The organism is Nitratireductor sp. StC3 (assembly GCF_003015025.1).
Classification (GTDB): Bacteria; Pseudomonadota; Alphaproteobacteria; order Rhizobiales; family Rhizobiaceae; genus Mangrovimarina; species Mangrovimarina alexandrii.
Window position 1 is genome coordinate 56,907 of sequence record NZ_PYBP01000006.1, and the last position, 56,751, is coordinate 113,657.

The window sequence follows — 56,751 nt, forward strand, 5'->3', positions numbered from 1 at the left end:
CCAATCGGCATCGCCCCGCGACGGGGCGGAAGATGAAAAGGACAGACCGATGAGAACAATCCTTTCGGGCGCGGTTGCGCTCGCCCTCCTTCTCGCCCCTGCCGCGCCGGCCCTGGCGCACGGTCCCGACGAGGCGGTCGCGAAATCGCCGCCGGCAGCGCCCTACCAGCAGGTATCGAAGCTGGTGAAACTGCCCGACTTCATCCCCGGCCTCGGCCAGCTTTTCGTCGATCCGGCCAGCCTGCCCGCGGGCCCCTTCCTGGCCTATGATCGCGACGGCGCGCTGGTCAGCACCATCTACATGATCCCAGTCGCCGATCTGAACCCGGACACCACCTTCGACGACCTGGCCGTGCCCGGCGGTACGGTCGACCATGTCGATATCTACTATAATGCCGGTCATCCCGGCGTTGAGGTGCCGCACGCGCATATCGTGTTGTGGCATGTCGCGGCCGGCGAGGAGGCGCGGGTCGGACAATGACGATCAGCAGGCGTCGATTGCTGTGGGCGGGGGGCGGCTTGGCCGCCCTCCTGCCCGCACTCAAACGGCCGGCCCTGTCGGCCGGCATCGTCGAGATCACCATGGGCGGCCGCGACAATGGCGCCCATGTCTGGTTCGACCCGATAGGCGTTCTGGTCGAGCCCGGCCAGACCATCCGTTGGACCAATCGCGACCCGGGAAACTCGCACACCGCCACTGCCTACCACCCGCGAAACGACGATCGGCCACAGCGCATTCCTCAGAACGCGGCGCCCTGGGATTCCGATTTCCTGTTGCCGGAAGAATCCTATTCGCTCACCCTCACGCACCCGGGCGTCTATGACTATTATTGCATTCCGCACGAACATGCGGGCATGGTCGGGCGCATCGTCGTCGGTGCTCCGGTCAGGGGCGGATGGACCGAAGACGACAGGGCCGGCGACCTGCCCGAGGTCGCGCTGCGCGCCTTTCCGCGCGTCGACGAGATCATGGCGCGCGGCATCGTGCGGCGCTCGTGACGGCAAAAGGCAACGAAACGAGGTTGTGATGGAACAGCGTCTTTTTACCCGCACCGAACCGGCCCCCGCCGACGACGCAGACCTTGTCGCCCGCGCCAGGAGCGGCAGCGAGGAGGCGGTTCGCCTGCTGGTTAGAAAAAACAACCGGCTCCTGTTTCGTCTCGCGCGCGGTTTCGTGCACGACGACGCCGAAGCCGAGGACGTCGTGCAGGAAACCTATGTGCGCGCCTTCAGCCGGCTCGACGGATTTCGCGGTGAGGCCGCGGTCTCGACCTGGCTGTCCAGGATCGCCATCAACGAGGCGCTCGGCCGCCTTAGAAAACGCCGGCCCATGGCCGATCTCGCCGAGTTGGAGACCGGCGCGGCGGGCCCGGCTGGAGACAATGTCGTCATGTTCCCGATAGTCCCGAGCGCACCCGACCCGGAAACCGAGACCGCCCGCGAACAGATCAGGGCGACCCTGGAACGGGCGGTCGACATGCTGCCGCCCGCCTTCCGCACCGTGTTCATCCTACGCGACGTCGAAGGCATGAGCACCGAAGAGACCGCCGCCCATCTGTCGATCCGGCCCGAGACAGCCAAGACCCGTCTGCATCGCGCCCGGCGCCTGTTGAAAAGAGCGATCGAGAAGGAGCTTTCGGCCGGCTTTGCCGATCTGTTTCCGTTCGACGGCGACAGATGCGCCCATATGGCCGACAAGGTGATCGAGCGGCTGGGGCAAAGCCAGTGACAGAAACGGCAAAGAGCAAAGGCGCGACGTCGGGTTTCGTGGCCGAAACTGTACTGGTCGGCCAGGTCGCGCCGCTCGGACCGAGGCGGATTGCCAGCGGCATCCGCAAGGCGCCGGTGGCCGGTCCCGTGCGGCTGACCCGCGAGGGGCTGGTCGGCGACCAGCAGGGCGACCGCAAGCACCACGGCGGCCCGGAAAAGGCGCTTCACCACTATCCGGCCGACCACTACCCGGCCTGGCGCGAACACCATCCCGACATCGTCGCCACCTTGGCTACGATCGGCGCCTTCGGCGAAAACCTGTCTTCGCGCGGCGTCACCGAGGCCGATATCTGCATCGGCGACATCTTTCGCCTCGGCGGCGCAACGGTTCAGGTCTCGCAGGGGCGGCAGCCCTGCTGGCGCCTCAACGAGCGTTTCGGCGAGCCGCATATGGCGCGCCGGGTTCAAGAAAGCGGCCGGACCGGCTGGTATTACCGGGTGATCGAGGAAGGCGACATCGAGGCCGGCATGACGGCCGAGCTGATCGACAGACCGGCCGGGGCCTGGCCCCTGGCCCGGCTGGCGCACACGCTCTACCGCGACACGCTGAACCACGACGCGCTTGCCGAGATGGCCGAACTGGCCGTTTTGTCGACCTCCTGGCGCGATCTCGCACGTCGGCGGCTCGCCCGCCGCGCGGTCGAAGACTGGACGTCGCGGCTTTCGACGCCGGCCGGCTGAGCGCAACCGGATTGCCGGCTCGAAAGACTACTCCGTATCAGTCGCGACGAGCAGCCAGGTGGCGGCGCGCGATCTGTGCTCCCTGCGAAAAGTCCACAGATCCACCGCCTGCAGCAGGCGGGCGGCCTCTTGCCACGGCATGTCCGCGGCATTGGAGCGTTCCGAGACGAAAATCTCCGAACCGAACCGCACCTTGACGATCGCCGCCAGCTCATCGAAGGCGGTGTCGACGATTTCCGCCTGCTGCAACGCGACGAATGTCAGCCACAAATGCCGGCCATTCGCCTCGCGCCGTTCGATCTCCCTGGCGAACACCTCCAGCACGGGTGGATCAAGCAAAGGCGCGAGGTCGTCGATCCTGCCGGCCGCGTAGCTCTTGAGGATGAACTCGTAGGCGCGCCTTGCTCCGCCCAGGAACTGGGCTTCGTTGAAAGCCGCGCCCGCCGCCGCGTCGCACGCAGGCGACTTCGCCTGCGACGGCGCCACCGGCGGCGGCAGGCCGGAACTCAACAGCGTATCCCGGCCATGCTGCTTGTGCCATTCGTGCCAGACAAGCAGATAGGCCCAATAGACGGCCAGAAAGATCACCGGGGCAAGGCTGACGCCGGTCTCGGTCGTCTCGGTCATGACACCACTCCTTCAAGCGACGGGTTCCTCGGGCTGTGTGAACGGCCCGCATCCGCCGCGCGTCCCCGTCTCAGCCAATCTTCGGCAGGCGCTCGAACTGGTGGAACGGCGGCGGCGACGGCAGCGTCCACTCGAGTGTGGTCGCGCCCTCGCCCCACGGGTTCGAGGCCGCCAGCCGCTTGCGCAAGAAGGCATCTGCGACCGTGACGAAGAACACCAACAATCCGAGCGCGGAAATGTAGGACCCGAGCGAGGAGACCAGGTTCCAGCCGGCGAAAGCGTCGGGAAAGTCGACATAGCGGCGCGGCATTCCCGCAAGCCCCAGGAAATGCTGCGGAAAAAACACCAGGTTCACACCGACGAACGTCAGCCAGAAATGTAGCCGGGCCAGCGGCTCGCTGTAGAGATAGCCCGTCATCTTCGGCAGCCAATAGTAGAAGCCGGCGAAGATCGCGAACGCCGCGCCCAGCGACAAGACATAGTGGAAATGGGCGACGACGTAGTAGGTGTCGTGCAGGGCGCGATCGACGCCCGGATTGGCCAGGACCACCCCGGTCACCCCGCCGATCGTGAACAGCATCACGAAACCGAGCGCCCACAGCATCGGCGCGCGAAAGCTGATCGAGCCGCCCCACATCGTAGCGAGCCACGAGAACACCTTGACCCCCGTCGGCACGGCGATGACCATCGACGCGAAAGCGAAATAGCGCTGCGAGGAAAGCGAAACACCGGAAGTGTACATGTGGTGCGCCCAAACCACGAAACCGATCATGCCGATGGCGACCATGGCGTAGGCCATACCGAGATACCCGAAGATCGGCTTCCTGGAGAAGGTCGAGATCACATGACTGACGATGCCGAAGGCTGGCAGGACCATGATGTAGACTTCCGGATGACCGAAGAACCAGAACAGGTGCTGATAGAGTACCGGGTCGCCGCCGCCGGAAGGAAGGAAGAAGGTGGTGCCGAAATTGCGGTCGGTCAGAAGCATGGTGATCGCGCCGGCAAGCACCGGCAGCGACAGCAGCAGCATGAACGCCGTCACCAGCATCGACCAGGCGAAAAGCGGCATCTTGTGCAGCGTCATGCCCGGCGCGCGCATGTTGAAGATAGTGGTGATGAAATTGATCGCGCCGAGGATCGATGACGCGCCCGACAAATGTATGGACAGGATGACCAGGTCGACCGCGGGGCCTGGCTGGCCGGAAATCGCATAGGGCGGATAGAGCGTCCACCCGCCGCCATGGCCGTTGGTGCCGGGGCTGCCCGGTACGAACAGCGACAACGCAAACAGGAGAAACGAAACCACCAGCAGCCAGAACGAAATATTGTTCATGCGCGGGAAGGCCATGTCCGGCGCACCGATCATGATCGGCACGAACCAATTGCCGAAACCGCCGATCAAGGCGGGCATGATGACGAAAAAAATCATCACCAGCCCGTGGGAGCTCACGAACACGTTGAAGAGCGCGGGATCGGCAAAGAACTGCAGGCCCGGCTGCTGCAGTTCCATCCGGATGCCGACCGAGAGCGCGGTTCCCAGCACCCCGGCCAGCATCGCGAAGCCGAGATAGAGCGTGCCGATATCCTTATGGTTGGTCGAGAAAAGCCAACGGCGCGCTCCCCGCGGACGATCGTGTGCCTGGCCGGTCGCATATTCGGACATCTCGGGCTCCTGTCGTTCTTCCGCTGCGCATCGACGTCGGCATCGTCTCCGCAAGCGGTCCTGGTCCGGCGAACCGGCCGCGCGCCAATGCCCCCGAGCGCGTGACCGAACGGGTGAGCGACGTTCCTCCCGTGTGGACCCTGCCCGTTCGGCCACGCCTTGCTGTTGATGCCGGTCGTCCCGGCATTCACCCGTTCGCTATCCGGTTGGAGCTGGTGAAGGTCGCGAACGGAACATGATGAGCCTAGCCCGACCTATCCGAAAGACAAGCGGAATTAAATGCTGGTTAAATGCAAAAATATTGCATTAAATACAGGTATGGACATCGATCGGGCGCGCACTTTTCTGGCAATCGTGCATACGGGCAGTTTTCTGCGTGCCGCCGAACGGCTGCACGTCACGCAGACCACCGTGAGCGCGCGTATCAGGACGCTGGAGGACGAGCTCGGCCGCCGCCTTTTCGTGCGCAATCGCAACGGAGCGAGACTAACCGCCGCCGGAAGCGAGTTCGAGCGCTTCGCCCAGATGTTCGTCCAGGTGTGGGAAGGGGCCAGGCAGCAGCTCGCCGTTCCGAGCGGCCGCGACGGCGTGGTCAGCCTCGGCGCCGAACTCAGCCTGTGGAGCCCGCTGCTGGTCGAATGGATGGCCGAGATGCGCCGCCGTCAGCCCCGGCTTGCGGTGCGCGCGCATGTCGGAATTCCCGACCGGCTGATCGAGGATCTGCGAACGGGCGCGCTCGACGTGGCCCTGCTCTATGCCCCCCAATTGCTGCCCGGCTTCAAGGTAGAACTCCTGCGCGAAGAGCATCTCGTTCTGGTGCGTGCCGTCGGCCGGAACGACGAGCCCGCCCCGTCCGAGGACTATATCTATGTGGACTGGGGGGCCGCCTTCTCGGCCCAGCACGGCGCCCATTCTCCGGCTTTCGGCGAGCCCGGCACCTATGTCGGCTTCGGCCCGCTCGGCCTGGCCTATCTTCTCAAGGTCGGCGGCAGCGGTTATTTCCGGCACGGCATGGTCGCGCCGCTGATCAATGCCGGACAGCTCGAACTGGTCGAGAATGCGCCGCGCTTCACCTATCCGGCCTATGCGGTCTATCCCGAGGACGTCGACCAACGCCCCCAGATCGGCGCCGCCCTGTCGGTGTTGCGCAAGGTCCTGGCCGACGACGCGGCGCAGGCATCGGCCACTGAACGCAGCACCCCGCGCTGAAGCAGCTAAGACGAGGCAGCCGTCAAGAAACGGCACCCTCGATCGCCGCCTCCAGGATACTGCGCGCGCCCTCCGTCGTCAGCGCCACCGGATTGCCGCCGGCGGTCGGGTCGACGATCGCCATTTGCGCGATCAGCTCCTTGCGGTCCGCATCCATGTCGAGCCCCGCGATCAGATCGCCGAGCCGATGCGGCACCTCGAGACAGTCGCGCAGGGCGAGGACCGTACGAAAAAAACCGTCAAAACCGCCGGAAATACCGCAATAGGCCGCGAGCCGGGCGATGCGTTCGTCGATCGCCGGGCGGTTCGCCGCCAGCACATAGGGCATGAACACCGCGTTGGTCATGCCGTGATGGGTGTCGTAGAGCGCCCCGACCGGGTGCGAGAGCGCGTGGATCGCGCCGAGCCCCTTCTGGAAGGCTGTCGCCCCCATCGCCGCGGCCGCCATCATCCGCGCGCGCGCGGCAATGTCGCTGCCATCCAAAAACGCCGTGGGCAGGTTTTCCAGCACCAGGCGTACGCCCTCGGCCGCGATCCCGTCCGCCATCGGATGGAAGCCCGGCGCGCAATAGGCCTCCAGACAATGCGCCAACGCGTCCATGCCGGTTCCCGCGGTAATGAAGGGCGGCATGCCGACGGTAAGCTCCGGATCGGCAATGACGACCGCCGGCAGCATTTTGGGATGAAAGATCACCTTCTTGGTGTGCGTCGCCTCGTTGGTGAGCACGCCGGCCCGCCCGACCTCCGAGCCGGTTCCCGCCGTCGTCGGCACCGCCACGATCGGCGCGACGGCCTCCCCGTCGGCACGGGTCCACCAGTCGCCGACATCCTCGAAATCCCAGACCGGGCGAGTCTGGCCGGCCTGGAAGGCGATCAGCTTGCCGAGATCGAGCGCCGACCCGCCGCCAAAGGCGATCACACCGTCATGGCCGCCCGTCGCAAAGGCCGAAACGCCGGCCGTCAGATTGGCCTCGACCGGGTTGGGCTTGACCTCGGAAAAGACGCCGTGGGCGATGTTGGCCTCCGTCAAAATCGCCAGCGCCCGGCCAACCACCGGCAGCCTGGCCAGACCGGGATCGGTGACGAAGAGCGGGCGGGCAATGCCGGCCATGCGCAGCGCCTCGGGCAGTTCCGCGATGCGGCCCGGACCGAAGCGGATCGCGGTGGGAAAACTCCAATTGGCGGTCAATCTGGTCATGGCTGTCGGTTCGCTGGATTGGACGGAAAAGGAAATCTCGCGATCCGCACGCGGCGGGGCCGAGCAACGGACATGCGAAAGGTCACGACACCTCCCGCAGATGATAGCTCTTCGGCCGGGTCAGGTTCTCATAGCCGACCACCGACATCGCCCCACCCTTGCCGGTATCCTTGACGCCGGTCCAAACGAGGCCCGGATCGACATAGTCGCAGCGATTCATGAACACCGTACCCGTCTCGACCCGGTCGCCTATCGCGGCGGCATGGTCGGTGTCGCGCGTCCAGATCGAGGCGGTGAGCCCGTAGGGACTGTCGTTCATCAGCGCGATCGCCTCCTCGTCGTTTCGCACCTTCATGATGCCGACGACAGGCCCGAAGCTCTCCTCGCGCATCACGCTCATCTGGTGGTCGACCTCGGTCAGCACCTCCGGCGCGATATAGGGCGAGCCCGGCAGGTCCCGTTCCACGCGCATGCCGATATGCGCCCGCGCGCCCTTGCGCAGCGCCTCGGCTTTCTGCTCGCGGATGAAATCGGCGAAGCGCGCCTGCGCCATCGGCCCCATCGTGGTCGCCGGATCGAGCGGATCGCCGACAACGTAGTTTTTCGTTTCGGCCACGAAACCGTCGACGAAATCGTCATAGATGTCGGCATGCACGTAGACCCGCTCGATGCCGCAACAGCACTGGCCGGTGTTGTAAAAGGCCCCGTCGACCAGATTGGCGATGGCGTGGTCGAGCTTGGCGTCGGGCAAAACGTAGGCGGGATCCTTGCCGCCGAGCTCGAGGCCGAGCGTGGTGAAGGTGCCGGCCGCCGCCTTTTCGATCGCGCGCCCGCCGCCGACCGAGCCGGTGAAATTGCAATGGTCGACCTTGCCGGACGCCAGAAGCTGCTCCGTCTGGCCATGGTTCATCACCAGGTTCTGGAACAGACCTTGCGGCAGGTCAGCCCCGTCGAACGCGGCCTGGAAACGCTCGCCGACCAGAAGGGTCTGCGCGGCATGTTTCAGGATCACCGAATTGCCGGCCATCAGTGCGGGCACGATCGAATTGACCGCGGTCAGATAGGGATAGTTCCACGGCGCGATGGTGAAGACGACGCCCAGCGGCGCGCGTTTGAGATAGCGTCGGAAACCGGGCCTGTCGTCCGGCGGGACGAACGGCTTGAGCGCGGTCTCGGCCAGTTCCACCATATAGCGGGTGCGTTCCTCCACGCCGCCCTTTTCGCCACCGTAACGCACCGGCCGGCCCATCTGCCAGGCAAGTTCCGGCACGATCTCGTCATTCATGGCCAAAAGCGCGTCGAGGAAGCCGAGCAGGTATTTCGCGCGTTCGGCAAGCGGCGTCTGCGCCCAATCCGCCTGCGCAGCGCGCGCTCGCTCCGCCGCAGCATTGATTGCCTGGTCGGAAGCGACTGGCCGCTCTGCGTAAACCGAGCCGTCGACGGGGGATTTCAGCTTCACGGTTTCCAAGGTTTTTTTCCCTACTATCTTTAGCAAGCGAGCGTTCGAACATGGCCCTCGCGCCCATATGCGAGGACCGGCCGATCACTGGTCACCAGGACGAAATCATGGGACCACGCCGTCGAAACCAGCATCCGGTCCATGGGGTCCCCGAGAATCTCTCCCAGCAGGAAGGAAGAGGCGATCATGATCGGTGGCGAAACCGGGCTCAGCTTGGCCTGCATCCGTTCGATGAACCTGTCGAAGAAATCGAGTGGCGCCAACGGCAAGCTTAATTGTCCTTTCGCCACTCCCACGCCCATCTCCCAAGCGGAAATTGGAGAGACGTAGAGGCGGCCATCGTGAGCCGCCTCTGAAATTGCGCGATCGGCTTCAGGATCAAGGCGCGTGTCGTTGGCCACGAATATCATCGCGCAGGTATCTGGAAGAAGGTCGGCCGCCTCACTCATTTCAGCCGGTCCTCGCCAAGATAACCTTGATCCCAAGGCTCGTCGCTAAATGGCTGAGTGACGTCGAACCCCTCTTGGACCTTGATCATGCCCTTCATGAAGCCAAAACACCGATGCCGCGGACGCGGGGACGTCGGCGATCCATTGGAAAAACCGCTTCTGCTTCGCGCTTTGCGAACACGGCGGAACACGAGCTTCTCGCCCACGACATCTGCAGATTCCGTCTCGGAACGCGCAGAAAGCCATTCCTTGGTCATGACGTTGTTTCTGAAATTGTTGCTCCACCATGCCCGGCGAGACTTCGATGGCGGTAATTTGCCGTTCAGCACGCGCTCGATATCCGCGAACCTCATCGGGATATAGTCGCGACCCTGACTCTTTAGGAATGTCTGCAAAGGCTCGTACTTGCTCATTGCGTTTCTCCCAGGTCGACGATCACAACAATTCAACCACACATATATTTAGTGTGTTTGTAAGTGTGTTGACCTTCAATATCTCTCGAACCCCCGGTGCAGTTCCCAGTCCGTCACCCGGCGGTCATACTCGAGCTGCTCCCACCGGGCTGTGTGGACGTAGTGCTCGATCACCTCCTCGCCGAGAGCCCGCTTGAGCATTTTCGACTTCGCCATCGTCTCGGTCGCCTCGCGCAAAGTTTTCGGGATCTCCTTGAGCCGCGCGCTATGATAGGCGTCGCCCTCGAAGGGGTCGGCGAGGTCGAGATTTTCCTCCACGCCCGCCAGACCGGCGGCGATCAGCGCGGCGAAAGCGAGATGGGGATTGAGATCGGCGCCGCCGATCCGGCACTCGATGCGAATGCCCTTGGTTCCCTCCCCGCACAAGCGAAAGCCGGCCGTGCGATTGTCGCGGCTCCACACGATCTTGGTCGGCGCGAAGGTGCCGACCTGGAAGCGCTTGTAGGAATTGATGTAGGGCGCCAGGAACCAGGTAATTTCGCGGGCATATTTGAGCTGCCCGGCGACCCAGGCGCGCATCAGCGGCGTCATCGTGTGGCGGGCGGACTTGTCGAAAAACAGCGGCGTCTCGCCATCCGCGCTCCACAGCGAATTGTGGATGTGGCTCGAATTGCCGGCGAGCGCATAGTCGTATTTGGCCATGAAGGTGACCGACTTGCCCATCGCCGTGGCGATATCCCTACAGCCGGTCTTCAAGATCGCGTGCCGGTCGGCCATCTCGAGGACCTCGGCATAACGGACATTGATCTCCTCCTGCCCCGGTCCCCATTCGCCCTTCGAGTTCTCCACCGCAATGCCCGCCCCGTGGAGCCCGTTGCGGATCGCCCGCATCACCGCCTCTTCCTTAGTGGTGAGATGGATAACGTAATCCTCGATATAGGGCGAGGCCGTGTCGAGATCGCGCCAATTCTTTTCGCGCGCGCTGCGATAGGTCTCCTCGAACAGGTAGAATTCCAGCTCAGAGGCAAAATAGGCCAGCCATCCGCGCTCCCGCAGCCGCGCCGCCTGGCGCTTGAGAATGCCGCGCGGCGAGTGCGGCAGGTCGCCATGCGTGGCGTGATCCTGGATGTCGCAGATCACCAGCGCCGTCTTTTCCAGCCACGGCAGGGGCCGGATGGTGGCGAGGTCGGGCTTGAGAACGAAATCGCCGTAGCCCTTGGTCCAGCTCGCCGCCTTGTAACCCGGCACCGGCTCCATATCGATGTCATTGGCCAGCAGATAGTTGCAGCCATGAGTCTCGCCGTGGGCGCTCTCGACAAAATAGCTGCCGATGAAGCGTTTGCCGATCAGCCGGCCCTGCATGTCGACGGCAGCAGCCAGCACCGTGTCGATCTCGCCGGCTGCGACCGCCCGTTTCAGTTCCTCGAAAGTCATCATTGCCGACATGAAGCTCCCCGCCGGTCGCCCGGCCCGTTTCGTTCTGCCGGGCCCTAACCTTCTCGGCGGGCCCTTGCGGGTGCGCCGGCCGGGCCGAAAAATCGGTCCGGCCGGCCGAGGCGGCGCCTAGCCGTAGCGGTAGGGCGGGCCCGCCTTGCGCATGGTGTCGCGGTATTCCTTCAAGATATTGACCACGCGCGCGCTGCGATCGCTTTCGGCGGCGATCTCCTCCCACAATTTTTCGGCCGCGTCCTCGACCTGCTGCCATTCGGATTCGGGGATCGTGGTTAGCTCCAGCTTGGTGCCGCCGGTCCTCAGCTTGGCCTCGCCGCCCCAATACCAGTGCTGGCGATAATAGTGCGAGGAATCCATGCACAGCCTGAACAGCGTCTGCAGCCGTTCGGGGATGGCGTTCCAGCGTTCAGAATTCGCGAAGAACGAGCCAATCCAGGCACCGGTGATGTTGTTGGTCAGGAAGTAGTTGGTGACGTCGGCCCAGCCGACCGTGTAGTCCTCGGTGATGCCCGACCAGGCCATGCCGTCGAGCTCGCCGGTCTGCACCGCAACCTCGGCGTCCTCGTAGGGGATGTTGACAGGTACCACCCCGAACTGGCTGAGAAACCGCCCGGCGGTCGGGAAGGTGTAGACACGCAACCCCTTCAGATCCTCCAGGCTGCGGATCGGCTTGGTGGTGTTGAAGTGGCACGGGTCCCAGGAACCGGCGCTGAGCCAGGTGACGTTCTCGACCTCGGAATAGGCTTCTTCCCAGATCTCCTTGAGCCCGTACTGGTTGAACAGCACCGGCACGTCGAGCGAATAGCGCGTCGCCGAAGGGAAATAGCCACCGAACACCGACACGTCGACCGGCGCCGCCATGGAATCCTCGTCGCTCTGCACTGCGTCGATCGTGCCCGCCTGCATGGCCCGGAACAGTTCGCCGGTCGGCACGATCTGGTCGGCGGTATAGAGCTCGATCACCATTTCGCCGTCGGCGACGGTGTTAAAGGCGTCGATCGCCGGCTTGATGACATGTTCGGCGAGCGCGACGCCGGCATAGGTCTGCATGCGCCAGCGGATCGGGCTTTGGGCACGCACATACGGCGTGGCCAGCGTCGTCGCACCGGCGGCGGTGACACCGGCAAGCCCGGCCTTCTTGATGAATTGGCGTCTGTTGTGCATCGTCTCTTCCTCCTGTTCGTTCACCCTCTTCAGGCCGCCCGCGTTGGGCGCCCCGTCGGCTCGCGGTTTTCGGACCTCACCTCCTTTCGCATCGGTTTCACGCTCGAAGACCTCCGTCTTCAGCGAAGATAGACATGCTGCGGCAGCCACAGCGCGAGCTGCGGAAACGCCATCACCACGACGAGGCCGAAGACCATCACCGCGACGAACGGAATAATGGACCGATAGATGTCGCCCAGACTGATTTCCGGCGGCGCCATGGCGCGCATCAAAAACAGATTGTAGCCGAAGGGCGGGGTCATGTAGGCGATCTGGCAGGTGATCGTGTAGAGGACGCCGTACCAGATCAGATCGAAGCCGAGCAGCTTGACCAGGGGCACGTAAAGCGGCGCGACGATCACCAGCATCGCCGTATCGTCGAGAAACATACCCATGATCAGGTAGGAAAGCTGCATCAATATCAGCACTTCCCAGGGCGTCAGGCCGAGCCTGTCGACGAAGAAATGCTCGATTGCCTTGACCGCACCGAGTCCGTCGAAGACCGCGCCGAAGCACAAGGCGGCGACGATGATCCACATGAACATGCACGAAACCGCCAGTGACTTGCGCACCGTGTCGTGCAAGACCGTGCGCGTCAGCCGGCCCTTGACCAGCGCGGCCAGCGTCGCCGCCACCGCGCCGACGGCGGAGCTTTCAACCAGGCTGGTATAGCCCATCAGGAAAAGCCCGGTCATCATGAAGAAGATGAAGAACGGCAGGATGCCGGCCTGCAAGAGCCGCAGCTTCTCGCGCAGCGAGACATTGCGCTCGTCGGCCGGCAGAACCGGACCAAGATTGGGCTGCAGCCAGCAGCGCACGGCGATATAGACGATGAACAGACTCGCCATCAAAAGGCCGGGAAAGACACCGGCCAGCCAGAGCTGGCCGACCGGCTGGCGCGCGATCATGCCGTAAAGCACCAGCACCACGCTCGGCGGCACCAGGATGCCGAGCGAGGACCCGGCCTGGATGACGCCGGTCACCATCACCTTGTCGTAGCCGCGCCTGAGCAGTTCGGGCAGCGCGATTGTCGCCCCGATCGCCATGCCGGCGACCGACAGGCCGTTCATGGCCGAGATCACCACCATCAAGCCGATCGTGCCGATCGCCAGCCCGCCACGCACCGGCCCGAACCAGACATGGAACATCTTGTAGAGATCGTCGGCGATGCCGGATTCCGACAGCATGTAGCCCATGTAGATAAAAAGCGGCAATGTCAGCAGCGGATACCATTTCATCAGCTTCATCGCCGCCGAGAAGCCGAGTTCGAAGCCCCCTGTCCCCCACAGAAGAAGCGCGAAGATCACCGCGACGAAACCGATCGCCCCGAAGACGCGCTGCCCGGTCAGAAGCAGCACCATCATGGAGGAGAACATGGTGACGGCGATCAGTTCGTAGCCCATCAGAACTCCTCGCCGCGAAGGCGCGCGACATCGCGGAAGAACTGGGCCAGCGCCTGCAGGATCATGAAAACGATGCCGACACACATCACGATCTTGATCGGCGCCATATAGGGGGCCCAGGCCGAATAGCTCTTCTCGCCATAGTGCAGCGCGTAGCTGGTGCTGGAAAACCCGCCATAAAGCAGCATGGCGAGATAAAAGATCAAAAACAGGATGGTGACGGCGTCGATCGCGGCGCGCCGCCGCAGGCTCCAGCGGCCATAGATCAGGTCCATGCGCACATGGGCGTCGTTCTGCAACGACCAGCCGCCGCCGAGCATATAATAGCCGACCATCAGGAACTGGGCCATTTCCAGCGTCCACAGCGGCGGGATCGCCACCGCCTTCATGATGGAGGAATATAAAAGCACGCCCATGATCGCGAAGATCAGATACATCGCAAACAGGCCGACGACCCGGTTGACCGCGTCGACGACGCGCACGAACCGCTTCACCGGCTCAGGCATTGCGGGCCTCCGCCTTGGCCGGTCCGATCATTGCCGGTACGCCCCCTTGCGCGCTGCGTAGCCCATGCCGGCCAGTATGTCGCAAAACCGCCCGGCCCACAGGCGCTGCCCCTCCTCGGTCGCGATCTCATCATTGCGGATTTCAATCATCGCGCAAGGCAGGTTTCGCGTACCAGCATGCCGTGCAAGCGAATAATAGACGCCGTCCGGCGGTGCATAAGGCCGATTGTCGCCGACCGCGACGTTCGGCAGCCGCCCCAGACCGGCCAGCATCGGTTGCGCCATGCGCCGGTCGGCATCGTGCACGATGCCGACATGCCAGGGTCTGGCAACGCCACGATAGACCGGCGTGAACGAGTGGACAGACACCACGGCAATCGTCCGGCCGGCCGCAAGCCGCTCCTCGATCAGCCCGGCGACGGCGGCATGAAACGGCGCGTGCGCCATAGCGATGCGCCGCGCGCGACCCCTGGCATCCAGGCCGCGATTGCCGGGCACCGGCGTCGTTTCGCTGATCTCGGGCACGAGGTCGGCCGCGTCGGGCAGGCGATTGCAGTCGGCTACCAGCCGCGACACGGTCGATTCGATCAGCGCGGCATCCAGCCGCGCCGCCATGGCGCGCGCGACCGCGGCCGCGCCCGGATCCCAGGCGATGTGGCTTTGCAAGATGTCGGCGGACAGGCCGAGACCGGCCAGTTCGGCTGGAACGCGGTTGGAGGCGTGCTCGCACAAAAGCACGAGCGGACCCGGTGCCGAACGCCCGCTAAGGCGGACCGGATCGAACGTCTCCGCAAGCTGCGACGGCGCCGCTCCCATTGTTTGCGCAGATCCCCTTTTTTCGTAACGTATCGTACGTTTTTATGATGTTGCGCGTTGGTGAATGATTTCATACATATTTCGCGGACGTGTCAAATGGCTTTTCCGTCGGCGGCGAGGCGGCGCGCCGCAAACAGGAGGGCGTCTTGGCCACAAGCATTGCAGAGCTGATCGCGGATCGGATGGATGCCATGCCGACCGGCGAAAAGCGCGCCGCGCAGACGCTGATCGCCAATTATCCGCTGATCGGGCTGAAGACCGTCGCCGACTTCTCGCACCAAGCCGGTGTCAGTTCACCGACCATTCTGCGTTTCATTGCCAGGCTCGGGTTCCACAATTACGCCGAGTTCCAGTCCGCCCTGCAGGACGAGCTCGCCGCACAGCTCCAGTCCCCGCTCACGCGCACGACACAGCCCTCGCCCGCGCGCGGCAGGACGGCGCAGACAGTGGACGCGACGCTGGAAAACATCCGCGGAACGTTCCAACACGTCTCCGACCGCCAGATCCGCGACATCGTCGCACTGTTGTCGAACCGGCGCTGCGGCATCCATCTGGTCGGCGGTCGCTTCACCGACCCGATCGCCCGCTATATGGCAGCCCACCTGACCATCGTCCGCCCAAACGTGTCCCATCTCGCCGGTCAGGAAAGCAATTGGCGCGACCGGCTGATCGACATGGGCAAGCGCGACGTGCTGGTCGTCTTCGACATCCGCCGCTATCAGGACAGCCTGCTGCGCTTCGCCGAAATGGCGGCCAAGCGCGGCATTCACATCGTCCTGGTCACGGATCAATGGCTGTCACCCATCGCCCGCTTCTCGCGCCACGTCATTGCCGGGCGCACGGCGGTGCCGTCAGCCTGGGACTCTTCGGCCGCCTTGTTCGTGATCGCCGAAATCCTGATCGGCGAACTCACCCGCGCCTTGGAGACCGAGAGCCGAGGGCGCATCCGCGAGATGGAAGCGCTGCGCGGCGGCTGAGATCGGCGCCGCAAAGGCGATAAACATGGACAAGATTTAACATTTTTCGGCGTGCAGGCACGCCGGAGAATTGTCATAAAGACAGCCTATTGACCGTTTGCGAAGCCGGTCTCGCCTGCGCGCGCGCTTTTTTGGCGGCGACATGAGAGCGAGGGCAAGCCACAATGGCACATGTCCGGCGGTCCCGGAGTGATGGATGTCGATCTGGAAGCAAATCGCGCTAACCCTGCTGGTGCTGCTTGTCGCGGCGGCGATCTGGGCGCGTTTTTTCCCCGGCGCCGACCAGCAGCTCGCACGCTGGGGTCTCGACTGGGGCCCCGGCGCGGCGACCGACGGCGGGAGCGGGCGCGACAGCGGTCCGGCCAGCGGCCGCGGCGGCCGCCCGCCGCAAGGCGGCGTCGTGACCGTGGCCGTGCTCGAAAGCACCATCAACGACCGTCTCGTCGCCATCGGCACCGGGCGGGCAGCGCGGTCGGTTACCGTGACGCCCTTCGCCAGCGGCCGCATGACCGAATTGCTGGTCGAATCGGGATCGATCGTCGACGCCGGCGACGTGATCGCCCGACTCGACGCCGAAGCCGAGCAGATCGCGTTTGACCGGGCCCGCATCGCGTTGCGCGATGCCGAAGCCCGCCTCGAGCGCGTGCGCGCGCTTCGTGCCTCCAACACCGCCAGCGCGGTCCAGGTGACCGATGCCGAGCTCGCCGTCGACAATGCGCGTCTGGCGCTGCGCGACGCCGAACTGGAACTGTCGCGGCGCTCCATCGCCGCGCCGATCGGCGGCACTGTCGGCATCCTGCCGATCGCCGCCGGCAATTATGTCACCGCGCAAAGCGAGATCGCCTCGATCGACGACCGCTCGGAAATCCTGGTCGATTTCTGGATTCCCGAACGCTATGCCGGCACCGTCACGGTCGGCTCGCCGCTGACGGCCGCCGCCATTGCGCGTCCGGGCGAAACCATTCAAGGCAGCGTCAGCGCGGTCGACAACCGCATCGACGCCGAAAGCCGCACGCTGCATGTCCAGGCCCGCCTCGACAACAGCGCCGACAGGCTGCGCGCCGGCATGTCGTTCCACGTTTCCATGCGTTTTCCCGGCGACACCTATCCCGCCGTCGACCCGCTGGCCGTGCAATGGGGCGCCGACGGCGCATTCGTGTGGGCGGTGCGCAACGGCCGCGCAGAGCGCGTAGCGGTACGGATCGTCCAACGCAATGCCGACAGCATCCTGGTCGACGCGCCGCTGGCGCTGTCCGACGCCGTCGTCACGCAAGGTATCCATGCCGTACGCGAGGGCGCGGAAGTGCGTCTGGCAAGCCGCGACGGTGAAGCCGCGGCGCCTCAGACCGGGACTTCGCGCCCCGCCAGCGGGTCGTAGGGCGGGTCACGGGCAATGAGTACAAAAACCGATCCCGAACTCGGCCTGACGGCGCTCTTCGTCCGCCGGCCGGTTCTCGCCTTCGTGATGAACACGCTGATCGCGGTGGCCGGCCTCGCCGCCCTGCTAGGCGTGGAGATCCGGGAACTGCCGGAAGTCGACCGGCCAGTGATCACCATCCGAACCGAATATCCGGGCGCCTCGGCCGAAACCATCGATCGCGAATTAACCGGCCTGATCGAGGGCGCCGTGTCGCGCATCGCCGGCGTGAAATGGATTTCGTCCTCGTCCTCTTTCGGCCGCAGCACGGTGACGGTCGAGTTCAACGACAGCGCCAATATCGACACCGCCGCCTCCGACATGCGCGATGCCCTCGGCCGGATCGCGCACGAACTGCCCGAGGACGCCGACGCCTCACGCATTATCAAGGCGGATTCCAACGCCCAGCCGGTCATGAGGCTCGCCGTCACCTCCGCCACCATGTCTGTCCAGGACATGACCGTGCTGGTGGAGGACGAGATCGCCGACCAACTGGCCTCTGTTGCCGGCGTGGCCGATGTCCAGATCTATGGCGAACGCGACAAGATCTTCCGCATCGACATCGATCCCGCCCGGCTGGCCAGTCTCGGCCTGACCGTCGGCGACATCCGCAGCGCATTGTCGTCTATGGCCTTCGACGCCCCGGCTGGCTCGCTGACCAGCAACACCCAAGACCTGATCGTGCGCGCCTCCGCCACGGTCGCCACGCCCGAAGCGTTCGAGAAGATCGTGGTTAAGGGCAATACGCGCCTCGGGGATTTCGCCTCCGTGACCCTGGGCAAGGATCTCGGCGAGACCCAGTTGCGCGCCAACGGCAAGACCGGCATCGGCATGGGCGTGATCCGCGCGGCCCAGTCGAACACGCTCGAGATATCGGCCGGCATCCGCGAGGCGGCTGAGCGCATTCGCGAGAACCTCCCGGAGGGTGTCTCGATCGACGTAACCAGCGACGACGCAACCTTCATCACCGGCGCCATCCATGAGGTCGAGATCGCGCTCGGCATCGCCGTTTCGGTGGTGCTTTTGATTATCTTCCTGTTCCTTTGGGATTTTCGCGCCACGATCATTCCCGCCGTGGCGATCCCGGTCGCGCTGGTCGGAACGGTGGCCGCCATCTATCTGGTCGGCTTTTCGATCAATATCCTAACACTGCTCGCGCTCGTTCTGGCGACCGGCCTCGTGGTCGACGACGCCATCGTGGTGCTGGAAAACATCGTCCGGCGGCGCAATCAGGGTCTCGGCCCGCGCGCTGCGGCCGTACTGGGCACAGAGGAAGTGTTTTTCGCCGTCCTGGCGACCACCGCCACGTTGATCGCGGTGTTCGTGCCGCTGTCCTTCCTGCCCGGCCAGACCGGCGGCCTGTTCCGCGAGTTCGGCTTCGTGCTGGCGATCTCCGTTTTTCTGTCGTCGCTGGTGGCGTTGTCGCTGTGTCCGATGCTCGCCTCGCGCTTTCTGCGCACCGGCGAGGAGGCGCAAAGCCAAGGCGCGATGGGATCGCTGGGCCGCGGCCTATCCAAACTGTATGCACGGATGTTGCGCGTGTGCCTCGACGCGCCGCTCGTCGTCGTCGTCGTTTCCGCCCTGATCGCCGGGTCGGCGGCCCTGCTCTATCCGACCATCAAGTCCGAACTGACGCCGCGCGAGGACCGTTCTCTCGCCTTCATGCGGGTGTCCGCGCCGCAGGGCGTCAGCCTCGACTATTTCGCTGACCAGATGCTGCGGATCGAGGCCCTGCTCGCGCCGATGCAGGAGCGCGGCGAGATCGAAAGCACGTTTTCCATCGCGGGCTCCGGCGGGTCGTCCAACAGCGGCTTTCTGGTGATGCGCCTGGCGCCGTGGGACGCGCGCCAGCGCTCCCAGCAGGAAATTCTCGACGAGGCAAACGCGCTGGTCGCTCAGGTGCCGGGCGTGCGCGCCTTCGCCTTCCAGCCCAACAGCCTGGGCATACGGGGCGCCGGCAGCGGCCTGCAATTCGCCGTCGCGGGCGCCAATTACGCCGTGCTGAACGAAACCGCCGCCGCGATCGTGGCCGAGATGGAAAAGGATCCGCGCTTCCGCCAGGCGCGCCTGTCCAGCGACACCACCCAGCCCCAACTCGCCGTCAGGATCGACCGCGAGCGGGCGAGCGATCTCGGCATCGAGATCGCCGGCATGGGCGAGGCCCTGCAGGCCATGCTCGACGGGCGTAAGATCGGCACCGTGTTCATCGACGACCGCAGCTTCGACGTGAAGCTGGTTTCCACCATCAATCCGATCAACGATCCCACCGATCTGGAAAACATCTTTTTGAAGACGCGCGACAATCGCTTCGTGCCGGTCTCCACCATCGCCACGCTGACCGAAATGGCGGTACCGCCGTCGCTGTCGCGCGAGCAGCAGATGCGCGCCGTTTCCGTCACCTCGGCGCTCGACGCCGATTTCGCGCTCGGATCGGCCTATGAACGCGCCTTGGAGATCGCCGAGCCGCTGCTGCCACCCGGCTACCGTATCATTCCGCTGGCCGAAACCGCCACGCTCGGCGAGCAGTCGGAAAGCATGATGACGACCTTCGGCTTCGCGATCGTCATCATCCTCCTGGTGCTGGCAGCGCAGTTCGAAAGCTTCGTCAGCGCCGTTATCATCATGGCGACGGTGCCTCTGGGACTCGCCTGCGCGGTCTTCGCCATGCTTTTGACCGGCACAACGCTCAACGTCTACAGCCAGATCGGCCTGGTGCTGCTGGTCGGCATCATGGCCAAGAACGGCATTTTGATCGTCGAGTTCGCCAATCAGCTTCGCGACCGCGGCCAAAACGTGCGCGAGGCGATTGAAAACGCCGCCAATGTCAGGCTGCGCCCGGTGATGATGACCATGATCTGCACCATCGTCGGCGGCGTGCCGCTGGTGATGGCCAGCGGCGCGGGCGCCGAAGCGCGCGTGGCGCTGGGCTGGGTGATTGTCGGCGGCCTCGGGCTGGCGACGGTTTCGACCCTGTTTCTGACGCCTGTCGCCTATCTGGTGCTTGGCCGCTTCGTCACGCCCAAGGCCCAGGAGGAGGCCCGGTTGCACAGGGAAATCGAGCAGGCGCAGCGTCCGGCGGCGACGCCAGGCGAATAAGCCCTTCGGATCCAGCGGCGCCGTTCTGCGTTTTACCGAAGCGCGGATCGGCTCTCGAACATGTTGCTTTAACGCCTTTCCGGACGGCGAACCGGCTTCCGCTTCGCCTGGAAACGCTCAAATAAAAGAGACCGCGCGAAGATTATCGCGCGGCCTTCGTCGTCTGGTTTCTGTCGATCAGTTCGAGGTGGACGGATCGATACGGCCGACCTCAACCCATTTGTCGCCCACGATCTTGGAGATGATGATCAGCTCGCCGCCCTGGTGATCGGGGCCGACATCGACGGGAACGTCGTTGATCACATCCTCGAACTTCACGCCTTCCATGGCCGTGCGGAAACTCTCCGACGTCAGGTCCGGACCTGCAGCCTCAAGCGCCATGACCAGCGTCTTGGCCGCTCCGTAGCCGAGCTGCGCGGCCGTGTCCGGCGCATTACCGGTATAGGCCTCGTAGCTTTCGGCCCACTCCTTGACCTCGGGAACATCCAGCCTGGCCTCGAAATCGACCCAGCCGGCCGCCGCGTAGTAGCCTTCCGTCACTCCGCCGGGCACCTTGGCAACGGCGGTGTTGAAGCCTGCCGACGAACCGATGAAGGCGACATCGGTCCAGCCAAGCTTCTTGGCCGTGCCGAAAGCGACGATGGTCTGACGCACGCCGAGCGCCGTGGCGACGATATCGCAGCCCGCATCCTTCAGCTTCTGGATCGAGCCGACGAAATCCTGCTCGTCGGGCTTGTGGGTGGTCTCGGCCGCCCAGGTCAGCCCCAGCTCCTCGGTCTTGCTCTTGGCGCCCTCCTCGATTTCCTTGCCGAAATCGGACGGGATGTACATTGCGCACACTTCCTTGGCGTCGTCCTGCTTCACCAGGAACTCCACGCCCGCCCGGATCTGATCATAATAGGACGAGAAACCGGTATATTTATAGGCGATGTCGCCTTCGATCATCTGGCGCGCGGCCGTCAGCGGCGACACGTTGGCCACTTCTTTCGCTTCCATGATCTTGAAGCCGGCGATGTTGTGCGGCGTGCCCAGATTCAGCAGCATGGCGAACACCTTGTCGGAATTCACCAGCTTGTTGAAGTTCTGCACCGCCTTGGGCACCTGATAGCCGTGATCCTCGACCACGAAGCGGATCTTGCGTCCGTGAATTCCGCCCTGTTCGTTGACTTCGTCGAACACCTGCTGCGCCGCCTTGATGGCGCCGACATTGAAGGCGGCGAACACGCCGGACAAATCACCGTTGGAGCCGAGCACGATCTCGTCGTCGCTGACGCCTTGGGTGGCGTTGGCGGCCGAGGCCATCCCGGCCGCCAACGCGGCGGCGAGGATGGATCTGGTCAGTGTCTTCCTCATGGGTATTTCCTCCTTGGCTATGATATTCAGGTTTCGGCATGGCCGGGCTGGCCATACATGTCGTCGATCAGTTTCTTGTGTTTTTGTTCGACGAAACTGCGCTTCAACTTCATCGTCGCGGTCAATTCCTCATCCTCCGCCGTCAGCAGCACGTCGATCAAGCGGAAATCCTTGATCTGCTCGACACGGGCGAATTCGGCGTTCGTCTCCGCGACGATACCGGCGATGAGATCGCGCACTTCCTGCGCCGCGCACAGCGACTTGAAATCGTTGAACGGCACGCGCCTTTCCTGCGCGAATTTCTCGACATTCTCCTGATCGATCATGATCAGGCTGGTCAGATATTTGCGCTTGTCGCCGATGATCACCGCATCGGCGATGAAGGGCGAGAATTTCAGCCGGTTCTCGACCTCCGCCGGCGTAATGTTCTTGCCACCGGCGGTGATGATGATGTCCTTGACCCGGCCGGTGATCGTCAGGAACCCCTCATTGTCGAGGCGTCCGACATCGCCGGTCTTGAGCCAGCCATCCTCGGTGACGGTCTCGGCGGTCTTGTCGGGCTTGTTCCAATATCCCTTGAAGACATTGGCGCCGCGATATTGGATCTCGCCTTCGGGCGAGAGCCGGATTTCGCCGCCCGGCACCGGCTGGCCGACCGTGCCGGTCTTGTTGCGCTCGATCAGATTGACCGAGATCACACCGGCGCTTTCGGTCATCCCGTAGCCTTCCAAAACGGTGATGCCGACGGCCCGATACCATTTCAAAAGCGCCGGCGAGATCGGCGCCGCGCCTGTCGTCCCGCGCCGCAGCCGGTCAAACCCGAGCATGCGGCGCAGATTCTTGAGCACCAGGAAATCCCAGATCGCGTAGGAAAGCCGGTTCATAGCGGAAACCGTCTCACCGGCCTCCAGCGCCTCGGCGCGCGCCATACCGGACGCCAATGCGCGACGGAAGGCCCATTTGCCAAGCGGCGTGGCTTCGTTGGCCATAATGGTGACGCGGGAGTAGATTTTCTCCCACACGCGCGGCACCGCCGTGAACACATGCGGCGAAACCTCGCGCAGATTGTCGAACACGGTTTCGGGGCTCTCGGCGAAATTAACCGTCGAGCGCAGCCCGATCGGCGTGAAGACGCTGATCAGCCGTTCCAGGATATGGCACAACGGCAGGAAGCAGACCTGCTCGTCGCTTTCGTCGACCGGCAGGGTCAGCACCGCGCCAGCGATCGACACGACGATGTTCTCGTGGCTGATCATCGCGCCTTTCGGCGGGCCCGTGGTCCCGGACGTGTAGACCAGGATCGCGGTGTCGTCGGGTTTCGAGGTGGCGATCTCTTCCTCGAAACGGTTCGGATTCTGTTTCAGGAAATCCCGCCCGAGCCGGTAAAGCTCGTCGAGGAAAATGACCCGGTCGTCGGAAAACCCATGCAGACCGTCGGCATCGTAGACGATGACCTTGGCAAGCCCCGGCATCTCGTCCTTGACCGACAAGAACTTGTCGAGCTGCTCGTCATTTTCCACGAACAGGAAGCGGCTGTCGGAATCGTTGACCAAATATTGCAGTTGCTTGGCCGAATCGGTCGTGTAGACGCCTGACGCAATGCCGCCCACCGACTGGACCGCAAGGTCGGTGTAGATCCATTCCTTGTTGTCCTCCGACAGGATCGAGACCACTTCGCCGCGTTTCAGCCCGAGCGAGAGCAGGCCCAGTCCGATCAGGCGGGCGTGTTCGTAAAAATCCTCCCACGTATAGGACAGCCAGATGCCGTACTGTTTTTCGCGATGCGCGACGCGGTTGCCCAGTTCCTGGCAGCGCTGACGAAACAGCTTCACCAGCGTGTCGCAACCGTCGAACACATAGGGACCCTTTGACAGGTCCGCATTGAAACTGTGTCCGTTAACCGTCTGTTGCGGAGGTAGTTTTTCGGCAATCGTCATTGCTTCCTCCCGTCGCGGCGCGCCTCAGCGCCAGGTCTTTTTCTGTTTCCAGCGCTTCTGGCCGCGCTGCGTCTCCTGCTGGACGCCGAGATAGAATTCCTGCACGTCCTTCGACTGCAGCAGGCGCTTGGCGTCGTCAGCCATGACGATGCGCCCCAATTCCATTACGTAGCCGTAATCGGCCACCTCCAGGGCAACCTTGGCGTTCTGCTCGACAAGCAGCATCGTCACCTTCTGCTCGCGGTTGAGGCGGCGGATGATCTTGAAGATCTCCTTCACCAACAGCGGCGACAAGCCGAGACTCGGTTCGTCGAGCAGCATCAGCGTCGGACGGGCCATCAGGCCGCGGCCGATCGCCAGCATCTGCTGCTGGCCGCCCGACAGCGTGCCGGCGGCCTGTCGGCGCCGCTCGGCCAGGATCGGAAAATAGGAAAACACCATCTCCTCGTCGCGGTACACCTCGCCCGTGTCGTTGCGGGTGAAAGCCCCCATCCTCAGATTTTCCTCGACGGTCAGCAGCGGGAAAACCTCGCGCCCTTCCGGCACGTGGACGATACCCTTGCGCACGATGCTGTCGGGGCTGGCGCCGGCGATGTCCTCGCCGCGGTAGACGATCTGCCCCTTCTCCGGGTCCATGACGCCCGAAATGGTCTTCATCAGCGTCGTCTTGCCGGCACCGTTGGCGCCGAGCACCGTCGCGATCTGGCCCTCGCGGACCTCGAGGCTGCAACCGCGGATCGCCATGATCGGCCCGTAATAGCTTTCCAGGTTGCGCACCGTCAGCAAGGCCTGCGGCGCCTGGTCGGGATGTGCCTGTGCTGCCGTGGCGCCGCTCATGCGACCTCCCTTTCCCCCGCCTCATCGGCCGAGCCGATATAGGCCTCGATCACCTTTGGATCATTCTGGACTTCCGCCGGCGTGCCAAGGGCCAGCATCATGCCATCGGCCAGTGCAAGCACGCGGTCGCAAACCGAGGAAACGAGATGCATGTCGTGCTCGACCATCAAGACAGTGATGCCCATCTGAGTCTTGATGTCCTCGATCCAGAAGGCGACGTCCTGGGTCTCCTCAACCGAAAGACCGGAGGCCGGCTCGTCGAGCAGCAGCAATTTCGGCTCGATGGCGAGCGCCCGCCCCATCTCGACCACCTTGCGCACCCCATAGGGCAGGCCGGCGATCATCTTCTCGCGATAGGGCTGCAGGTCGAGAAAATCGATCACCTTCTCCACAGCCGTGCGGTGACGCCGCTCCTCTTCGCGTACGAAGGGCGTGAACAGCAGTTCGGAGACGAAATTGGAATGGCGGTGGCGATGCCGACCGACGAGCAGGTTCTGCAGCACGGTGGCCTGCTCGAACAACTCGATGTTCTGGAAGGTGCGCGCAATGCCCAGCCCGGCGATCTCGTGCGGCTGGCGCGTTAGGATGCTCTTACCGTCGAAGCGGATGTCGCCCTCGGCCGGCTCGTAGAAGCGCGAGATCAGGTTGAAGATCGTCGACTTGCCGGCGCCGTTGGGCCCCACCAGCGCGAAAACCTCTCCCGCCTCGACCGAAAACGAGACCTGATTGACCGCCACCACGCCGCCGAAGCGAAGCGTGACATTGTCGATTTCAAGCAGGCTCATCGCATGCGCTCCGTCTTGAGATAGCTCTTCTGGCGCCTGAACATGTCGCGGCGATAGAACGGAAACAGCTCGAAATAGGTTCTGATCTTCACCCAGCGGCCGTAAATGCCCATCGGTTCGAACAGGATGAAACCGATCAGGATGGCGCCGAAGATCGCCGCTTCCAGCCCCGGTATCGCGATCGAGCCGCTGCCGATCAGGCCGGCGACGAAATCGCGTCCCATCGCGATCGCCTGCGGCATCAACGCCACGACGACAGCACCGAAAAAGGCGCCGTGGATGGAACCGAGCCCGCCGATGACGATCATCATCAGAAGCTGGATCGAGATGATGATGTTGAAGGTCTCGTTGTTGAAGATGCCGGCGAAATGGCCCATCAGGGCCCCGGCCAGGCCGGTGATCGCCGTCGATATGCCGAAGGAAACCGCCTTGGTGCGGGCGATGTTGACCCCCATCGCCTGGGCCGACACTTCCGAATCGCGCACCGCGGCGAAGGAACGGCCGAGCGGCGAGCGCAACAGGTTGCGATAGGCCAGCACGACCAGGATCGTGACGATCAGCACCAGCCAGTAGAACCGCTCCGGGTTGCCGTAACGATCGATCTCCAGTCCGAAAATGCTGATCGTCGGCGCGAACAGGCCGACCACGCCGTTGGTCAGCGGCTCGGCGATGACGATCAAATCGTCGGTCAAGATGGAGATCGCCAAGGTGCCGATGGCGAGATAGATGCCGTGCAGCTTGGTGGTGGGGATGGCGATCAGCACGCCGGCCAGCCCGGCGATCACGCCGGCCAGCGGAAAGGACAGGATGAAGGGCAGGCCCAGCCTTTCCTGCAACAGCACATTGGCATAGCAGCCCACCGCGAGGAAGGCCGCATGGCCGAGGCTCGCCTGACCGGTCTGGCCGACCAGGATCATCAGCCCCATGCCGGCAATCGCCCAGATCAAAAGATTGGTCATCTCGCCGAGCCAGAACGTGTCGAAAAACAACGGCAACAGGATCGCCAGCGCGGCCAGGAGCAGATACCACGCCGCCTGGACGCCATGCCGGAAATAATTGATGTCGGCGTCGTAGGATGTCTTGAAGACGATTCTCATGGCCGCGCTACACCTTCTTCCGGTGGACCTGGGCGAGAATGCCGTGCGGTCGGAAGATCAGAATCAGGAACAGCAGCAGGTAGGGCATGATCTGCGAGTAGCCAGCCGCGATGTAATAGGACGAGAACGGCTCGATCAGCCCGACAATCAGCCCGCCGAGCAGCGCACCGGGCAGCGAGCCGAACCCGCCGATCACCGCCGCGGCGAAGGCCTTGATGCCGAGTAGGCCGATCGAGGGATCGATCGACCCCTTCGAGGCGAACAGGATGCCGGCGATGGCAGCGACCGCGCCGGCGAGCGCCCAGATCAGCGAATGAACGCGCATCACCGGTATGCCCATATAATAGGCCGCGAGCTGGTTCTGGGAGGCGGCCTGCATCGCGACGCCGAGCTTGGTGCGGTTGAAGTAGAAATAGAGCGCGACGGTGAGGATCAGCGTGACGGCGATGATCATCACCTCGTCGAGGCCGAGCACCAGACCGCCGAAGCGCACGTCCTTGCCGGCGATCGGCGATTCCAGCGAGATCGGCTCATGGCCCCAGATCAGCCCGGCGAAAAAGCGCAGCACGAAGCCGAGCGCGATGGTGAGGATGACGATCGCGATCTGCGACTGGCCGAACATGCGCCTGAGCACGAACAGGTCGAGCAGATAGCCGAAGGCGCCCATCACCACGATCGCGATCGGCACCGACAGCCAGAACGGCCAGCCCAGAAATTCCTGGTTGGTCAGGCCGAGCGCGATGAAGGCACCGAGCATCATGAAGTCGCCCTGGGCGAAGTTCACGGCTTCGGTCGCCTTGTAGATCAGGACGAACCCCAACGCGATCAGGCCGTAGACGCACCCATTGGCGAGGCCGCTTACAACAAGCTGCAAGACGTCCAAGACGTTCTCCTCCCATCATTGCCACGGTCTTTGCCGTGTTTTTTTAAACCGTAACAGCGACTTGCCTGTCCCCGCAAGCAAACTCGCCAACTCTTTCCTCAGGGCTCGATAAACACCTTGCCGTTCGGTTTGGCGAGCTCGCCCGGCACACGGTCGATCGCCTCGTCAAGCGGCACGATCGCCGTCACATCGGTCGACCAACGTCCGTCTGCGAAGCGTTTTTGCGCCTCCATCACCACCGCGACCCTGCGTTCCGGCGCGGCGTTGCGCAACCAGTCCGTCAGCCAGAAGCCTTCGATGCGCTTGCGCATGAAGATCAATTGACCGGGCTCAGGGATCGGCGTCGTCTGCGTGTCGAGCCGACCATAAACGATCCAGCGCGCCCGTTTCGGCATTGCGTTGAAGATCTGGCCGGCGAGCGGCCCCGTCACCGCGTCGAGCAGGATCCGCGGTTGCTCCTGCTTCATCACCGTCTTCAAAGTCGTCTCGAAATCGGGCGCGGAGGCGTTGAGCACATGTGCGGCGCCGGCCTTCTCGAGCAGCGGGATCTGGTCGTCGCGGCGCACGATGGCGATCGGCCGATAACCGTCCTCGGCCGCCACGCCCATGATCAGCTTGCACAACTGGCTCGCCGCTGCCGTCAGCACGAAGGCCTTTTCGCCTTCCTCCTTGACGATCCCGAACATGGCGAGCGCGGTCAGCGGATTGACGATCATCGCCGCGCCGTCGACGTCGTTGACGCCGTCGATCAGCGGAATGCAGGCTGCCGCCTCGGCGACCGCATATTCGGCCCACGCGCCCCAGTTCGACAGCCCAGTGGGAAAGGCGACGCGCGCACCGACAAGCTTCTGGGCGGCGGCGTCCTCACCGGCCGCCACCACCTCGCCGACCCCTTCGAACCCGGCCGGCTGGCCCTTGTGGCGCGGCTGGCCATAGAGCCCCTTGACGAACATGACATCCGACGGGTTGATCGCCGCCGTTCGGACCTTCACCAGCACCTGGCTGGCGCCGGGCGCGGGCACGCCGATCTCGCCCAGTTCGACGAAAGAGCCCATATCGGCGAGCGAAGCGTCCGACGACTCGGCCGAATAGCCATCATGCTTCAAAAGAAGCGCCTTCATGGTGGGCGGTATCGTCATGCAATATCCTTCTCGGGTTTGAGAATCAGCTTGCCGGCCGCGCCGCGGTTCATCACCCGCGCCAGCACCGCCGGTGCGTCGGCAAGCCGGTACTCGCCCTCGATCACCGGCTTGAGCTTGCCGTCCAGATACCAGCCGACCAGTTCGCGCATGTTGGCGGCATAAGTGGCGGGCTCCTTGCGCGTGAACGCGCCCCAGAAAACGCCGACCACGCTGAATCCCTTGACCAGGGCCAGATTGACGGGAAATTTCGGGATCGTGCCGGAGGCGAAGCCGATCACCAACAGCCGGCCGCCCCAACCCATGGCGCGGGCCAGCGCGTCGAAGGCCTCGCCGCCGACCGGGTCGTAGCCGACATCGACCCCCTTGCCGCCTGTCGCCTCCTTCAACGCCTCTTTCAGATTGTCGTAGCCGAGCACGACATCGGCACCGGCCTCGTCGGCGATCCGGCGTTTTTCCGCGCTGGAGGCGACGGCGATCACGCGCGCGCCCATCGCCTTGCCGATCTGGACGGCCGCTAGCCCGGTCGCACCGGCCGCGCCGAGCACGCACAGGGTCTCGCCCGCAGCCAGCTTGCCGCGCTGCTTGAGCGCGTGGTGCGACGTCCCGAAGCCGCACAGCAGCGCGCAGGCATCGGCGTTGCCCATCTCATCGGGCAGGGCCATCACCGTGTCCTCGTGGGCGGCGACCCTTTCGGCATAGGCGCCGAGCGACGAGACGGACGCGACCCGATCGCCGACCTTGACGCGGCTCACCGCATCGCCGACCGCCACCACCGTGCCGGCCACTTCCATGCCCGGCACGAACGGCACTGGCGGCTTCATCTGATAAAGCCCCTGCACGAGCAGCCCGTCGGGATAGTTGATGCCGATCGCCTCGGCCTCGATCACCACCATGTGGCCGGTCGCCTCCGGTTCCGGCCAGTCGGCATATTCCAGCCGGTCGAGCGGTGCGAAATCGCGGGCAACGATCGCTTTCATGACGCCGTCACACCTTTTCCTGCGTGTATTTTTTCAACTCGACCCGCGCCACCTGCCGGCGGTGCACCGCGTCGGGTCCGTCGGCCAGACGCAGCGTTCGCAGATGCGTCCACGAGCGCGCGAGCGGCGTATCCTGGCTGATGCCCTGGCCGCCGAACATCTGGATCGCCTCGTCGGTCACCTTCAGCGCCACCCTCGGCGCGACCACCTTGATCTGGCTGATCCAGGGCGCGGCGGCACGCGGGTCGCCCTGATCCATCATCCAGGCGGCCTTGAGGCACAAGAGCCGCGCCATCTCGATCTCCATCCGGCATTCGGCGATGATGTCGTAGTTGGCGCCGAGTTGGGCCAGCGGCTTGCCGAAGGCCTCGCGCCGCATGGAGCGCCGGCACATCTGCTCCAACGCCATCTCGGCCTGGCCGATGGCGCGCATGCAATGGTGGATGCGGCCGGGTCCGAGCCGGCCCTGGGCGATCTCGAAGCCGCGCCCCTCGCCGAGAATGAGATTGTCGGCCGGAACCCGCACATTCTCGAATTTGAGATGGAGATGGCCGTGCGGCGCGTCGTCCTCGCCATAGACATGCATCGCCCTGAGCTTGGTGATGCCGGGCGTGTCGGCCGGCACCAGGATCATGGAATGGCGCTGATGTTTCGGCGCGTCCTCGGCGGTCTTGACCATCACCACATAGATCGCGCAACGCGGATCGCCAGCACCCGACGACCACCATTTCTCGCCGTTGAGCACGTAGTCGGCGCCGTCCCGCTCGCAGCGCATGGCGATGTTGGTCGCGTCCGAGGACGCGACGTCGGGCTCGGTCATCAAATAGGCGGAGCGGATGCGGCCCTCCAGGAGCGGCGCCAGCCATGCGCGCTTGTGCGCCTCGGAGCCGTAGCGCTCCAAAACCTCCATATTGCCGGTATCGGGCGCCGAGCAGTTGAACGTCTCCGCACCCAGATGGGCCTTGCCCATCTCCTCGGCCAGATAGGCGTATTCCACCGTCGTCAGCCCGTAGCCGCGGCTGGAATCGGTCAGCCAGAAATTCCACAGGCCGCGCTCGCGCGCCCTGGATTTGAGACCTTCCAGGATTTCGGTCTGGCGCGCCGTGTAGGCCCAGCGATCGCCGTCCTTGCCGATTTCGGCCAGAAATTCCTCGTCGAGCGGCATGATCTCCTCGCGGACCATGCGCGCGACCTTGTCGTGGATCGGCTTCAGCCGCTCGGTCATACCGAGATCCATGGTGCTCATGTCGGGTTTTCCTGTGTTCCTCGCAGCCCGCCCTGGGCAAAATCCACGACCTGGCGGGCGATGGACTCGATATCGGAGCGGGTTTCGCCGACACGCGGCGAGTACCAGAAGATCGGCGAATTGAGCGTCATGAACATCAGCTGATTGGCGATGCTCATGTCGTCGAACCGGAATACCCCCTCCTCGCGCCCCTGCAGCAGGGTCTCGCGAAACAGCTTGCCATAGGTGCTGCGATATTCCAGCAACTCGTTGAAAACCTCGCGCTGGGCTGGCGTTGTGGCGCCGCGCAGATGCATTTCGACCCCGATCCACACCGCACGCTGGAACGGCTTGGTGTCGATCATCTGGACCACGTGCACCATCGCCATCTTGCGCCAGCGCGGCAATGCCGGGCCCGGCAAGTGCCGGTAGGGCTCGACGGCCTGATAGTTCATGTCCATGCCGGCGCGGAAAACCTCGGCGAACAGATCCGCCTTGGACGGGAAATGGTGATAGATCCGACCCTTCGTGGCGCCGAGGCTGCGTGCCACGTCGTCGATCGAGGTGCTGGCGTAGCCGCGTTCCATGAAGCAGGTCGCCGCGGCGCGCAAAATGTCGGCACGCGAGCTGTCGACAACCTGTTCGCGAACGCCAAGCGACATCGCCGCCACGACCTCCCTGTCCGCCCTGTTATCGGTTCGGCTCATGGCCGATGGGCTCTTTACTGGCAGGGCAATGATGAACATACTACCGAGTATGTTGTCAATGCGGACTCGCGTGGACGGGCCGCGAGGGGAGGAAGATGGCTTATCTCGACGAACTGTTTTCGGTTGCCGGCAAGCGCGCCCTGATCACCGGCGCGGCGAGCGGCATCGGCCGCATGGCGGCGACCGCGCTGGTGCGCGCGGGCGCCGAAGTCTATATCGCGTCGCGCCGGCCGGAGGAATGCGAGAAGGTGGCCGGCGAACTGAACGCGATCGGCGCGGCGGGCAAGGCACAAGGCTTCGCCGGCGACGTCGGCAGCGAAGACGGGGTGGACGCGCTTGCCGAGGCGGTGCGGGCGCGCACCGACCAGTTGCACATCCTGATCAACAATGCCGGGCTGAGCTGGGGGGAGCCGCTGGACACCTTTCCCTATCATGCCTGGGCGCGGGTGTTGAACGTCAACGTGACCGGTCTGTTTCACCTGACCCGCACCCTTTTGCCGCTGCTCGAAAACGCGGCACGTGACGACGATCCGGCCCGCATCATCAATCTGGGGTCGGTGATGGGCACCCAGCCGATCGCCGACGGCGCCTATTCCTACACCGCCTCCAAGGCCGCCGTGCATCATCTGACGCGGACGCTGGCCTGCGAACTCGCCGGGCGGCGTATTACCGTCAACGCCTTCGCCCCCGGTCCTTTCCAAAGCCGCATGACGGCCTTCGCCACCGACACCGACGAAAAGGCCGCCAGGGTCGGAAGCCGCGTGCCGATGGGAAGAATCGGCAACCCGGATGACATTGCCGGCGCAACGCTTTATCTGTGCGCAAAGGCTGGGAGTTATGTCACCGGCGCGATCCTGCCGATTGACGGTGGGCAGTCCGTCCAGCATGGCATGTCTCTGTTCAAGGAACCGGATTGATACGCGACTGATGAGCAAGGAACCGCTGGAACCCGTCGACACCGATCATCTGACCGCCGCGATCGGGACCGAGATCGGCATTTCGCCCTGGCGAACGGTCTCGCAACGCATGATCGACCAGTTCGCCGACGCGACCGACGATCACCAGTTCATCCACGTCGATCCCGAGCGGGCGGCGAGCGAGACGCCCTATGGCGGCACCATCGCGCACGGCTTTCTGTCGTTGTCGCTGCTGTCCGCGCTCGCCTACGAGACGCTTCCCCCGCTCAAGAACACCGTGATCGGCATCAATTACGGCTTCGATCAGGTCCGCTTCAAGGCGCCGGTCAAGGCCGGCGCGCGCGTGCGGGCGCGGTTCTTCCTCGCCAATGCCAATATCCGCCCCTCCGGTTGGGTCGAGATCGCCTATGACGTGACGATCGAGATCGAAAACGCGAGGAAACCGGCCCTGACGGCGCGCTGGCTCACCCTTTCCCAGCTTCAACGACTGGACAAAGCATCGTGACCGACCCGAACCTTCTCGATCCCGCCACGCTCGCGCCCTATCTCGAAACGCACGTTCCCGGTTTCGAGGGGCTCGGGGAGATCGAGAAGTTCCAGACCGGACAGTCGAATCCGACCTATTTGATCAATGCCAGCTCCGGCCGCTACGTGCTGCGAGCCAAGCCGCCTGGCAAGCTGCTGAAATCGGCGCACCAGGTCGACCGCGAATTCCGGGTCATGGCCGCGCTGGGCAAGGCCGGATTCCCGGTTCCCAAAGTGCTTCACCTTGCGCCGGAAGATTCCCCGATCGGGCGCATGTTCTACGTGATGGGGTTCATCGAGGGCCGGATTTTCTGGGATCCGGCCTTGCCGGAAGCCGCGGATAACGGGGAGCGCACGGCGATCTACGATGCGATGAACGCCACGCTCGCAGCACTCCACGACATCGACATCGAAAAGGCCGGGCTTGCGGATTTCGGCCGTCCCGGCAGCTATTTCGAGCGCCAGTTCGGGCGCTGGAGCAGCCAGTATCGAGCATCGGCGACGGAAACCGTGGAACCGATGGAGCGACTGATCGCCTGGCTCGGCGAGGCCCAGCCCGAGGATGACGGCCAGGTCTCGCTCGTGCATGGCGACTTCCGGCTCGACAATATGATGTTCGCGCCGGAGCGCCCGGTCGTGCTTGCCGTGCTGGACTGGGAGCTTTCCACCCTCGGCCATCCGCTGGCCGACCTCGCCTATCAATGCATGCAGTGGCGCCTGCCGCACCGTTCCGGCTTTCGCGGCCTGGGCGGCATCGACCGTGCCGCTCTCGGAATCCCGAGCGAGGAGGACTATGTCGCGTGCTATTGCGAGCGCCGCGGCATCGGCGCGATCGACAATTGGACCTATTACCTGGCCTTTTCCTTCTTCCGGCTGGCCGCGATCTGTCAGGGCGTCTACAAACGCTCGCTCGACGGCAATGCCTCGAACCCGGAAAAGGCACGCATGTATGGCGAAGCCGTGCGGCTGTTGGCCGATCTCGCGATGAAGCGGATCGACGGAGGAAAATGATGGCGCGGTTTTCCGATCAGGTCGTGCTCGTCACCGGCGCCACAGGCGGGTTCGGCCGCCGCACCGCCGAACGCCTGGCCGAAGACGGCGCCACGCTGGTGCTGTCGGATGTCGACGAAGCCAACCTCATCGACTTCGCCGGCTCGCTCTCCTGCCAGACAGCCGTTCTGGCCGGCGACATTGCCGAGGAAAGCCTGTCGGAACGATTGGTGGCGCTCGCCGTCGAGCGCTTCGGCCGGCTCGACATCGCCATCAACAATGCTGGCATCGCCCAAAGCTATGTCAAGCTTGCGAGCGTGCCGAGCGAGGAAGCGCGGCGCATCATCGACATTGACCTGATGGGCGTGTTTTTCGCCATGAAGCACCAATTGCCGCAGATGGAACGACAACGACGCGCCACGGGCCGGGCTGGTGCGATCGTCAACATCGCCTCGGTCGCCGGCGTCGCCGGCGCCCCGCGCCTTTCCGTCTATGCCGCTGCCAAGCACGGCGTTGTCGGTCTCACCCGCTCGGGCGCTGCCGAATATGCCGCCAAGGGCATCCGCGTCAACGCGGTCTGCCCCTCCTATGCCCGCACCAACATGGTGCAGGATTTCGTCAGGATGACCGGGCTCGGCGAGGACGAGGCGATCGAGCAACTGACCCGGGGCGTGCCGATGAAGCGCGTCGCGGAAGTCGACGAGGTGGTGGAGGTGATCCTGTTTGCCGCCGATCCGAAAAACAGCTTCATGACCGGCCACACGCTGTCCGTCGACGGCGGCATCGCCGCGTTGTGATCTTGTTGTCGGCGACGCCGTAAAGAGCCGCCCGAACGCACCCACAGCAACGGCCATTGTTCGCCCTAACGGGGCGGCGATAGGAGGATAAGATGCAGTTTGCCCTGCTTTGCTACCACTCTCAGGCCCAAACCAGTAGCCTGAGCGCCGACGAGGAGACCGCGATGATGGCGCGGGTGCGCGCGGCCGAGGACAAGATCCGCACCAAGGCCAGCATCGGCCCGAGCCTGCGCCTCAAGCCGACAACGGCGGCACGTTTCGTCAAGGCGGGCGACGACCCGATGGTGATCGACGGTCCCTATGCCGAGACCAAGGAACAACTGCTCGGCTTCTGGATCATCGAATGCGACACGCTCGACGAGGCGATCGAGGCCGGCAAGCATCTGGCGCGCGAGCGCGAAGTCGGCGGGATCGAGGTACGCCCGCTGCTCGCCTTCAATCCCTGACTTTTTGGCCGGCTCAGCCGCGCAAGTGGGCGAGATAGCGGGCGTGAAAGCGGCGATAGCCGTTTTCCGTCACCTGGAGATGGGCACGGGCCAGGGCGTGGAATTCCGGCAATTTGTGGAACGGCACCACGGGATAGGCGTGGTGCTCGGCATGATAGGGCATGTTCCAGGCGATCCAGCGCACCAGGCGGTTGGTGTAGGTGGTGCGGGTGTTTTCCAGCATGTTGGCCACGAACGGGCAGCGCCCGTGCTCGGCGAGCAGGTAAAGCCGCAGAAAGGGCTGGCCGACCACAGCCGGAATCACCCAGATAAACAGGAGGACGTCCGACCCGGCGGCAATCGACAGCCCGGCCAGCAAGCCATAGAGCGCGAGCGTAACGCGCGCCTCGCGCACCACCCGGCCCCTGGCATTGCCGGGCACGAAATCGCCGTCGACGCGGCCGGCCGCGTTGCGCGCCAGGGTGATCGCCAGTGACCACCACAGCGGCAGGCCCGACACATGCAGCCCATACCCGCCTAGGCTTTCGGGTTTCGGCGCGGCAAGCTCGGGATCGCGTCTCGGGTCCTGCGTGTGGCGATGATGGGCGAAATGGAAATAGCGAAACCAGGTGGCCGGGATCGCGATCAGGAAGCCGCAAATCTGCGCGACCCGCTGGTTGAGCCAGCCGGTGCGAAAGGCGGTGCCGTGGATGGTTTCGTGCTCGAGCGTGAACAGGAACACGATCAGGATGCCCTGGATCGGCATCAGCAGCGGCCATAACGGCGCCCGCACCGCAATCAGCAGGCCGAGACCGGCGATCGACCCGAAATGCACGCAAAGCCGCACGATCCCCGGTCGGTCGGATTTTTCGGTGAGCGCGCGACGTTGCTCGCGCGACAGCGCGGCGAGCAAGTGTCGATGGTCGAGGCGCGCGTCGTGCATGAGACCGGTCCGTTCGACGGCCAAGCCTACACGTCGCGCGCCGCCTCGGCCAGAAACGCGTAGGCGTACTCGGCGAAGGAACGCCACACCTCGACGTGGAAGGTCTGTTCGTCGGTGCGCCACAGCACGATCTCGACCTTGCCCAGAACCGTGCGCGAGCAGGCCCCGACCGGAAAGGCGGCAAGCGACAAATCCTGCGGGCAGCCGGCGGCAAGACAAGCTTCCGCGCCTTCGCCGGCGACCAGGATCGCGACGTTGCGATGCGACACGTCGACGGCCGAATGGAGCGCCTTCGCCCGGCCGGCGGCGGCCGGCAGATCGGCGCCGTCATCGTCGATCACCAACCATTCGTCCGGCCCCAGCCACAATGCGACCCGGCCGCCCGATTTCGCCCGTGCCGATGTCTTGGGCTTGCGCGGAACACTGACGCCGAGCGCCCGCGAGACCGAGTTGAGGGCGTCATCACCCGCGCGCAGCGCAAGCCGCGCCGCCGGCGGTCCAGGCGTGACACTGACGTGCTCGCGTGTCGTCGACAGCCCGGCCAGCCTTTCGCGGCGCACCGCCGGTTCCTTGCTCGCCACGTCAGCCATGCACGCGCTCCCCTTGTTCGTCGAAGAAGACAGTCGATCCGATCTCCGCCTCGATCGCACCGTCGGGCATCGGCACATAAACGGTTTCGCCGATCCGCTCGCGGCCGCCCGCGATTAGGGCGAGCGCGATCGAACGGCCGCAATTCTGCGACCAGTAGGACGAGGTGACGTGGCCGATCATCGTCATCGGCACCGTCTGGTTTGGGTCGGCGACGATCTGCGCGCCCTCCTCCAATACGATGTTCGGGTCCCGGGTTCTCAGGCCGACGAGTTGCTTGCGCCCGGCGGCCACCAGGTCGGGCCGCTTCAGACCGCGTATGCCGACGAAATCGGTCTTCTTCTTGCCGATCGCCCAGGCAAGGCCGGCATCGTCGGGCGTCACCGTGCCGTCGGTATCCTGACCGACGATGATGAAACCCTTTTCGGCACGCAACACATGCATGGTTTCGGTGCCGTAGGCGCAGGCGCCGTGCTTTTCGGCTTCCGCCCACAGCGCCTCCCACACCGCCTCGCCGTAATCGGCCGGGACATTGACCTCGAAACCCCGCTCGCCGGAAAACGACATGCGAAAGAGTCTGGCCGGCACGCCGCAGACCCGCCCCTCGCGCACCGACATATGCGGCATAGCGGCGGCGTCGAGGTCGACGCCCTCAACGAACGGCGCGATGATGTCGCGCGATCTCGGTCCCTGGACGGCGATCACCGCCCATTGTTCCGACACAGAGGTCAGCCACACTTTTAGCTGCGGGAACTCGGTCTGGAGATAGTCTTCCATGTGATTGAGAACCCGCGCCGCGCCGCCGGTCGTGGTGGTGACGTGGAACCGGTCGGGCGCCAGCCGGCCGACGACGCCGTCGTCGTAGACAAAACCGTCCTCGCGCAGCATCACGCCGTAGCGGCAGCGGCCCGGCTCCAGCTTCTGCCAGGGATTGGTGTAAAGCAGCTCCATGAAGGCCGCCGCGTCCGGCCCCACCACCTCGATCTTGCCGAGCGTGGAGGCGTCGAACAGGCCGGCGGTCCGGCGCACGGTGGCACATTCGCGGTTCACCGCCTCGTGCATGTCCTCGCCCGGGCGTGGATAGTACCAGGGTCGTTTCCACTGACCGACATCCTCGAACACCGCCCGCTGCTTTTCGTGCCAGCGATGCATGGCGGTCTTGCGCGTCGGGTCGAACAGCGCCCCGCGCGCCTGATTGACGATCGCGCCGAAAGTGACCGGCGTATAGGGCGGGCGAAACGTGGTCAGCCCGACTTCGGGCATCTCCTTGCCCAGCGCCTCGGCCGCGATCGCCAGCCCGTGCAAATTGGACGTCTTGCCCTGGTCGGTGGCCATGCCGTTGGTGGTGAAGCGCTTGACGTGCTCGATCGAACGCATGCCTTCGCGCACCGCCTGGCGGATATCCTTGGCCGTGACGTCGTTCTGGAAATCGACGAACGCCTTGACCGCCGCCTCCGCACCCGCGCCTGGCGCAGCGCCGGGCATGCCGCCCGCCCAGCCCTCCGAGGTCTCCACGGCCGGCGCCTTGGCCGTCTTGCCCTTAGCGCCCACCGCCCGACCGGCCCGTTCGCCCGCCGCGGCCGCCTCCTTGAGCGCGGCGGCGAGATCGTCGGTGCCGTTGCAGGCCCCGACCGACACGCAATGTTGCGGATAGGCATCCGGCAGGAAACGCTGCGAAGCAGGATCGAAGGCGACCTTGCCGCGCGACTGCGAATAAAGGTGAACCGACGGCGTCCAGCCGGAGGAGGTCAAGAGCGCGTCGATCGCGATCCGGCGCGACGGCCCGCCGGTGCGCGGCGCAACCGTCATGGAACTGACCCGCGTCCGTCCGCCGACGCCGGTAACGGCCCGGCCCGGCAGCACGTCAATGCCGAGCCCGCGCGCCTCCTCGTAGAGCGCGCCTTTGGGTTTTTCGCGCAGATCGACGATCGCCGCGATCGCAACCCCGGCCCGTTTCAGGTCGATCGCCGCCGCATAAGCGGAATCGTTGCCCGCGTAGACGCCGACATTGCGGCCCACGCAGACCCCGTAATGATTGAGATAGGTACGCGCGGCCGAGGCCAGCATGATGCCGGGCCGGTCATTGTCGGCGAACACCATGTGCCGCTCTATCGCGCCGGTCGCCAGCACCACCCGCTTGGCCCGCACCTGCCACAGGCGCTCGCGCGGCCGGTCAGCCGGGTCGGCCAGATGATCGCTGACGCGTTCGGCGAGCGCGACGAAATTCTGCGCATAATAACCGAAGGCGGTCGTACGCGTCAGCACGCGCACATTGTCCATGCCGGCGAGCCGCGCCGCGGCCTTTTGCGCCCAGTTCCAGCCCTCCTCGCCGTCGATGCGCGCGCCGCTTTCAAACCGCATCGCCCCGCCGGACGCGGCCTGCTCGTCGCAGAGTATGACCCGCACGCCGGTCTCTGCCGCGGCAAGCGCGGCCGCAAGCCCGGCCGCGCCGCCACCCACGACCAGCACTTCGCAATGGGCGTAGCGCGCGGCATAACGGTCGGGATCGGGTTGGTCGGGCGCCACGCCCAGCCCCGCCGCGGCACGGATCCCGGGTTCGTAGAGCGCCGCCCACGCCGCCTTCGGCCACATGAAGGTCTTGTAGTAGAAGCCGGCTGAGAAGAAGGGCGAGAACAGGTCGTTGACCGCGCCGACGTCGAACGCGAGCGACGGCCAGCGGTTTTGCGACACCGCCGCCAACCCGTCATAAACCTCCTGGACGGTGGCGCGTACGTTCGGTGTACGGCGCGCGGCGTCGCGGTGAACGCCCACCAGCGCGTTCGGCTCCTCCGCGCCCGCCGACAGGATGCCGCGCGGGCGATGATATTTGAACGACCGCCCGACCAGATGGACATCGTTGGCAAGCAGCGCGGAGGCAAGCGTATCGCCCTCCAGCCCCTGATAGGGACGCCCGTCGAAGGAGAAGGCAAGCCGCCCGGCTGCCGAAAGCCGCCCGGAGCCGGCGATGCGATTGGCTCCGACCATCAGCCTTTGTCCTTTCCGTCCGTCGCCGCGCCGGCGAATTTGGCTGCGTCCGGCTTCTTGCCGCCCGCCTTGTAGGTGGTGAAGAACCGGTCGCTCACCGTGTCGCGCACGGCGTTGAAGAAACGCCCGCAGCCATGGATGTGGCGCCAGCGCTCATAGGCGATCCCGCGCGGATTGGTGCGGATGAAGAAATAGCCCTCGAACGCCTCGTCGCTTTCGACACTGATCTCGGCCGGCCGCGCGACATGCGCCTCACCGGCATGGCGGAACTCCAGTTCCGGGCGCTCTTCCTCACAATAGGGGCAGTGAATGAGAAGCATCGCTTGCCGATCCTCACAATTCTCCCGGACCGAGCACGGTCCCGGGCGGCTGGTCGCAGAGACGTTCGCCGATCACCACATAGGGGGCGACGCGTTCGATCAGGGTCTCGATGCTGCCGGCCGGCGCAAACAGCGTCCGGTTGGCGATGTTGAGCACGGTCAGTTCGATCGGGTCGACCGAGAGGATCACATGTCGAGCGGCCTCCTCCTCGGTATCGGCCCCGTCGATGTCCTCGACAAAAATCGCCAGCGGCCGGCCGGCCGACCAGATGCAGGCGATATGTCCGGATGTCACCGAGAACGGCCAACCACGTTCCCCGTCGGTACGCGCGATCGGCTGGACGCGCACCTCGTGCTCGTTCGGAAGGTGGAAGAAGTCCTGCTCCGAGGCGAAAAGGAGCGGCATGGCCACCACGACATCGGCCAGGCGCAGCATGGTCAGTGCGCCACGGCGGCCGCGGCCGCCTCGTCGATCAGCCGTCCGGTGCGGAAGCGCTCGAGCGTGAACGGCGCGTTGATTGCGTGCGGCTCGTCGCGGGCGATGGTATGGGCGAAAACATGTCCCGAGCCCGGCGTCGCCTTGAACCCACCCGTGCCCCAGCCGCAATTGACGTAAAGCCCCTTGACCGGCGTCTTGGCCAGGATCGGCGAGCGGTCGGGGGTCACGTCGACAATGCCGCCCCACGAGCGCAGCATCTTCATGCGCGTGAACATCGGGAACATCTCGCAGATCGCGTCGAGCGTGTGCTGGATGATGTGCAGCCCCCCGGTCTGCGAATAAGAGGTGTACTGATCGGTGCCCGCACCGATCACCAGTTCGCCCTTGTCGGACTGCGAGATATAAGCGTGCACCGTGTTCGACATCACCACGCAGGGAAAGCACGGCTTGACCGGCTCAGAGACCAGCGCCTGCAGCGGATAGCTTTCGAGCGGCATCCTGACGCCGGCCATGTCCATCAGCACGGTGGAGTGGCCGGCCGCGACCACGCCGACCTTGTTGGCGCCGATAAACCCGCGCGCGGTCTCCACCCCGACGACCGCGCCGTCCGCGCCGCGGCGAATGCCGGTGACCGCGCAGTTTTGGATGATGTCGACGCCCCGCGCCGCCGCGCCGCGCGCATACCCCCAGGCGACGGCATCGTGGCGTGCGGTACCGCCGCGCCGCTGCAGCGCCGCGCCCATTATCGGATATCGCGCATTGCCGGCGATGTTGAGCGGCGGACAGAACGCCTTGGCGGCTTCGGGTGACAGCCATTCATTGTCGACGCCGTTCAGCCGGTTGGCGTGGATATGGCGCTTGAAAACCTGCACGTCGTGGACGTTGTGCGCCAGCATCATCACGCCGCGCGGCGAATACATGACATTGTAGTTAAGCTCCTGCGAGAGCCCGTCCCACAGCTTGATGGCGTGGTTATAGATGCCGGCGGATTCGTCGTAGAGATAGTTGGACCGGATGATCGTCGTGTTGCGGCCGGTATTGCCGCCGCCGAGCCAGCCCTTGTCCAGCACGGCGATATTGGTGATGCCGTGCTCGCTGGCCAGATAATAGGCCGTCGCCAACCCGTGCCCGCCGGCGCCAACGATGACGACGTCGTAGGATTTTTTCGGCTCGGGCGACGACCACTGTGCCGGCCAGCCCTTGTGGCCGCGAAGCGCCTCGCGTGCGATGGCGAAAACGGAATAATTGCGCATCGGCTGTCCGCCTCGAAACCTGTCCGACCACCGTCCGCGACGATCGTCGCAAGCGTATCCCTATCGACTTCGACGCCAAGTTTTTGCGCCAAATGCGACGGCATTTGCCGTTTTGCGTCAAGCCCGCCGACGCAAGCCGCCACGGCAGCCACCAATCCCTGCGCCGACGCCCCTCCCCCGGTCTGTCATGCCGTCGGCCAGGCGGGACAGACAGCGCTCGGTCAAGACACCAAAGCAACGTTGCTCCCGCGACGCGCCGATGGCCTTGCTGGCAACAGCTTAACCCTGCAACCGAATGCCTTTGACGCTGGACAAGACTTGGCGATTCTGCTATCAGCCGCTCCGTTTTGCAGCGATGTCGCTGCGGAGGCGTTTTTTGCTGATCACGCCTCAAGGATCGCAACCGACAAACAGGAACGCCCGTGCAGGTACTTGTCCGCGACAACAATGTCGACCAGGCTCTTCGTGCATTGAAGAAGAAGATGCAACGCGAGGGTATTTTCCGCGAGATGAAAATGCGCGGACACTACGAGAAGCCTTCACAGAAGCGTGCACGCGAGAAGGCCGAGGCGGTTCGCCGCGCGCGCAAGCTTGCCCGCAAGCGCGCTCAGCGCGAAGGATTGTTGTCTGGTCCGCGCGGTGCCGTGGCGCGTTGATCGCGCCGCTATTTCGTCGATTTCGGGCGTTAGCAAGGGTGGGGCGATGAGAATCGCCGCCGCCTTTTTGCGTTTGGCGGCAGGCATTTTTCGAGAAACAGCACAACGGTCCTTGGGGCCGGACGGGGAACGGGGAAGCATGCAGGCATATTCGGGCAAAACACGCGAAGGGCGGAGGTCGGCTACACCCTTCGCGGCTTTATTGTGCCTGGTGCTTGCGGGTTGCCAGTCGTCGGGGCCGGGCGCCGAAATCGCCGCGATCGATACCGCCCAGGGGTCCGCGGAAAACATCGCCTCGCTGACGGCGGTCATCGAGCGCAGTCCGCGCGATGCCCAGGCCTATAATGTGCGCGGCTCCGCCTTCGGGCGGGCGGGCCGCTATCGCGAGGCGCTGGAGGATTTCGACACCGCTATCCGGCTGAACCCGTCCTACTACCAAGCCTATGCCAACCGCGCCCTCATCCACCGTTTCAAGGGCGACGACGGCAAGGCCGTGGCAGACTACAACAAGGCGCTGCAGCTCAACCCGAGCTATGATGCGGCCTATATCGGGCGCGGCAATCTCTATCGCCTGGCCGGCAGGACGCGCGAGGCTTTCGACGATTTCCAGCGCGCCATCCAGCTCGACACCACCGATCCGCGCGCCTATCACAATCGCGGCCTGCTCTATCAGGCGCAGGGCCAGCACAATCTGGCGCTCGAGGACTTTTCCACCGCCGTCTCGCTCGCGCCCAGTTCGGCCGAGCCCTATAATGGCCGCGGCGTGTCCTATCTCGCCCTCGGCGACGAGGAAAACGCCTTCGCCGACTTCAACACCGCCATCAAGCTCGACGGCGAGATCGCGGAAGGATGGGCCAACCAGGCCCTGGTTTATGAACGGCGCGGCGAAAAGCAAAAGGCGATGCGTTCCTACCGCCAGGCCTTGAAGCTCGATCCCGAATACGGTCCCGCCAAGGCCGGCCTCGCACGCGTTCAAGGCTGAGCCTACGTCCGGCGGCGTGCTCCTTGCGCCCGTCAAACCGTCACGCCGCACGGAACGCTATCGCGCCTCATCCGTTTAAGTCCCAAACAAGGAGACCAATGGATGAAGACTTTTGTGATCGCCGCCATGGCCGGCCTGTTTGTCGCAGCACCCGCGTCCGCCCAGGAAGGCGTCAAACTCGGCCTACTCGATTGCGTCGTTGAAGGCGGCGCCGGTTTTATCGTCGGCTCGACCAAGGATGTGAGCTGCACTTACAAACCGGCTGACGACACCAAACCGACGGAAGCCTATTTCGGCGTCATCCGCAAATTCGGCCTCGATGTCGGCGTAACCGGCCAGTCGGTGATGCAATGGGTGGTGCTTGCACCGGCCGCCAACGTTTACGAGCCGGGCGCCCTGGCTGGCGACTATGTCGGCGCCAGCGCCGAGGCCAGCGCTGGTGTCGGCGCTGGGGCCAACGTTCTGATTGGCGGATCCGGCGAGAGCTTTTCGCTGCAACCTGTGAGCGTCCAGACGCAGACCGGCGTCAATGTCGCGCTCGGCGTCAGCCGCTTCGAACTGCGTTCGGCGGCCGACTGAAGTTGCTCGGCGCCGGCCGGCGCCGAACAGTCATGCAAATGACACGGGCCGGTGCGCGCACCGGCCCGTGTCATGTGACGGAGAAAATTGCGATGCGGCCGAAACGGCGAGGATCGCTCAGTGATCCATCGCCTTGACGATGTCCTCGGTCATCTTCTTGGCATCGCCCAGAAGCATCATCGTGCCGTCCTTGTAGAACAGGGTGTTGTCGATGCCGGCATAACCCGAGCCGAGCGAACGCTTGACGAACAGGCAGGTGCGCGCCTTGTCGACGTCGAGGATCGGCATGCCGTAGATCGGGGACGTCTTGTCGTCGCGCGCCGCCGGGTTGGTGACGTCGTTCGCCCCGATCACGTAGGCAACGTCGGCCTGGGCGAACTCGGAGTTGATGTCCTCCAGTTCGAACACCTCGTCATAGGGCACGTTGGCCTCGGCCAGGAGCACGTTCATGTGGCCCGGCATGCGGCCGGCGACCGGATGAATGGCGTACTTGACCTCCACGCCGGCTTCCTTGAGCTTGTCGGCCATCTCGCGCAGCGCGTGCTGCGCCTGGGCGACCGCCATGCCGTAGCCCGGCACGATGATGACCTTTTGCGCATTCGCCATCAGATAGGCCGCGTCGTCGGCCGAGCCCTGCTTGACCGTGCGCTCGATGCCATCGTCCGCCGCCGCAGCGGTCTCGCCGCCGAAACCGCCGAGAATGACGGAGATGAAGGAGCGGTTCATGCCCTTGCACATGATGTAGGACAGGATCGCGCCCGACGAGCCGACCAGCGCACCGGTGATGATCAGCGCCAGATTGCCGAGCGTAAAGCCGATGCCGGCCGCCGCCCAGCCCGAATAGGAGTTGAGCATCGAGACGACTACCGGCATGTCGGCGCCGCCGATCGGGATGATGATCAGCACGCCGAGCGCCAGCGACAGCACCACGATCAGCCAGAAGACGGTCGTCGACTGCGTCGTCACCAGCATGATGATCAGCACCACCAGGCCGATGGCCAGCGCCGCGTTCACCACGTGCCGCATCGGCAGCATGATCGGCTTGCCCGACATGCGCCCGTCGAGCTTGAGGAAGGCGATGATCGAGCCAGTAAAGGTGATCGCGCCGATGGCGACTCCCAGGCTCATCTCCACCAGAGCCTGGGCATGGATGGCCCCGACCTCGCCGATCCCGAAACTCTCGGGCGCGTAAAGCGCCGCCGCAGCGACCATCACCGCCGCCAGGCCAACGAGCGAGTGGAAGGCGGCGACAAGCTGCGGCATCGCCGTCATCGCGATGCGCTTGGCGATCACCGCGCCGAGACCGCCGCCGATCGCGATGCCGGCGACGATAAGCACGAACCCGCCAAAGGAGGGCGTGGCCAGAGCCAGCGTCGTTATGATGGCGATCGCCATGCCGATCATGCCGTAGAGATTGCCCTGCCGGCTGGTGGTCGGGTGCGACAGGCCACGGAGCGCCATGATGAACAGCACGCCGGAAACGAGATAGAGGAAGGAAGCGAGGTTCACGCTCATCGACTTGGCCTCACTTCTCTTTTTTCTTGTACATGGCCAGCATGCGCTGGGTGACCAGGAAACCGCCGAAAATATTCACCGAGGCGAGCACCAGGGCGATGAAGCCGAACCCGGTTGCCAGTCCCGAGGCCGAGATGCCGACCGCCAGCAGCGCGCCGACCACGATCACCGAGGAGATCGCGTTGGTGACCGACATCAGCGGCGTATGCAGCGCCGGCGTCACCGACCACACCACGTAGTAGCCGACGAAGATCGCGAGCACGAAAATGGCGAAACGGAACACGAACGGGTCGATCGCTCCGCCGGTCGCCGCATGGGCGATCCCGCCAGCCGCATCGGCCGCCGTATCGGCCTCCTGAAGCGCCAGCCGCGCCGCGGCCGAGGCCTGGTCAAGCTGGTCGAGCGCCTGTTCCAAAGCGGATTTTTCCATCAGGCATCTCCCTTCGGCTTTGCGTCGCTGACCGGCTGCGCTGCAGCGGGTTTCTTCGCCGGCGCCTTTTTCGGCGGCGTTTTGCCGGCAGCCGGCTTCTTGGCCGCCGGTGCCTTGGTGGCTTGCTTGGTCGAGGCAGGCTTCTTGGCGGCGGGCTTTTTCGTCGCCGGCGCGGTTTGGGCACCGGCGAAATTCGCATGCACGACCGCGCCGTCATGGGTCAAAAGCGTCGCCTTGACCAATTCGTCCTCGCGATTGAGCGACAGCGCCTGCTTGTCCTTATCGATCATCGTTTCCAGGAAGGCGAACAGGTTTTTCGCATAAAGCAGCGACGCCGAAGCAGCCACCCGGCCGGGCACGTTGAGGTGGCCCACGATCTTGACGCCGTTCGCGGTGGTGACGACCTCGCCCGCCTTGGCGCCCTCGACATTGCCGCCGCGCTCGACTGCCAGATCGACGATCACCGAACCCGGACGCATCGACTTCACCATCTCGCCCGACACCAGTCTCGGCGCCGGGCGGCCCGGAATCAGCGCGGTGGTGATGACGATGTCCTGCTTGGCGATATGCTCTGCGACCAGCTCGGCCTGCGCCTTCTTCTCCGCGTCCGTCAGTTCGCGCGCATAGCCGCCCTCGCCGGATGCGTCCTTGAGCGCGTCGGTCATGATGAACTTGGCGCCGAGCGAGGCGACCTGTTCGCCGGCCGCCGCGCGCACGTCGGTCGCCGTCACCACCGCACCCAACCGGCGCGCGGTGGCGATCGCCTGCAGGCCGGCAACGCCGGCGCCCATCACGAACACCTTGGCCGCGGGCACGGTCCCGGCCGCCGTCATCATCATCGGCAGCGCGCGGTCATATTCGCCGGCCGCGTCGATCACCGCCTGATAGCCGGCAAGGTTGGCCTGCGAGGACAAAACGTCCATCGACTGCGCGCGCGTGATGCGCGGCATGAATTCCATCGCCAGCGCCGACACGCCCGCCTTGGCCATCGCCTCGACAGCGGCCTCGTTGCCGTAAGGGTCCATGGTGGCAAGCACCACAGCTCCCTTCTTGTAGGTTTTGAGCTCGGCCGCGCCCGGCCGACGGACCTTCAGGACGATGTCAGCCTTGCCGGCATCGCCGGCCTTGCCGATCGAGGCACCGGCCTTGATGAAATCTTCATCGGGAATGCGCGACCCTGTGCCGGCGCCCTTTTCCACCACCACCGTGAAGCCAAGCCCGCAAAGCCGCTTGGCCGTATCGGGGGAAGCGGCGATACGGTCCTCGCCGGCCTCAAGTTCGCGTGGCACGAAAACTGTCTGTCCCACCGCCTACTCCCTTCCGGTTGGAATGCGCCTGCCATCCGCTGCGGCGGGGCCCTCCCCGGGGTCCGCCGTGCCGTCGTGTCAGCGCAGGATATATGCCGCCAGGGCAACCACGATCAGGAAAAGGATCGTGGACGCGATGAACCCGCCGCCGGCGAAAAAGCCGAAAGCCATCGCAATCAGGATCGCAGCACAAACGATGGAGCCGTATTTTGTCAGCGACACGAACATCCCATAGGTCTTTTCGTGCTCGCTGTAATCCATATCCGCGCCTGTTTCGACCGGACCGGTCGGCATATTCTCGGCCATGTGCAAACCCCGTTAGAGACCTTCCGCTGCGCACATAGCGAAAAGCCGTGCCAAGAGCAATGGCGCGCGCCCCTTGCGGATCGTCGCAGGCAGGATCGCGCGCCCGCCCGCTCCTATTCAACGACCAGCTCGGTCTCGTAGAGCACCACGCGGCTGTGGCCGCTATGGTAGCGCAGCTGATAAGTGCCCGGCTCGGCCGGCGCCTTGATGCGGACGGTCTTGCCGTCATAGTCCCCGCCGATCAGCCGCGCGGAAGCGAGTACCTTGCCCTTGCCGGCCTTGGCCGCCGGATCGAATAGCTGCACGGCGTCGCGCGCAGCACCCGGCCCCACCCAGGCGACCTCGAAGAACTGCGCCGCCGGCACGGAAGCCGGCGCGTCAAGCGCGACCTCCATCGCCTCAACGACGATCGGGCGCTCGGCAAGCACCTTGCGACCGTCGCCGCTGAAATAGCGCAATACGTAGTCGCCGGCGATCGCCGGCACCACGAGACGCACGGACTGCGCATCCATGTCGCCGCCTACGATGCGCTGGCTGGTCTCGACCGCACCCTGACCGGCTTTGGCGTTCGGATCGAAGATCTGGACGGCGTCACGGCGGGCGCCCGGCCCCTGCCATTTGATCTCGACGGTGTGCCCGATCAGCGCCGTGTCGGGCGCCTCCAGCGCGACCGCGATCTCCTCGACGGCGATCGGGCGCGTGGCGAGGACGGTGGAATTGTCGCCGTTATAATAACGCAGCAGATAGTCGCCCGCCGTCGCCGGCGCGTTGAGGGCGACGGTGCGCTTGTCCATATCGCCGCTGACGATGCGCATCGAGGTCAGCACCTTTCCTTCGCCGGCGCGCGCCTGCGGGTCGAAGATCTGGACGGCATCGCGCCGGGCCCCCGGTCCGGTCCATTCAACGGAGAAACGACGTCCCATCGGCACGGCGTCGGGCGCCCCGAGCGCGACCTCCGCCGCCGCCACAACGAGGGCGCGCGTTGCCAGCACGGTGCGGTTGTCGCCGTTGTAATAGCGCAGTTCGTAGCTGCCCGGTTTTGCCGGGGCATGAAGATCGACGCTGCGGGCGTCCATGTCGCCATTCACGATACGGCGCGACTCGACCACCTTGCCCGCGCCGTTGCCAGCTTGCGGATCGAAGATCTGGATCGCGTCGCGGCGCGCGCCCGGCCCGGTCCAGGTGACGGTGAGACGCGTCGCGATCGCCACCTCGTCCGGGGCCTCCAGCGCAACCTCGGCGTCGAGCACCTCGATCTCGCGCGTGGCGAGAACGGCGCTGCCGTCGCCGCTGTAATAATGCAGTTGATAAAAGCCCGGATCGGCCGGCGCCACCAGCGCCACCGTGCGATTGTCGAACTCACCGTTGACCAGTCGACGCGAACGCAGAACCGCATTGCTGCCATCGGGCTTGCGCGGATCCACGATCCGGATCGCATCGCGACGCGCGCCGGGACCGACCCAGGCGACGGTGAAGGTTTTCGACAGACCGACCGTGGCCGGCGCGTCGAGCGAGACGGGCGCCTCGGCCACTTCCAACGGCCGTGTGGCAAGCACGGCACGGCCGTCGCCCCACCAATAGCGCAACTGATAGGCGCCAGGACGCACCGGCGCCAGCAGCGTGACCGCCTGCGCCGCGACGTCACCGTTGACGACCCGGCGCGAGGCCACCACCCGGCCCTCGCCGTTGCGGGCCGCCGGATCAAAAATCTGGATCGCGTCGCGACGCTCTCCCGGCCCGTCCCAAACTACCGTCACCGGCCTACCGATCTCGACACCGTCCGGCGCCTCGAGCGCGGCAGCGGGCAGGTCGGCGGGCGCCGGCGTGGGGTCGGCCTCGGAGGCCGGATCGGCTCCAGCGGTCTCGGCTTCGGCGATCTCGGTCAGCGGCTGGTCGAGCGCCTCGCCAAGTTGGCCGGCGTCCTGGGCGGGCAAATAGAGCCCGCCCGTCTCCTCGGCCAGGCAGGCGACCTGTCGCCCCTCTTCGGCCGACAGGCCGAACCCCACGACATGGGCGGTGAAGTCGACGCCGGTCGCCTCCAGTTCGCGTCCCAGCGCGCACGGATCGGCGTTGCAGGTCTCGATACCGTCGGTGATCAGCACGACGGTCGCCTTGTCTTCGGTAAATTTCAGCGTCTCGGCCGCCAGCCTCACGGATGCCGACAGCGGCGTCTTGCCGAGCGGATTGAGACCGTCGGCGACCGCGCCGATCTCGGCCGCGCTGCCGGTGCCGGGCGCAACGAGCAGCTCGATATCGTCGCACTGACCCTTGCGCCGGTGGCCGTAGGCGATCAGCCCGAGCTCGACCTCGGACGGCAGATCGGCCAGCACGTCCTTCAACACCGCGCGCGCGATGCCGATCTTGGGCTCCTGGTCGATCCGGCCCCACATCGAACCGGACGCGTCGAGCACGATCATCGCGCGCTCGGCCGCCAGGGACGGCGCCGCGCCAAAGGCAAGACCCGCCATAGCCAGGGCAAACAGGCGCGACGCGCTCTGTGTCAACGTGCGAAGGGTCATGGTGCGATCTCCGGATGCGCGATGTCGATTCGCGTCATACAAGCCATCGCCTTCCGCAGGGTCAAGCCGTACCGGCGTTCAAACCGGAGGTCGATTCATCCAGCGCATGCTCCATGCGAGACATCGGCTTCTGCCATGGCCCCGCCACGACACGCGTCAGGCAAGCCAACGCTTGCGGCGCTTGTAGTGTTTGACGTTCTTGAACGAGCGGCGTCCCTCGCCGCCTATGCCGAGATAGAATTCCTTGACGTCCTCGTTCTCGCGCAGCGATTTCGCCTCGCCGTCCATGACCACCCGGCCAGACTCCAGAATATAGCCGTATTTGGCGTAGCGCAGCGCAATATTGGTGTTTTGCTCGGCCAGAAGCAGCGAAACGCCCTGTTCCTCGTTGAGTTTTTTTACGATCTCGAAGATTTCCTCCACAAGCTGCGGGGCGAGCCCCATCGAGGGCTCGTCGAGCAGCACCATTTTCGGGCGCGACATCAGCGCGCGGCCGATCGCTGTCATCTGCTGCTCGCCGCCCGACGTGTAGCCGGCCATCGAGCCGCGCCGTTCCTTCAGACGCGGAAAATAATCGTAGACCATCTCCAGGTCCCGGCGCACATTGGCCGCACTGTCGCGCCGGGTGAAGGCGCCGGTCATCAGGTTTTCCTCGATCGTGAGATGACCGAAACAGTGGCGGCCTTCCATCACCTGGATGCAGCCGCGCCGCACCAGATCGCTGGGCGAGGACGACTCGATCCGCTCGCCGTCGAATTCGATACTGCCCTTGGTCACCTCGCCGCGTTCGGCGCGCAAAAGATTGGAGATTGCCTTCAATGTCGTCGTCTTGCCGGCGCCGTTGGCGCCCAAGAGCGCCACGATGCCGCCGCGCGGCACCGACAGCGACACACCCTTCAAGACGAGAATGACGTGATTGTAGATCACCTCGATATTGCTGACCGAAAGGATCGTTTCGGCCTCGTTTTTGGCCAGTGCCGCGTCCGTCATGCGCAAATCCCGTCAGGCTGGGGAAAGGACCCCGGCGGCGAACCGCCGGGGCAACACAAGATCAAGATCAGCTGCCGCAGTCGCGCGGCGTGATGTTGTTCTCCTTGGCGTAGGCCTCCGAATCCTCCTTGATCAGAGCGTCGACGACCTCGCGGTCGGCCCCCATGAAGTCGGTGACCAGCGACCAGCTCTTGGCCTCGGCGTCCCATTGCTGGATGGCGCCCAGGCCGGGTCCGCCATGATTGGCGCAGGTGACGGCGATTTCGGGAGCGAACCCCGGCAGGCCCAGTTCCGTCATGCGCGCCTCGTCGACCTTGAGCGCTTCCATGCCGTCACGCACCATATCCGCCGTGAGGTCCTTGGTGTCATGCATCTTCATGGCCGTGCGCGCCGCTTCGGTGGCGAGCATCGCCGCGTAGAGACCGCGATTGTAGAGCACCTCGCCGACATGGCTGCCGTCGCCGGCCGCCTTGCCCGCGTCGGTGACGTGTTTCTTGAGGTCCTCGAACACCGGGAAGTCCGTCCCCACGCCGTGGAAGGTGACCGCCTTGTAGCCGTTGGCGCCGGCGCCCGCCGGCAGCACGTCGTTTTCGGAACCGGACCACCACACGCCGATGAAATGATCCATCGGGAAGCGGATATTCGCCGCTTCCTGGATCGCGACCTGGTTCATCACGCCCCAGCCCCACATGGTGACATAGTCCGGACGGTCGCGGCGAATCTGCAGCCAGGTGGCCTTCTGTTCCTGCCCGGGATGGTCGACCGGATAGAGCGACAGCTCGAAACCGTGTTTCTTCGACAGTTCCTCGAGTGTGCGGATCGGCTCCTTGCCGTAGGCGGAATTATGATAGACGAGCGAGATCTTCTTGCCCGAGATGTCCCCGCCTTCCTCGTTCATGATGTGCTTGACGATGATGGAAGCGGCGTCCCAATAGGTGCCGGGATAGTTGAAGATATAGGGGAACACGGCACCGTTGGCCGCCGATGTCCGCCCGTATCCCATCGAATGGACCGGGATCTTGTCGGCCGTGGCCTTGGGGATCAGCTGGTAGGTGATGCCCGTCGACAGCGGCTGATAGATCAGCGACCCCTCGCCCTTGGTCGATTCATAACATTCCACACCCTTTTCGGTGTTGTAGCCGGTCTCGCATTCGATCATGCGGATCGTCTCGCCCTCGATACCGCCGTCGCGTTCGTTCAGCAGCGTCAGATAGTCGGCATAGCCGTCGGCAAACGGAATGCCGTTCGGCGCATAGGGGCCGGTGCGATAGCTCAGCGAAGGAAAGACCAGATCGGCCATCGCCGGTCCTGCTCCCACCGCCATCGCGAGTGCAGCAGTTGTAAGAAACGTTTTCAGTCTCATTTGAAATCCTCCCATGGTGAGACTTTCTTTCTTGGCCCCGGCCTGGTTCGACCGGTTGGTTTCATTGTATCGCGCTAGTAGGGGAATGGCCAAAGCCTCAACTTTTCTTTTGTCAGGCGCCAGATCTGGGCCAGCCCGTGCGGCTCGACGATCAGGAAAAAGATGATCAGCGCACCGACGGTCATGATCTCGACATGAGCCGCCAGATCTGTCGACCATCCAAGTCCGCCGACCATCACGTTTTTCAGGAACACCGGGAACACAACGATGAAGGCCGCGCCCAGGAAGGACCCCAGGATCGAGCCGAGTCCGCCGATGATGATCATGAACAGCGCGTCGAAGGATTTGTCGATGCCGAACGCCTCGGTCACTTCGGCCGCCCCCAGATAGATGGCAAAGAACATCGCCCCGCCCATGCCGACATAGAAGGAGGAGATGGCGAAGGCCGACAGCTTGGCGTTGAAGGGCGAGATGCCCATGATCTGCGCGGCGATGTCCATGTCGCGCATCGCCATCCAGCTGCGTCCGAGCCGGCCGCGCGTGAGATTGCGCGCCACCCAGGCGAACACGAAGACGAAGGTCAGCGAGACCAGATAGGTCGCCCATGGCGGCGCGTCGGGACCGGTCACCGCCACACCGAACAGCGTACGCGTCGGCATGCTGATCTGGCCCGAGGCGGAGTAGTTGTAGAACCAGCCGAACTTGTTGAAGCACCAGACCAGGAAAAACTGTGCCGCGAGCGTGGCGACGGCCAGGTAAAAACCCTTGATGCGCAGCGAAGGCAGCCCGAACAACATGCCCACCCCGGCCGTGACCGCACCGGACAGGATGATGACCAGCACGATGTTGAGTTCGGGAAACGCGGTCGTCAGCTTGTAGCAGGCGAAGGCGCCGACAGCCATGAAGCCGCCCGTACCCAGCGAGACCTGCCCGCAATAGCCGGTCAGGATGTTGAGCCCGAGCGCGATCATCGACCACACCAGGAACGGCACGAGGATAGACTTTTCCCAATAACCGGTGATGAAGAACGGTACGACAGCGAAACAGAACGCCACGAACAGCCAGAACAGGATGCGTTCGCCGCGAATGGGAAAGGTCTGCATGTCGGCGACATAGGTGGTCTTGAAATCGCCGGCTTCGCGATAGAGCATCAGGCGTCCCCCCAGATCTTGGTGCCCTCGGCGAAATCCTCGCCCTGCGGCCCGACCAGACAGAAGCGATGTCCGCTCGGCGCTTGCATGATGATCCAACGTTCGCGCGTTTCGATCCGGCGCGCGCCGGCGGCCTCCAGCCTGTCGGCCTCGGCCTCGCGGTCGTCTGTTTCGATATCCATGTGAATGCGGGGCGTGTGTTCGACAGCCTGCAAAAGCAGGCGCGGCAAGCGGTCATAATCCCCCACACGGGCATATTTTCCGTCATCGTCGACGATCACCCGTTCGCCGAGCGCCGTGCTCCAGAACGCCGCGGCCTCCGACAGATCGCCCGTCTGACAATCGATCACGAACACGCCGGGCCTGCTCCTGTGTGTCATCAAACCCTCTCGATGATCTTTTCGCCGAACAGGCCCTGCGGTCTGAACAGAAGGAAGACGAGGGCGACGACATAGGCGAACCAGTTTTCGATCGCGCCGCCGACGAACGGGCCGACATAGAGCTCGGCCAGTTTTTCGCCGACCCCGATGATCAGGCCGCCGACGATCGCGCCGGGAATGGAGGTGAAGCCACCGAGAATGAGCACCGGCAGCGCCTTGAGCGCAATCAGCGACAGCGAGAACTGGACCCCGGATTTCGCGCCCCACATGATGCCGGCGACTAGCGCGACGAAGCCGGCGATCGACCACACGATCACCCAGATATTGCGCAGCGAGATACCGACCGACATGGCGGCCTGGTGATCGTCGGCGACGGCGCGCAGCGCCCGGCCGGTGGCCGTGTATTGCGAAAACAGCGTCAGCACCAGCACCAGCGCCACCGCCACCAGCGCCGCCACCACGTCGAGCTTGTCGATATACATGCCGAAATAATCGGATCCTTCAGCCGCCCATTCCCGGGTCACGTCCTCGAGCCAGAACGAGCCGCCGGAGGGAATGCCGATGTCGAGCGCCTTGATGTCGGCGCCCCACATCAGATCGCCGAACCCTTCGAGGAAATAGGCCAGGCCGATCGTGGCCATGAACAGGATGATCGGTTCCTGGTTGACGAGATGCTTGAGCACCAGTTTTTCAAACAGATAGGCGAAGGCGACCATGACCACGAGTGTGCCGACGACCGCCACGAAAGCCGGCAGCGTCCAGCCGAAGTGGTGGAATTCGGTCCCGAAGATCGCATTGATCAGATGCGAAAACGGCACCTGTCCGGTCTGCAGCCCGACCAGCGTCAGCGCCGCAAACAGCGCCATCACGCCCTGCGCGAAATTGAAGATGCCCGACGCCTTGAAGATCAGCACGAAGCCGAGCGCGACCAGCGAGTACATAACACCGGTCATCAGCCCGTTCAGGACCGTTTCGAGGAAATACAGAAAGCCCGGGCTCATGTGACAGCGTTCTCCTGGAGCCGTTATTCGTGCGGAACGCCGAGATAGGCGTCGATTACATCCTGGTTCTTCGACACCTCCTCGGGCGATCCGTCGCCGATCTTGCGACCGTAATCGAGAACGACCACGCGGTCGGAAATGTCCATGACGACGCCCATATCGTGCTCGATCAACGCGATCGTGGTCCCGAACTGGCTGTTGACGTCGAGGATGAAGCGGCTCATGTCCTCCTTCTCCTCCAGATTCATGCCCGCCATCGGCTCGTCAAGCAGAAGCAGCGCCGGCTCGGCCGCCAGCGCCCGGCCCAGTTCGACCCGTTTTTGCAGGCCGTACGGCAGACGCCCGACCGGCACCTTGCGGATGTGCTGGATTTCAAGGAAATCGATGATCTCCTCCACGCGATGGCGGTGCTCCAGCTCCTCGCGCAGCGCCGGGCCGCGCCAGACGGCCTGAGCGAAGAGATTGCTCTTTTGCAGCGTGATGCGGCCCGTCATGATGTTGTCGAGCGTCGTCATGCCCTTGAACAGAGCGATGTTCTGGAACGTGCGCGCGATCCCCTGCCGGGCCGCGTCCGTGGTGCGCATAGCGCGACGCTCCACGCCGCGAAAGGTGATCGTGCCTTCCTGCGGCGTGTAGAACCCGTTGATGACGTTCAGCATCGAGGTCTTGCCGGCGCCGTTCGGACCGATAATGGCGCGGATCTCGCCCTTGCGGACATCGAAGGAGATCTTGGTGATCGCCTTGACCCCGCCGAAGCGCAGCGACACGTCCTTGACCTCGAGCAGCACGTCGCCCTTGGCAACACCGTCGTCGCGGTGAACCTTCAACTCGCGTGGATCGACAGCCCGGTTCATTCGGCCGCCTCCCTCATCGGCTTGGGATCGAGGCCGTAGACGGGCGCATCAGCGATCCGCACCAGAGCCTTGAGACTGCCCTTGCGGCCGTCCTCGAACGTCACCTCGGTCTCGACATGTTTTTCGCTCGTGCCGTCGTAGAGCGCCTCGATCAGCTCGCCGTAGCGCTCGGCGATGAACGAACGGCGCACTTTCTGGGTGCGGGTCAGTTCGCCGTCATCGGCGTCGAGTTCCTTGTGCAGGACCAGAAAGCGGCGGATCTGCGAGGCGGCCATCAGTTCCTCTTCGGCCAGCGAACGGTTCACCGCGTCGACATGGGCGGCCATGTTCTTGTAGACGTCGGGATGGCCGGCCAGCTCCTGATAGGAGCCGTAGGAGACGTTGTTGCGTTCGGCCCAGCTTCCGACCGCTTCCAGGTCGATATTGATGAACACCGCGCAGAAATCGCGCCCGTCGCCGAAGGCGACTACCTCTTTGACGTCCGGATAAAATTTCAGCTTGTTCTCGATGTATTTCGGCGCAAACAGCGCCCCCGAGCGCAGCTTGCCGACATCCTTGGCCCGGTCGATGATCTTGAGATGGCCCTCGGCATCGAACAGCCCGGCATCGCCGGTGTGCACCCAGCCGTCCTCGGTCTTGGTCGCGCGGGTCGCCTCCTCATTTTTGTAGTAACCGACGAAGACGCCGTCCGAGCGATAGAGCACCTCGCCGTTTTCGGCGATCTTGACCTCCACGCCGGGCGACGGCAGACCGACCGTATCGGCCCTGATCTTGCCGTCGGGCTGCGCGGTGATGTAGACGCAGGCCTCCGTCTGACCGTAAAGCTGCTTCAGGTTCAGTCCGAGGGCGCGGTAGAAACGGAACAGTTCCGGCCCGATCGCCTCGCCCGCCGTGTAGCCGACCCGCATGCGCGACAGGCCCATCCGGTTCTTGAGCGGCCCGTAGACCATCAGATCGCCGAGCCGGTATTTCACCCGGTCCCACACCCCGACGCTTTCGCCGTTGAGGATCGGCTCGCCGACCCTGCGCGCATGGGCGATGAAATAATCGAACATGCGCTTCTTCAGCGGTCCCGCATCCTCCATGCGCACCATGATTGCCGTCAGCAGGCCCTCGAACACCCGCGGCGGCGCGAAGAAATAGGTCGGAGCGATCTCCCGACGGTCCTCCGTCACCGTTTCAGGACTTTCCGGACAGCTCACGCAATAGCCGGCCGTGTAGGACTGCGAATAGGAGAACACGTGATCGCCG

General features: G+C 64.5%; 55 protein-coding genes (1 of these 55 cut by a window edge). 16 read left to right on the forward strand and 39 right to left on the reverse strand.

All coding sequences use genetic code 11. The features are described from left to right. Positions 1-49 precede the first annotated feature (49 nt). Genes C7T96_RS14220 through C7T96_RS14235 form a run of 4 tightly spaced genes read left to right on the forward strand, consistent with a single transcriptional unit; the run spans position 50 to position 2,451 of the window. A complete protein-coding gene (locus C7T96_RS14220) occupies positions 50-481 on the forward strand; it encodes a DUF5602 domain-containing protein (RefSeq protein WP_106571908.1) in 432 nt (143 codons plus the stop codon). Further along, positions 478-999, forward strand: coding sequence for a plastocyanin/azurin family copper-binding protein (locus C7T96_RS14225; protein WP_106571909.1), 522 nt, complete (start codon positions 478-480; stop codon positions 997-999). Before C7T96_RS14220 ends, C7T96_RS14225 begins: the two co-directional genes overlap by 4 nt. A 28-nt stretch (positions 1,000-1,027) precedes the next feature. After that, a complete protein-coding gene (locus C7T96_RS14230) occupies positions 1,028-1,729 on the forward strand; it encodes an RNA polymerase sigma factor (protein WP_106571910.1) in 702 nt (233 codons plus the stop codon). Continuing rightward, positions 1,726-2,451: an MOSC domain-containing protein gene (locus C7T96_RS14235; protein ID WP_245414147.1), complete on the forward strand. Its 726-nt coding sequence runs from the start codon at positions 1,726-1,728 to the stop codon at positions 2,449-2,451. Before C7T96_RS14230 ends, C7T96_RS14235 begins: the two co-directional genes overlap by 4 nt. 27 nt (positions 2,452-2,478) lie before the next feature. On the opposite strand, the gene C7T96_RS14240 is transcribed toward C7T96_RS14235, so the two are convergent. Next, the gene (locus C7T96_RS14240; RefSeq protein ID WP_106571912.1) at positions 2,479-3,078 is read right to left on the reverse strand and encodes a Tim44/TimA family putative adaptor protein; all 600 of its coding nucleotides are present in this window, start codon (positions 3,076-3,078) and stop codon (positions 2,479-2,481) included. Between the two features lie 70 nt (positions 3,079-3,148). Further along, positions 3,149-4,744: a cytochrome c oxidase subunit I gene (gene ctaD, locus C7T96_RS14245; RefSeq protein WP_106571913.1), complete on the reverse strand. Its 1,596-nt coding sequence runs from the start codon at positions 4,742-4,744 to the stop codon at positions 3,149-3,151. A gap of 318 nt (positions 4,745-5,062) precedes the next feature. On the opposite strand from ctaD, the gene C7T96_RS14250 reads away from it, so the two are divergent. Further along, entirely contained in the window at positions 5,063-5,953 is an 891-nt protein-coding gene (locus tag C7T96_RS14250) for a LysR family transcriptional regulator (RefSeq protein WP_106571914.1), read from the forward strand. A gap of 22 nt (positions 5,954-5,975) precedes the next feature. Here C7T96_RS14250 and C7T96_RS14255 read toward each other — a convergent pair whose 3' ends face one another. From C7T96_RS14255 to C7T96_RS14295, 9 genes are all read right to left on the reverse strand, one after another. Beyond that, complete coding sequence (locus C7T96_RS14255) at positions 5,976-7,151, reverse strand: iron-containing alcohol dehydrogenase (RefSeq protein WP_106571915.1); 1,176 nt, start codon at positions 7,149-7,151, stop codon at positions 5,976-5,978. 82 nt (positions 7,152-7,233) lie between these two features. Beyond that, positions 7,234-8,619: an aldehyde dehydrogenase family protein gene (locus C7T96_RS14260; RefSeq protein WP_106571916.1), complete on the reverse strand. Its 1,386-nt coding sequence runs from the start codon at positions 8,617-8,619 to the stop codon at positions 7,234-7,236. A gap of 20 nt (positions 8,620-8,639) precedes the next feature. Further along, entirely contained in the window at positions 8,640-9,059 is a 420-nt protein-coding gene (locus tag C7T96_RS14265; RefSeq protein WP_106571917.1) for a type II toxin-antitoxin system VapC family toxin, read from the reverse strand. Beyond that, entirely contained in the window at positions 9,056-9,472 is a 417-nt protein-coding gene (locus C7T96_RS14270; protein WP_106571918.1) for a hypothetical protein, read from the reverse strand. Before C7T96_RS14270 ends, C7T96_RS14265 begins: the two co-directional genes overlap by 4 nt. 75 nt (positions 9,473-9,547) lie before the next feature. Next, on the reverse strand, positions 9,548-10,918 hold the full coding sequence (locus C7T96_RS14275; protein WP_106571919.1) for a glutamine synthetase family protein: 1,371 nt from the start codon (positions 10,916-10,918) through the stop codon (positions 9,548-9,550). A 117-nt stretch (positions 10,919-11,035) separates the two neighbouring features. Continuing rightward, positions 11,036-12,088 carry a TRAP transporter substrate-binding protein gene (locus tag C7T96_RS14280; protein ID WP_106571920.1) on the reverse strand — a complete coding sequence of 351 codons (1,053 nt, stop codon included), beginning with the start codon at positions 12,086-12,088 and terminating at the stop codon, positions 11,036-11,038. A 119-nt stretch (positions 12,089-12,207) separates the two neighbouring features. Beyond that, on the reverse strand, positions 12,208-13,530 hold the full coding sequence (locus tag C7T96_RS14285) for a TRAP transporter large permease subunit (RefSeq protein WP_106571921.1): 1,323 nt from the start codon (positions 13,528-13,530) through the stop codon (positions 12,208-12,210). Then, positions 13,530-14,036 (reverse strand): TRAP transporter small permease subunit, encoded by a 507-nt coding sequence (locus C7T96_RS14290; protein ID WP_106571922.1) that lies wholly within the window; start codon positions 14,034-14,036, stop codon positions 13,530-13,532. Before C7T96_RS14290 ends, C7T96_RS14285 begins: the two co-directional genes overlap by 1 nt. Positions 14,037-14,063: 27 nt before the next feature. Further along, a complete protein-coding gene (locus C7T96_RS14295) occupies positions 14,064-14,852 on the reverse strand; it encodes an N-formylglutamate amidohydrolase (protein WP_106571923.1) in 789 nt (262 codons plus the stop codon). A 146-nt stretch (positions 14,853-14,998) separates the two neighbouring features. On the opposite strand from C7T96_RS14295, the gene C7T96_RS14300 reads away from it, so the two are divergent. The 3 genes from C7T96_RS14300 (at position 14,999) to C7T96_RS14310 (ending at position 20,342) form a co-directional block, all read left to right on the forward strand. Further along, the gene (locus C7T96_RS14300; protein WP_106572087.1) at positions 14,999-15,829 is read left to right on the forward strand and encodes a MurR/RpiR family transcriptional regulator; all 831 of its coding nucleotides are present in this window, start codon (positions 14,999-15,001) and stop codon (positions 15,827-15,829) included. A 196-nt stretch (positions 15,830-16,025) separates the two neighbouring features. Then, complete coding sequence (locus tag C7T96_RS14305; protein ID WP_106571924.1) at positions 16,026-17,207, forward strand: efflux RND transporter periplasmic adaptor subunit; 1,182 nt, start codon at positions 16,026-16,028, stop codon at positions 17,205-17,207. 15 nt (positions 17,208-17,222) lie between these two features. After that, positions 17,223-20,342 (forward strand): efflux RND transporter permease subunit, encoded by a 3,120-nt coding sequence (locus C7T96_RS14310; RefSeq protein WP_106571925.1) that lies wholly within the window; start codon positions 17,223-17,225, stop codon positions 20,340-20,342. Positions 20,343-20,519: 177 nt separating this feature from the next. On the opposite strand, the gene C7T96_RS14315 is transcribed toward C7T96_RS14310, so the two are convergent. From C7T96_RS14315 to C7T96_RS14360, 10 genes are all read right to left on the reverse strand, one after another. Further along, complete coding sequence (locus tag C7T96_RS14315) at positions 20,520-21,695, reverse strand: ABC transporter substrate-binding protein (RefSeq protein ID WP_106571926.1); 1,176 nt, start codon at positions 21,693-21,695, stop codon at positions 20,520-20,522. Between the two features lie 26 nt (positions 21,696-21,721). After that, positions 21,722-23,632, reverse strand: coding sequence for a long-chain fatty acid--CoA ligase (locus tag C7T96_RS14320; protein ID WP_106571927.1), 1,911 nt, complete (start codon positions 23,630-23,632; stop codon positions 21,722-21,724). Positions 23,633-23,656: 24 nt separating this feature from the next. Next, the gene (locus tag C7T96_RS14325) at positions 23,657-24,469 is read right to left on the reverse strand and encodes an ABC transporter ATP-binding protein (protein ID WP_106571928.1); all 813 of its coding nucleotides are present in this window, start codon (positions 24,467-24,469) and stop codon (positions 23,657-23,659) included. Further along, positions 24,466-25,254, reverse strand: coding sequence for an ABC transporter ATP-binding protein (locus C7T96_RS14330; RefSeq protein ID WP_106571929.1), 789 nt, complete (start codon positions 25,252-25,254; stop codon positions 24,466-24,468). Before C7T96_RS14330 ends, C7T96_RS14325 begins: the two co-directional genes overlap by 4 nt. Then, entirely contained in the window at positions 25,251-26,351 is a 1,101-nt protein-coding gene (locus tag C7T96_RS14335) for a branched-chain amino acid ABC transporter permease (protein ID WP_106571930.1), read from the reverse strand. The genes C7T96_RS14330 and C7T96_RS14335 overlap by 4 nt, the downstream gene beginning before the upstream one ends. A gap of 7 nt (positions 26,352-26,358) precedes the next feature. Beyond that, a complete protein-coding gene (locus tag C7T96_RS14340; RefSeq protein WP_106571931.1) occupies positions 26,359-27,234 on the reverse strand; it encodes a branched-chain amino acid ABC transporter permease in 876 nt (291 codons plus the stop codon). Positions 27,235-27,332: 98 nt separating this feature from the next. Beyond that, complete coding sequence (locus C7T96_RS14345; RefSeq protein WP_106571932.1) at positions 27,333-28,373, reverse strand: zinc-binding dehydrogenase; 1,041 nt, start codon at positions 28,371-28,373, stop codon at positions 27,333-27,335. Beyond that, positions 28,370-29,353, reverse strand: coding sequence for an NADPH:quinone oxidoreductase family protein (locus tag C7T96_RS14350; RefSeq protein ID WP_106571933.1), 984 nt, complete (start codon positions 29,351-29,353; stop codon positions 28,370-28,372). Before C7T96_RS14350 ends, C7T96_RS14345 begins: the two co-directional genes overlap by 4 nt. A gap of 7 nt (positions 29,354-29,360) precedes the next feature. Beyond that, positions 29,361-30,599 (reverse strand): acyl-CoA dehydrogenase family protein, encoded by a 1,239-nt coding sequence (locus C7T96_RS14355; RefSeq protein WP_106571934.1) that lies wholly within the window; start codon positions 30,597-30,599, stop codon positions 29,361-29,363. Beyond that, the gene (locus C7T96_RS14360; protein WP_158264381.1) at positions 30,596-31,285 is read right to left on the reverse strand and encodes a TetR/AcrR family transcriptional regulator; all 690 of its coding nucleotides are present in this window, start codon (positions 31,283-31,285) and stop codon (positions 30,596-30,598) included. Before C7T96_RS14360 ends, C7T96_RS14355 begins: the two co-directional genes overlap by 4 nt. Before the next feature lie 95 nt (positions 31,286-31,380). Between C7T96_RS14360 and C7T96_RS14365 the strand changes: the two genes are divergently transcribed. From C7T96_RS14365 to C7T96_RS14385, 5 genes are all read left to right on the forward strand, one after another. Continuing rightward, positions 31,381-32,202, forward strand: coding sequence for an SDR family oxidoreductase (locus C7T96_RS14365; RefSeq protein WP_106571936.1), 822 nt, complete (start codon positions 31,381-31,383; stop codon positions 32,200-32,202). A gap of 10 nt (positions 32,203-32,212) precedes the next feature. Next, the gene (locus C7T96_RS14370) at positions 32,213-32,707 is read left to right on the forward strand and encodes a MaoC family dehydratase (protein WP_106571937.1); all 495 of its coding nucleotides are present in this window, start codon (positions 32,213-32,215) and stop codon (positions 32,705-32,707) included. After that, positions 32,704-33,738 (forward strand): phosphotransferase family protein, encoded by a 1,035-nt coding sequence (locus tag C7T96_RS14375; RefSeq protein WP_106571938.1) that lies wholly within the window; start codon positions 32,704-32,706, stop codon positions 33,736-33,738. The genes C7T96_RS14370 and C7T96_RS14375 overlap by 4 nt, the downstream gene beginning before the upstream one ends. Beyond that, entirely contained in the window at positions 33,738-34,514 is a 777-nt protein-coding gene (locus C7T96_RS14380) for an SDR family oxidoreductase (RefSeq protein ID WP_106571939.1), read from the forward strand. The genes C7T96_RS14375 and C7T96_RS14380 overlap by 1 nt, the downstream gene beginning before the upstream one ends. A gap of 92 nt (positions 34,515-34,606) precedes the next feature. Beyond that, on the forward strand, positions 34,607-34,960 hold the full coding sequence (locus tag C7T96_RS14385; protein WP_106571940.1) for a YciI family protein: 354 nt from the start codon (positions 34,607-34,609) through the stop codon (positions 34,958-34,960). A 13-nt stretch (positions 34,961-34,973) separates the two neighbouring features. Here C7T96_RS14385 and C7T96_RS14390 read toward each other — a convergent pair whose 3' ends face one another. From C7T96_RS14390 to C7T96_RS14415, 6 genes are read right to left on the reverse strand one after another with little or no spacing between them, the layout of a single operon-like run. Then, positions 34,974-35,882, reverse strand: a complete 909-nt coding sequence (locus C7T96_RS14390) for a fatty acid desaturase (protein WP_106572088.1) — start codon at positions 35,880-35,882, stop codon at positions 34,974-34,976. A 26-nt stretch (positions 35,883-35,908) separates the two neighbouring features. Further along, positions 35,909-36,463 (reverse strand): sarcosine oxidase subunit gamma, encoded by a 555-nt coding sequence (locus C7T96_RS14395; RefSeq protein WP_245414148.1) that lies wholly within the window; start codon positions 36,461-36,463, stop codon positions 35,909-35,911. Between the two features lies 1 nt (position 36,464). After that, the gene (locus tag C7T96_RS14400; RefSeq protein WP_106571942.1) at positions 36,465-39,455 is read right to left on the reverse strand and encodes a sarcosine oxidase subunit alpha; all 2,991 of its coding nucleotides are present in this window, start codon (positions 39,453-39,455) and stop codon (positions 36,465-36,467) included. Continuing rightward, positions 39,455-39,775 carry a sarcosine oxidase subunit delta gene (locus C7T96_RS14405; RefSeq protein ID WP_106571943.1) on the reverse strand — a complete coding sequence of 107 codons (321 nt, stop codon included), beginning with the start codon at positions 39,773-39,775 and terminating at the stop codon, positions 39,455-39,457. The genes C7T96_RS14400 and C7T96_RS14405 overlap by 1 nt, the downstream gene beginning before the upstream one ends. Before the next feature lie 13 nt (positions 39,776-39,788). Further along, positions 39,789-40,211 (reverse strand): hypothetical protein, encoded by a 423-nt coding sequence (locus C7T96_RS14410; RefSeq protein WP_106571944.1) that lies wholly within the window; start codon positions 40,209-40,211, stop codon positions 39,789-39,791. Positions 40,212-40,213: 2 nt separating this feature from the next. Further along, on the reverse strand, positions 40,214-41,467 hold the full coding sequence (locus C7T96_RS14415) for a sarcosine oxidase subunit beta (RefSeq protein WP_106571945.1): 1,254 nt from the start codon (positions 41,465-41,467) through the stop codon (positions 40,214-40,216). Between the two features lie 422 nt (positions 41,468-41,889). On the opposite strand from C7T96_RS14415, the gene rpsU reads away from it, so the two are divergent. The 3 genes from rpsU (at position 41,890) to C7T96_RS14430 (ending at position 43,684) form a co-directional block, all read left to right on the forward strand. Beyond that, positions 41,890-42,123, forward strand: a complete 234-nt coding sequence (rpsU, locus tag C7T96_RS14420) for a 30S ribosomal protein S21 (protein WP_106571946.1) — start codon at positions 41,890-41,892, stop codon at positions 42,121-42,123. Positions 42,124-42,262: 139 nt separating this feature from the next. Next, the gene (locus tag C7T96_RS14425; RefSeq protein WP_106571947.1) at positions 42,263-43,105 is read left to right on the forward strand and encodes a tetratricopeptide repeat protein; all 843 of its coding nucleotides are present in this window, start codon (positions 42,263-42,265) and stop codon (positions 43,103-43,105) included. A gap of 102 nt (positions 43,106-43,207) precedes the next feature. After that, positions 43,208-43,684, forward strand: coding sequence for a DUF992 domain-containing protein (locus tag C7T96_RS14430; RefSeq protein ID WP_106571948.1), 477 nt, complete (start codon positions 43,208-43,210; stop codon positions 43,682-43,684). Between the two features lie 117 nt (positions 43,685-43,801). Here C7T96_RS14430 and C7T96_RS14435 read toward each other — a convergent pair whose 3' ends face one another. From C7T96_RS14435 to C7T96_RS14490, 12 genes are all read right to left on the reverse strand, one after another. After that, entirely contained in the window at positions 43,802-45,199 is a 1,398-nt protein-coding gene (locus C7T96_RS14435; protein ID WP_106571949.1) for an NAD(P)(+) transhydrogenase (Re/Si-specific) subunit beta, read from the reverse strand. A gap of 10 nt (positions 45,200-45,209) precedes the next feature. Next, positions 45,210-45,629, reverse strand: coding sequence for an NAD(P) transhydrogenase subunit alpha (locus tag C7T96_RS14440; protein ID WP_106571950.1), 420 nt, complete (start codon positions 45,627-45,629; stop codon positions 45,210-45,212). After that, positions 45,629-46,936 carry a Re/Si-specific NAD(P)(+) transhydrogenase subunit alpha gene (locus C7T96_RS14445; RefSeq protein WP_106571951.1) on the reverse strand — a complete coding sequence of 436 codons (1,308 nt, stop codon included), beginning with the start codon at positions 46,934-46,936 and terminating at the stop codon, positions 45,629-45,631. Before C7T96_RS14445 ends, C7T96_RS14440 begins: the two co-directional genes overlap by 1 nt. 78 nt (positions 46,937-47,014) lie before the next feature. Then, positions 47,015-47,242, reverse strand: coding sequence for an aa3-type cytochrome c oxidase subunit IV (locus tag C7T96_RS14450; RefSeq protein WP_106571952.1), 228 nt, complete (start codon positions 47,240-47,242; stop codon positions 47,015-47,017). Positions 47,243-47,355: 113 nt separating this feature from the next. Beyond that, positions 47,356-49,710: a VWA domain-containing protein gene (locus C7T96_RS24545; RefSeq protein ID WP_199190487.1), complete on the reverse strand. Its 2,355-nt coding sequence runs from the start codon at positions 49,708-49,710 to the stop codon at positions 47,356-47,358. Positions 49,711-49,917: 207 nt separating this feature from the next. Beyond that, on the reverse strand, positions 49,918-50,751 hold the full coding sequence (locus C7T96_RS14460; protein WP_106571954.1) for an ABC transporter ATP-binding protein: 834 nt from the start codon (positions 50,749-50,751) through the stop codon (positions 49,918-49,920). 67 nt (positions 50,752-50,818) lie between these two features. After that, positions 50,819-52,114 (reverse strand): ABC transporter substrate-binding protein, encoded by a 1,296-nt coding sequence (locus C7T96_RS14465; RefSeq protein WP_106571955.1) that lies wholly within the window; start codon positions 52,112-52,114, stop codon positions 50,819-50,821. Between the two features lie 74 nt (positions 52,115-52,188). Then, entirely contained in the window at positions 52,189-53,265 is a 1,077-nt protein-coding gene (locus C7T96_RS14470) for a branched-chain amino acid ABC transporter permease (RefSeq protein WP_106571956.1), read from the reverse strand. Next, positions 53,265-53,645 carry a VOC family protein gene (locus tag C7T96_RS14475; RefSeq protein WP_106571957.1) on the reverse strand — a complete coding sequence of 127 codons (381 nt, stop codon included), beginning with the start codon at positions 53,643-53,645 and terminating at the stop codon, positions 53,265-53,267. The genes C7T96_RS14470 and C7T96_RS14475 overlap by 1 nt, the downstream gene beginning before the upstream one ends. Next, the gene (locus C7T96_RS14480) at positions 53,645-54,646 is read right to left on the reverse strand and encodes a branched-chain amino acid ABC transporter permease (RefSeq protein WP_106571958.1); all 1,002 of its coding nucleotides are present in this window, start codon (positions 54,644-54,646) and stop codon (positions 53,645-53,647) included. Before C7T96_RS14480 ends, C7T96_RS14475 begins: the two co-directional genes overlap by 1 nt. 23 nt (positions 54,647-54,669) lie before the next feature. After that, positions 54,670-55,500, reverse strand: a complete 831-nt coding sequence (locus tag C7T96_RS14485) for an ABC transporter ATP-binding protein (RefSeq protein ID WP_106571959.1) — start codon at positions 55,498-55,500, stop codon at positions 54,670-54,672. Further along, positions 55,497-56,751, reverse strand: the 3' portion of a protein-coding gene (locus C7T96_RS14490; RefSeq protein ID WP_106571960.1) for an AMP-binding protein. It continues 731 nt past the right edge of the window; the window shows 1,255 of its 1,986 coding nt (coding positions 732-1,986); its start codon lies beyond the right edge, outside the window; its stop codon occupies positions 55,497-55,499. Before C7T96_RS14490 ends, C7T96_RS14485 begins: the two co-directional genes overlap by 4 nt.

Bases quoted from the DNA above. Each gene is read 5' to 3' on its own strand.
- C7T96_RS14220 (WP_106571908.1), top strand. From the start codon at position 50: ATGAGAACAATCCTTTCGGGCGCGGTTGCGCTCGCCCTCCTTCTCGCC.
- C7T96_RS14225 (WP_106571909.1), top strand. From the start codon at position 478: ATGACGATCAGCAGGCGTCGATTGCTGTGGGCGGGGGGCGGCTTGGCC.
- C7T96_RS14230 (WP_106571910.1), top strand. From the start codon at position 1,028: ATGGAACAGCGTCTTTTTACCCGCACCGAACCGGCCCCCGCCGACGAC.
- C7T96_RS14240 (WP_106571912.1), bottom strand. From the start codon at position 3,078: ATGACCGAGACGACCGAGACCGGCGTCAGCCTTGCCCCGGTGATCTTT.
- ctaD (WP_106571913.1), bottom strand. From the start codon at position 4,744: ATGTCCGAATATGCGACCGGCCAGGCACACGATCGTCCGCGGGGAGCG.
- C7T96_RS14250 (WP_106571914.1), top strand. From the start codon at position 5,063: ATGGACATCGATCGGGCGCGCACTTTTCTGGCAATCGTGCATACGGGC.
- C7T96_RS14255 (WP_106571915.1), bottom strand. From the start codon at position 7,151: ATGACCAGATTGACCGCCAATTGGAGTTTTCCCACCGCGATCCGCTTC.
- C7T96_RS14265 (WP_106571917.1), bottom strand. From the start codon at position 9,059: ATGAGTGAGGCGGCCGACCTTCTTCCAGATACCTGCGCGATGATATTC.
- C7T96_RS14270 (WP_106571918.1), bottom strand. From the start codon at position 9,472: ATGAGCAAGTACGAGCCTTTGCAGACATTCCTAAAGAGTCAGGGTCGC.
- C7T96_RS14275 (WP_106571919.1), bottom strand. From the start codon at position 10,918: ATGTCGGCAATGATGACTTTCGAGGAACTGAAACGGGCGGTCGCAGCC.
- C7T96_RS14280 (WP_106571920.1), bottom strand. From the start codon at position 12,088: ATGCACAACAGACGCCAATTCATCAAGAAGGCCGGGCTTGCCGGTGTC.
- C7T96_RS14285 (WP_106571921.1), bottom strand. From the start codon at position 13,530: ATGGGCTACGAACTGATCGCCGTCACCATGTTCTCCTCCATGATGGTG.
- C7T96_RS14290 (WP_106571922.1), bottom strand. From the start codon at position 14,036: ATGCCTGAGCCGGTGAAGCGGTTCGTGCGCGTCGTCGACGCGGTCAAC.
- C7T96_RS14295 (WP_106571923.1), bottom strand. From the start codon at position 14,852: ATGGGAGCGGCGCCGTCGCAGCTTGCGGAGACGTTCGATCCGGTCCGC.
- C7T96_RS14305 (WP_106571924.1), top strand. From the start codon at position 16,026: ATGTCGATCTGGAAGCAAATCGCGCTAACCCTGCTGGTGCTGCTTGTC.
- C7T96_RS14310 (WP_106571925.1), top strand. From the start codon at position 17,223: ATGAGTACAAAAACCGATCCCGAACTCGGCCTGACGGCGCTCTTCGTC.
- C7T96_RS14315 (WP_106571926.1), bottom strand. From the start codon at position 21,695: ATGAGGAAGACACTGACCAGATCCATCCTCGCCGCCGCGTTGGCGGCC.
- C7T96_RS14320 (WP_106571927.1), bottom strand. From the start codon at position 23,632: ATGACGATTGCCGAAAAACTACCTCCGCAACAGACGGTTAACGGACAC.
- C7T96_RS14325 (WP_106571928.1), bottom strand. From the start codon at position 24,469: ATGAGCGGCGCCACGGCAGCACAGGCACATCCCGACCAGGCGCCGCAG.
- C7T96_RS14330 (WP_106571929.1), bottom strand. From the start codon at position 25,254: ATGAGCCTGCTTGAAATCGACAATGTCACGCTTCGCTTCGGCGGCGTG.
- C7T96_RS14335 (WP_106571930.1), bottom strand. From the start codon at position 26,351: ATGAGAATCGTCTTCAAGACATCCTACGACGCCGACATCAATTATTTC.
- C7T96_RS14345 (WP_106571932.1), bottom strand. From the start codon at position 28,373: ATGACGATACCGCCCACCATGAAGGCGCTTCTTTTGAAGCATGATGGC.
- C7T96_RS14350 (WP_106571933.1), bottom strand. From the start codon at position 29,353: ATGAAAGCGATCGTTGCCCGCGATTTCGCACCGCTCGACCGGCTGGAA.
- C7T96_RS14355 (WP_106571934.1), bottom strand. From the start codon at position 30,599: ATGAGCACCATGGATCTCGGTATGACCGAGCGGCTGAAGCCGATCCAC.
- C7T96_RS14360 (WP_158264381.1), bottom strand. From the start codon at position 31,285: ATGAGCCGAACCGATAACAGGGCGGACAGGGAGGTCGTGGCGGCGATG.
- C7T96_RS14365 (WP_106571936.1), top strand. From the start codon at position 31,381: ATGGCTTATCTCGACGAACTGTTTTCGGTTGCCGGCAAGCGCGCCCTG.
- C7T96_RS14370 (WP_106571937.1), top strand. From the start codon at position 32,213: ATGAGCAAGGAACCGCTGGAACCCGTCGACACCGATCATCTGACCGCC.
- C7T96_RS14380 (WP_106571939.1), top strand. From the start codon at position 33,738: ATGGCGCGGTTTTCCGATCAGGTCGTGCTCGTCACCGGCGCCACAGGC.
- C7T96_RS14385 (WP_106571940.1), top strand. From the start codon at position 34,607: ATGCAGTTTGCCCTGCTTTGCTACCACTCTCAGGCCCAAACCAGTAGC.
- C7T96_RS14390 (WP_106572088.1), bottom strand. From the start codon at position 35,882: ATGCACGACGCGCGCCTCGACCATCGACACTTGCTCGCCGCGCTGTCG.
- C7T96_RS14400 (WP_106571942.1), bottom strand. From the start codon at position 39,455: ATGGTCGGAGCCAATCGCATCGCCGGCTCCGGGCGGCTTTCGGCAGCC.
- C7T96_RS14405 (WP_106571943.1), bottom strand. From the start codon at position 39,775: ATGCTTCTCATTCACTGCCCCTATTGTGAGGAAGAGCGCCCGGAACTG.
- C7T96_RS14410 (WP_106571944.1), bottom strand. From the start codon at position 40,211: ATGCTGCGCCTGGCCGATGTCGTGGTGGCCATGCCGCTCCTTTTCGCC.
- C7T96_RS14415 (WP_106571945.1), bottom strand. From the start codon at position 41,467: ATGCGCAATTATTCCGTTTTCGCCATCGCACGCGAGGCGCTTCGCGGC.
- C7T96_RS14425 (WP_106571947.1), top strand. From the start codon at position 42,263: ATGCAGGCATATTCGGGCAAAACACGCGAAGGGCGGAGGTCGGCTACA.
- C7T96_RS14430 (WP_106571948.1), top strand. From the start codon at position 43,208: ATGAAGACTTTTGTGATCGCCGCCATGGCCGGCCTGTTTGTCGCAGCA.
- C7T96_RS14435 (WP_106571949.1), bottom strand. From the start codon at position 45,199: ATGAGCGTGAACCTCGCTTCCTTCCTCTATCTCGTTTCCGGCGTGCTG.
- C7T96_RS14440 (WP_106571950.1), bottom strand. From the start codon at position 45,629: ATGGAAAAATCCGCTTTGGAACAGGCGCTCGACCAGCTTGACCAGGCC.
- C7T96_RS14450 (WP_106571952.1), bottom strand. From the start codon at position 47,242: ATGGCCGAGAATATGCCGACCGGTCCGGTCGAAACAGGCGCGGATATG.
- C7T96_RS24545 (WP_199190487.1), bottom strand. From the start codon at position 49,710: ATGGCGGGTCTTGCCTTTGGCGCGGCGCCGTCCCTGGCGGCCGAGCGC.
- C7T96_RS14460 (WP_106571954.1), bottom strand. From the start codon at position 50,751: ATGACGGACGCGGCACTGGCCAAAAACGAGGCCGAAACGATCCTTTCG.
- C7T96_RS14465 (WP_106571955.1), bottom strand. From the start codon at position 52,114: ATGAGACTGAAAACGTTTCTTACAACTGCTGCACTCGCGATGGCGGTG.
- C7T96_RS14470 (WP_106571956.1), bottom strand. From the start codon at position 53,265: ATGCTCTATCGCGAAGCCGGCGATTTCAAGACCACCTATGTCGCCGAC.
- C7T96_RS14475 (WP_106571957.1), bottom strand. From the start codon at position 53,645: ATGACACACAGGAGCAGGCCCGGCGTGTTCGTGATCGATTGTCAGACG.
- C7T96_RS14480 (WP_106571958.1), bottom strand. From the start codon at position 54,646: ATGAGCCCGGGCTTTCTGTATTTCCTCGAAACGGTCCTGAACGGGCTG.
- C7T96_RS14485 (WP_106571959.1), bottom strand. From the start codon at position 55,500: ATGAACCGGGCTGTCGATCCACGCGAGTTGAAGGTTCACCGCGACGAC.